The organism is Phaeodactylibacter luteus (assembly GCF_007993045.1).
In the GTDB taxonomy this organism is placed as follows: Bacteria; Bacteroidota; Bacteroidia; order Chitinophagales; family Saprospiraceae; genus Phaeodactylibacter; species Phaeodactylibacter luteus.
In genome coordinates, this window is sequence record NZ_VOOR01000001.1 from 1 (window position 1) to 57,671 (window position 57,671).

A 57,671-nucleotide genomic window follows, 5' to 3' on the forward strand; every position below is an offset into this window, starting at 1 on the left:
TTTAACGAAGAGTAGGCGGAAAAGAACGAAACTTGGGGTGGCAAGGATTTATGGCTTGAGGCACTAGGCCAATGCCAGGATATTAAGCCTCAAAAGCACAAACACCTGCGGCATTTTGGTTCACGCCCCTGTATTTTCATAGCCTTGGAGCGTTAATCTTCGTACTCCATCAGCTCCAGCTGAGCCATTTCCCATTTTTCCATCGCCTCCTCCAATTCTTCTTTCTTGGCGTTGTGCTGCTGGGTAAAATCTGCAGCATCTTCCCGCAGGTAAAAGTCAGAGGAAGCCATTTCCTTTTCCATTTTGGCGATTTCCTCCTCGAGCTTCATCACTTTTTTCTCTGCACTGCTGATCGCACGCTGCATCCGCTTGCGGTCTTCATAGCTGAGCTCTGGCTTAGCGGGCTTAGCAGAAGCATTAGCTGGCTTTCCTGAAGACTTGCTGATCTCCACGTCCCGCATATTATCGAGCTGTCTTTTCTCTAGGAAGAAGTTGACATCGCCAAGGTGGTCGTGCAGTTTCCGGTCTCGGAACTCAATGGTACGGTTGGTCAGGCCTGCGAGGAACTCCCGGTCGTGAGAAACCACAATGAGGGTGCCATCATATTCTTGTATGGCCCGCTTGAGCACATCTTTGGAAATGATATCCAAGTGGTTGGTCGGCTCATCAAGCACCAGCAGGTTGAAAGGGCGAAGCAAAAGGCAAGCCAGGGCCAAGCGTGCGCGCTCGCCACCGGAGAGCACCGACACTTTCTTCTCCACATCCTCGCCGCTAAACATGAACGCACCGAGGATGCTGCGCACACGGGTGCGCATTTCGGCAGGCGCATAGTTCTCCATCGTCTCCAGCACGGTCAGCTTGGCGTGCAGGCTATCCGATTGGTTTTGGGCATAATAGCCGATTTCGACGTTGTGCCCGAGGTTGAGGTCTCCTGCGCTCAGTGTAAGCTCATTGACGATGATTTTCGCCAAAGTAGTCTTGCCCTGCCCATTCTGCCCTACAAAAGCGACACGGTCGCCCCGGTCGAGCTTGAGGTCTACCTTATCGAGCACATTCAGCGTGCCATAGCTCTTGCTGACCCCCTTGGCGTCCAGCACAACCTGGCCCGACCGGGGAGCAGGCGGGAATCGGAGGTTCATAGCTGCCGTATCGGCATCATCCACTTCTATGCGCTCTATTTTGTCGAGCTGTTTTTTCATGGACTGGGCCATTTTCGTTTTAGTGGCTTTGGCCATGAAGCGGTTGATGGTACGCTCTTTATCAGCGATGACCCTTTGCTGATTTTCGTAAGCGGCCATTTGCTGTTCGCGGCGCTCTTCCCGGAGGTGGACATACTCGCTGTACGCGGCTTTGTAATCAAACACCCGGCCCAGCTCCACCTCTACGGTGCGGGTCGTTACATTATCGAGGAATTGCTTATCGTGAGAAATGACAATGACCGCCCCGCTGTAATCACGCAAGAAGCGCTCCAGCCAGATGATAGATTCAATATCAAGGTGGTTGGTCGGCTCATCGAGCAGCAGGTAATCCGGGCGCTGCAGGAGCATTTTCGCCAGTTCGATCCGCATTTGCCACCCTCCGCTGAACTCATCCGTGAGGCGGCCCATGTCCGAAGGCTTGAAACCAAGGCCGGTGAGCACACGTTCGGCGTCGGCCTCCATGGTCTGCCCGCCCAAAAGCAAGAAACGGTCGTTGACCTCCGAGAACTCCTCGACCAGTTTAGCGTAGGAATCGCTTTCGTAATCGGTACGCACTTCGAACTCCCGGTTGATCTCAGCGATACGCTGCTCCATACGCCGGACCTCGTCAAATGCGGTGAGGGCTTCTTGCATGACGGTTTTGCCCTTGGGCAATGACATTTCCTGATGGAGGAAGCCCAAGGTGCTACCGCTGGGCCTGTTGATGCTGCCTTCATGTGGGGACATAAAGCCCGCGATGATCTTCAGCAGTGTGGATTTGCCCGCTCCATTGCGCCCCACAAGGCCGACTTTATCCCGGTCGGGTATAATGAGGTTAATGTTCCCGAGCAGGGTACGGTCTCCGTATTTAACGAATATATTGTTGGCATTAATCATAGCACAGGTTCAATCTTTTAGCCCCGGGCTGGGCCCGGGCCACAAAGGTAAAGGATATTTTCAGGGCAGGGAAGAATTGACTGCTGATACCTGTGATTCCTTTCACCTCGTTTATCAAGTCTGTAAGAATATGGTTACTTTTGATACGATTAACCCCAACCGACACCAAGGCTGTATTCAGAGCGGCACCCGTTTTTTTGCCAGCAGAGCCTCCTTTTGGCAAGGCGGTGCTGTACGGGCAGCCGCTTAAGCAGTAATACATTTAAAGTGAGAAAAAGGCGCTGCCCCCATCAGGCCCGCAACCCGCTGATGGCTGTGCCAAACACGCACCAAATGAACACCCAATACACTCAAATACTTGGCTTTTGCCTTATTGCCGCCCTTGGGCTCTCCTACTCTGCTGATGCACAAGGTATTGTAGTCAATAATCCTGCCTGCGACATTGGACTGACCTTGCGGGACGGGAGCTGCGACCCAGCCCTTAACGTGGTCCCTGACCCCAACCGCATCGTCATCAATGTAAACAATGCGCCTGGCACAGCTTTGGGGGCAGATGTTGCCTTGCAGGAAGTACAGCTGATCATCCGCCATACTTGGGCAAACGACTTAGACATCAGCCTGCGCTCGCCAGCTGGCACGGAAATCGTTCTTACCTCTGATAACGGAGGAGGAGATGACAACTACGGGGACCCCAGCCTGCCCGGCTGCACAGCTCCGGCCCGGCTGAGCATGGGCTCTTGTTCACGCGTTGAAGACGGGCTGCCCCCATTCACCGCTACCGTCTACCGCCCTGAGGAGAGCCTATACCATTTCAACGATGGCTTTACCGACCCCAACGGTTTTTGGGAGCTGATCATTTGCGATGACGCAGCCGGCGACATCGGGCGGCTCGAGTACGTCAGCCTGGTCTTTGCCCCTATCAGCTGCCTGCCCGTAGATGCCTTAAATATTTTGAGCGTAGATACCACCGCGGTCACCCTCTCGTGGGCCCCAGAGAGCAGCTGTGGCACGACCTACCTGGAGTATGGGCTGCCGGGATTTGCACCTGGAGCAGGCGATACCCCGGGCGAAGGCACTGTTGTGGAGCTCAATGGCTGCCCCCCCTTCACCATTTCCGGGCTGGCAGCAGATACCCCCTACGAATTTTACGCCCGCTCGAGCTGTGGGGGCCCCATCTCCGTCAATGCCTGCCCCGCTGAAGCCACTACCGGATGCGCCCCGCCCCCCATTAGCCTACTAGAAAGCTTTGAGGAGGAAGCCCTTTGTGGCAACCTTTGCAGCAGCCCCTGCAGCCTTATGGGCTTTTGGCAAAATACGCCTTTGAACGACTATGACTGGCTGGCCAGCACCGGGCCTACCCCCACCGCAGGCACTGGGCCCAATAGCGGGCTGGGCGCCGGGCAGTACATCTACTTGGAAGCCTCTGGCGCGACCTGTGGCTTTGGGAAAACCGCTTATCTGGAGTCTGGCTGCTTTGTCTTGGACAAGCAGGGCACCGATACCTGCCATTTTGCCTTCAGCTACCACATGCAAGGCGATGGCATTGGGCGGCTACGGCTGGAAGTTTCCGAAGATGGCGGCTTCAACTGGGCACCGCTCTGGCAAGCCACCGGGGAACAAAGCCCTGACTGGCAGACCGCCTACATCGGGCTGGGAGATTACCCTGACGGGGATACGCTCCGGCTGCGCTTTGTGGGCGAAGAAGGGGTCAATGCACGAGGCGACATCGCACTGGACGAGCTCCGCTTCCACGGGTCAATGCCCTTGGGCACTCCTGATTTGGTTTTCTACACTGATCTGGATGGGGATGGCTTTGGAGATGATGCCCTTCCGGTAAAAAGCTGCAGCAGTGCGCCGCCTCCTGGGTTCTCTGCTTTGGGCGGGGACTGCGACGACAGCGACCCTGCTATCAACCCGGGCGCACCGGAAACCCCCTGTAACAGCACAGACGAGAACTGCAACGGCACAACCGACGAGAACCTGCTCCCGCCTCCGGTGGTCACTCATGACACCATTTGCTCCGGCGAGGCTGCACTGCTGACGGCTTCGCCCAACTTTGACAAATTCATTTTCTGGTACTCCACTCCAGACGGGGATGACTTTGCAGGCTTTGGCAATTCCTTTGCCCCTTCGCAGGCGCTGGTCAACAATGGGCCGGCCCCTGTCATTTATGAGTTTTATGCCGAAGAGAGCGACTTGGTGTGTACCTCTGCCGAACGGGCTGTCGCCCGGGTAGTCGTCAACCCCACGCCCAACACTTCGCAAGCCACCGTGCCTTCCCTTTGCCCGGGTGATTCTATTGACTTGGCGGGCATTGTGTTCTCAGATGAGCACCTGACCGGCAGTGCCTATACCTTCCACAGCGGGCTGCCCGCCACGCCGGGCAATCAGCTGGCCAATACCACAGTAAGTGCTGATGGCGCCTACTACTACATGGCTACCTCACCTTCAGGCTGTAGCGAATCCCGCCTGCTCACCTTTGATGCCCGGCCAGGGCCTGTGCTTTCCTTTTCCCCATCCGATTCGATTATGCTCTGCCAGGAAGCTACGGCAAATGCCCTAGTGCAGGCAAGCGGAGGCGGAGGCGGCTTTAGCTATCAATGGTCTACTGGCAGCACCTCACCGGAGATCGCTCTAGCGGGCAACCCGGATGCCGGCGTACGTGAAGCCTATTCCATAACCGTTACGGATGGGCAGGGCTGCTTCTCGGTTGACAGCCTGATCTTGCAAACTACTGTCAGCGTAGATTCTGTTCGGGTCCAAACCCAAGGTGTGTCGGACTGTAGCGGGCAGGACGGGCAGCTTACCCTGACCCCCCTTGACGGAGCCCCTCCTTATGCTTACAGCTGGTTCAGCTCCAATGGGGTGCAGGGGGATACGTCGGGCCTGGCAGGAGCGCTGACCCTTTCCAACCTTCCCCAAGGCGCTTACCGGGTCACCATAACGGATAGCTCGCCAGAAGGCTGCGAACGAGTGCTGCGCTCCATACTTATCGGTGGCCCGGGCACAGCCATACAAGTGCCAGAAATAACGCCCGTTTCCTGTGCAGGCCTTGCCGATGGGCAAATCTGTATCCCCACTACTGGGGGCAGCCCTGTATTTGAATGGAGCAATGGGGCAGCAGGCCCTTGTATCGACAACCTTACCGGAGGCCAATACAGTGTAACCGTAACCGATGGGGCTTGTACTTACCTCCTCGACAGCCTTGATGTACCGTCGCCTGTACCTCTGCAAACCGTATTTGACGCGGTGCAGCCAAGCTGCGCAAACACAACGGACGGTGCGATTACCGCACTTGCACTAGGCGGATCCCCGCCCTATGCGTATTTGTGGAGCAATAACATCAACTTCCCTGACCCATTTGGGCTCGAAGCCGGTATGTACACAGTGACCGTTACAGACAGCCGGGGCTGCCAATTGGCGTCAGACTATCTGCTCGAAGCGCCTATGCCGCTTGACATACAGCTCACCCGGCAGTCCTCTACGAGCTGTGCAGGAGACAGCAACGGCCTGCTTCAGGTAGACGGGGCAGGAGGGACGCCCCCCTATGCATACGCTTGGGGCAACGGAGCTTCTTCCCCCCTCCTGCTTAACCTGGCACCGGGAAGCTATCCTGTTACGGTGACCGATTTTAACGGCTGCAGCCAAGCGGCCTCTTTTGTGGTTGCTTCGCCTGCGCCGGTAGAGACAGATGTGCTCGAGGTCAAGCACCCTAGCTGCAAGGGGGAAAAAGATGGCCTCATTATCGTACGGGGGCAAGGTGGCACCCCTCCCTATTCTTATGCGTGGAGCAACAATCTGCCACCGGACAGCATTCAGCTAGATTTGCCGGAAGGCCGGTATGAAGTCATCATTACAGATGCCAACAACTGTGCCAGCGATACCCTATCCATTACCCTGACCGCCGTTTCCCAACTGGGGCTTCAAGCCACGGTCGTGCCGCCCTTCTGTGAAGGCTTGGCAGCAGGCAGCATCGCCCTATCCCCTACCGGGGCCGCCCCTTATACCTACTTATGGGCAAGTGGGGATACCACCGCTCAACGGACAGGGCTGAGCACAGGCACTTACCAAGTTTTGATTGAAGACGAGGAAGGCTGCCAGCTGGATACGGCCCTTACGATCACGGCGCCACAAGTTTTCTCAGGGATGGCGAATTTGGTGCAGCCTGCCTGCTTCAACAGCATGGACGGAGTGGCGAACGTAACGGTGGTCAATGCGCCGGGCGCGCCATCCCCTTTGCCCCCCTATCAGTTTGAATGGAACGATGGGGAAACTGGGCCAGGCCGGGTGGGCATGCCAGATGGTGTCTATGCGGTGAGCATAACGGATAGCCGGGGCTGTCAGCTAGTACTTGACAGCCTCTCCATAGATAGCCCAGACCGCTTGGAAGCGGGGCAGGAAGCCCTGGGCGAAATCGTTTGCCATGGCGAGCAAAATGGATTTATCGAAGTGGCCACACGTGGCGGCACCCCGCCCTACTTATTTAACTGGGTAGGCGAAAACATTCAAACGGAAGACATCTTCGGGCTCGGGGCAGGGAGCTACCGTTTGGTCATAGCTGACCAGAATGGCTGCTCTTTTGATACGACCTTCCTCTTGAGCCAGCCCTCCCCCCTCAATCTTGGCTTAACAGTAGACGCCGAGGATATCTGTGAAGGCGGCAGAGTGTTGGGCATCTACTCCACAATAAGCGGCGGAACCCCACCTTATAGCCTGCAATGGAGCAACGGGGAAACGGTCTCTGGCATAATTGACCCTGCCCCAGCCGATTACCAGCTTACCGTCACTGACGCCAACAATTGTATGCAGGCTTCCCGTCAGGTAAAGGTAAAAGAAGTGACTCCGCCCTTTGAGCTGATGGCTTTTGAGACCGAAGATATCAGCTGCAATGGGCAGGCCAACGGATGCGCCACAGCTGTAGTCTCAGGTGGCTCTTCTCTGTACCGCTATCACTTCAGCAACGGGCATATCTCAGTAAGTGATTCTTCACAGTCGACTATCTGTGGGCTTTCGCCCGGCAATTACCAAGTGACGGTGACAGACTTGTCTACCGGCTGCAATGCCAGCTCACCCCTGACACCTTTATCACAGCCGGCCCCTCTGACCCTGGTAAGAGACAGCGTAAGGCAAATCAAGTGCTTTGGCAGTTCTACAGGTGGGATATTTACGAGCGCAGCCGGTGGGACCATGCCCTATTCCTACACTTGGTTTGACAGCGAGAACAACAGTTTCGACGGAGATGGCGACCTGACCGGCCTTCCTGCCGGGAGCTATACCGGCATCATCATAGACGAGAACGGCTGTACGGCCTCTATTACCGCTATGATCGCGCCCCAATATGGTGCGATCGGCTCCACCCTGGCCAGTACTACTCCTGCTGCCTGCCGTGGGGACAGTACCGGGGCATTGGACGTACAGATCAGCGGGGGCTTGCCTCCTTATACCTATGCCTGGAGCAATGGCAGCACCCAACAAGACCTGACCGGTGTGCCAGCAGGCATCTATGCGCTTACGGTCACTGATGCAGCAGGCTGTATCGCCCCACTAGGCTCCTACCCAATTGGGCAGCCAGATTCTGCGCTTGTTTTAACCCAGGCAGTCATTGACTCTGTGCAATGCGCTGGCAGTGCAGATGGATTCATCTCGGTTGCCGCTGCCGGAGGCCAGCCGCCGTATACCTATGAGTGGCTTTATGAAAGCAACCTCCTCCCGGTGGCTTCCCCCGTCTTGGCCAACCGGCCGCAAGGGGCCTATCAGCTCAACCTGATAGACCAAAACGGGTGTTTGAAGCAATTTGACTTTAACTTGCCGGAGCCGCTGCCACTTCAGGTAGGGATACAGCAAACCAGCCTGCCCCCGAGCGCTGTAGCGATAGTCGATGGGGGCACTTTGCCCTATGAGGTCACTTGGAGCGATGGGACTACCGGAGATACCCTAGTGCTTTCTGAGACTGGAGTGTATGGGTATACCGTTAGGGATGGGAATGGCTGTGAGCTGATGTACGAAGAGCTGCTTGTCCAAGCCCATGAGGAGCCGGGCAAAGGCACAGGGGGCTTGCTCTTCCCCAACCCAGCGAGCCATGAAGTTTGGTTTCAGTACAGTTTGAACAGCCCGGAGCCACTGCGGCTGCAGCTCTACGATGCCAAAGGTGTGCTGGCCAAGGACTTACAGGTCCTACCTGCTAACCGGCAGCTGAAAACAAGGGTAAGCCTTGATCAGCTGCCTGAAGGGGTGTATTGGTTTGTCGCCTACTCGGGGCGGGAGCAGATTTATGCGGCCCCGCTTGTTATTACTCGATGATCTTAAAAGTGGTCCGGCGGTTGATCTGATGTTCTTCTTCCGTACAGCGGTTGCAGATGCAGTCGGCCTCCGGCTCGCTCTCCCCATAGCCGAAAGCCACGAGCCGTGTGGCATCGATGCCCTGCGTAATGAGGAAATCCACCGCAGATTGCGCTCTTTTTTGGGCCAGATTTTGGTTGTAGGGTGCGCTGCCCCGGCAGTCGGTATGCGAGCCCAGCTGAATGCGGATGTCAGGGTTCAGCTCTAGGTTGCGGGCCAGCTCCTTGAGGGTAGGCTTAGCATCTTCCCGGATATCCCACTTGTCAAAATCGTAATAAATATTCTCAAGGCGGATTTCCTGATCGAAAAAGATCCGCTCGAGGACAATTTCGATTTCAAACTCCTGCACCGGGTTGTTGGGGTCTTTGCCGATGCCTTGCGTTGAGAAATCTGCTGCATTTTTCAGGTAGCCTTGGCGGGAAGCCAGGAAGTTGTATTCCTGCCCCCAATCCAGCTCCATTTCAAAACGCCCATCTTCCCCAACTTCTACTGTTTTAGACTCCCTTCCAGCTTTAATGCTGACGGTAGCGCCTGACAGGGGCTTACGGCCAAGCACCACACTATTGGGGTCGTTGGGGACTTCATATATCTTTTCTAGCACGTAGCCTTTGAGCAGCAGTTTGTAGGCAACCTCCTGAGGCTCAGGCTCCTCTTTTTTAGGCTCAGGCGGGAGCTTCCGTTTTACAAACCGGTAGATATCATCGTTGCCGGCACCATCCTCACGCCGGGTAGTAAGGTAGCCAGCAAACAGAACCTCATCGTCCGCTTTGGGCAGGGAGTAGTCTATGACAAAGCCAAAATCATCCGCACCAGAATTGACAGGCGGCTTCAGGTTGTAAGGAGAAGACCAGCCCCCGCCCTGCAGTTTGTAAGTCTTGAAAATATCCAGCCCCCCCATTGACGTGTGCCCCCGGGAAGAGAAGTAGAGGGTATCCTGATCTATGAAAGGGAACATTTCGTCTTGGTCGGTATTGATGACCCGTGTCATGAGTTTGGGCAAGCCCCATGAGCCGTCGGGCTGCCGCTCGGAAGTGTAGAGGTCATGCCCTCCCCAACCATCGGGGTGGTTGGCAGAAAAGTACAGCACTTGGCCGTCGGCAGAGAGCGCTGGCCCTCCATAGTTGACATTCTCCTCTTGGAAAGGCAGCGGCTCTGCGGGCATCCATTCTCCTGAGCCCTTGACAGATCGCATAATTTTGCAGCGGTCTTCCCCCCATTTGCCGCCGCCAAAGCAACGGGTGAAATACATTTCGGTCAAGTTGGCATTGAAAACTGCAGTGCCTTCGTTATCCGGGGTATTCACCGGATCGCCAAAAGGCTGCAGCTGCCCGGTTTGTGGATCGGCGATAAAGAGGTCGGAAAAGGCGTTGCCTGTCCAATTGTAAGTTTCTTCGCCTTTCTCCAAGAAACGGTCAGAGGTGATCACCAGGCGGCCGTTGGGGTACAATGCAGGGGCATACTCAGCTTTGCTCGTATTGAAGGGCAGCAATTCTATTTCGAACTCCGGTTTAAGCTCTTGCCACCCCAAGGCAATTTCACAGGCACTGATCTCGCGGCGGTATTCATAAGGGCTGCCGATCTCGATGCCCAGGTCTTTAAAAGCCCTGGCAGCCTCAGTATAGCGCTCTGCCTGCTTGAGAGCGTAGGCATACTCTTTGAGCGCTTCCCAGCCGTATTGGTTGTCGTATGCAATTTTGAACCAACGGATAGACTGCTCCCCTTTATTGAGGTTTTTATAGGCCTCCCCCAAGCGGTAAGCAATGCGGCCCTTTTCTACTCTGCTTTTTGATTTTTCGTACTCTTTCTGTAGCATATCTACGGCTACGGCATACTGTTTCACCTCAATGGCGGTAGCCCCATCCCTCACTTTTTCAGTATAAGTGCAGCTGTTGGCGAAAAAGGCCATGAGGATGGCAGTGAGCAGGAAGTGATATTTAGACATAGCTAGAGGCTTTACGGCTTGGAGGAATAAGGCCTTCACAGGAAAGGCGTCTATATCCAAAAACGCCGAGCCTTCTGTTTTGTTGCCAGCAGGCCACATAGGGGCTTAAACAGCAAACGGGCAGGCCCCGTGAGGAACCTGCCCGAAAGCCATCCGGATTCAATCCGTTATTTCAGGGTTTACTGAGCAGAAGAAGCTGCTTTTGAAAACCCTTTCTTGTCGTCTTTGCCAGCAGCCTTAGCTTTCAGCTCGCCAGTAAAGTCGGACATAATCGGTGTTGCTACGAAAATCGATGAGTACGTACCTACCAAGATACCGATGAGCAGTGCGAACGCAAAGCCACGGATGCTTGCCCCTCCGAAGAAGAACAGGATAGCTACAACGAAGAGCGTAGTCAATGAGGTAATAATGGTACGGCTGACCGTGCTATTGATCGCCCTGTTGATGACCTCCTCTTTAGAGCTCTTGGTATACTGATTGAGGAACTCCCGGATACGGTCGAACACGACCACTGTATCGTTGATGGAGTAACCGATCACAGTCAGGATAGCAGCGATGAACGCCTGATCAATCTCCAGCGAGAAGGGCAGAATGCCGTGGAAGATGGAGAAGATGCCGAGTACGACAAGCGTATCGTGGAACAAGGCGGCTACGGCACCAAGGCTATACTGCCACTTGCTGAAGCGGATGAAGATGTACAGGAAGATGAGCAGCAGGGCAAAGATAGCGGCATAGAATGCGCTTGACTTGATGTCGTCGGCAATTGTTGGGCCTACCTTGCTAGAGCTCTCCACGTGCGTCCCATTGCCATCAGGGGCTTTGAACTGCTCGAGGTCAAGGTTGCCGCCTGCCACTTGGTTAACGCCTTTGAAAAGCGCAGCCATCACGATGTCGTCGGCTTCCGGCTCAGTATTGTCTACCTGGTAATCCGTCACCACATTAAAGGTATTACGGGTATCTACAGATTTGACGATGGGCTCATTGCCTTCGAAAGCAGCTGTCAGGGCTGAACGGAGGTCAGCAGCGTCTACTTCTGCGCCTTCGATGGTCACATTATAAGAGTAGCCCCCTTTGAAGTCTACGCCCAGCTCAAACCCACGGGTGAGCATAGCGCCCAATCCAGCAAGAATGATGGCACCAGAAACGATGTAAGCGGTTTTGCGCTTGCCCAGCCAGTCGATGTCCAGGTTTGCGAAAGCATTCTTAGACATTCCGGTGCTGAACGTCAGGGTACGGTCTCCGCGCAGCCACTGATCGATGAGCAGGCGCCCAACCAATACAGCTGTAAAGAGCGAGGACAGCACACCGATGATCAGGACCACAGCAAAGCCTTTGATGGGGCCCAGGCCGAAGTAAGCCAGGACAAAAGCCGTGAGGATGGTCGTTACGTTGGCATCGATGATGGCAGAGTAAGAGTTCATGAAGCCATCGCTGACCGCCATGAGCAGCGACTTGCCGTCGCGCAGCTCTTCCCTTATCCGCTCATAAATGATCACGTTAGCATCTACAGCCATACCGATCGTAAGTACGATACCGGCAATGCCAGGCAGTGTCAGAACGGTGCCATAAGAGGCCAATGCGCCAAAGATGAAGAAGATATTGAGGATCAGTGCAATGATGGACACGATACCACCACCGCCATAGTACAGGATCATAAAGCCAAGTACCAGCAAGAAGCCGACTACAAGGGCGATTGTGCTGTTGCGGATGTTCTCCTCACCCAGAGATGGGCCAACGAGCGCTTCCTGGATGATTTCAGTCTCAGCAGGGAGTTTGCCAATTTGCAGGATGTTGGACAAGTCTTTGCCCTCCTGAATAGAGAAACTGCCTGTAATCTGTGAATCGCCAGTAAGGATAGGGTTGATCACACGGGGTGCAGAGACCACCTCATCGTCCAGTACGATAGCGATTTCGCGGTTGTTATCCTGAGCCGCTTCAGTGGTCAGCTGCCCCCAGATTTTAGCCCCGGTATTGTCCATTTTAAGGGACACAGCCACTTCGTTGGTCTGAGGGTCTGGGTTGGCGCTAGCGTCCACCACATGGTCGCCGGTCATAGCCGGTTTGCCATCCCGCCCAAGGCGCAGGCCGTAAAGCTCATAGTTGTCGGTCAGCTCATTGGTCTCAAAGTCCTTCATGGGGTCTTTGCTCCAACGGAACTCGAGGTCGCGCGGGAACAAACTTTGGATATCGGGACGGGCCAACAGGCTATCGATATACCGGCGCTGGTTCTTTTTGGCGAAGCCAAGCACTGCCAGCCCCTGAGCGCCAGTGGTGTTCAGGGTAAGTGCATCGAGCAGTGGGCCTGCCTGGGAAGCACTGTTGTAAACGGTATCGATGCTTGCGATCTGGTCGAGCAATGGATTGCCGAGGGAATCGGTCACGAAAGTCGTATCGACCCGGAGGATTTCACGGGTTTCATCTGCACCCTGCATAGATTGCGCGAGGCGCTGGTTCGCTTCGAGGAAAGCCGACTGAACGCCGGGGTCAACGATGCGGAATACGTTGTAGAACTCAAGCTTGGCAGCAGCCTGCAGGAAAGTGCGGGCCCGCTCTGGGTTGTCGATACCAGGCAGCTCAACGATGATGAGGTCACGGCTTTCGTCGAGTGACACGTTGGGCTGGGTAACCCCCAGCTTATCGATACGCTCCTTGAGGAGCTTGAACGTCAGGTCTACTGTTTCGTCAGCTTTCTCGCGGATGATGCGCACTACTTCACCGTCGCCGGTCTCATAGTTGATCTGATCGCGGAGCGCTTCGTTACGAGTAAAGATAGGCGCCAATTTTTTGTCGCCTTTGACTTCGTTCCACGCATCAGCGAAGAGAGAAACGAAATCTGCCTGTTCAGTTTTTTGCGCTTGAGATGCTCGGTTTAACGCTTCCTCAAAAGTTGGATCCTTACTGTCGTTGGCAAGTGCTCGTATAAATTGCCGCAGGTCAACTTGCAGCACGACGCTCATCCCTCCTTTGAGGTCGAGGCCGAGGGCCAGTTGCTGTGACTTTAACTCTTGGTACGTGTAGGTCTTCAGCATAGGTATCTTGAATACCTCTTCCGAAGACATGGAGTCCAAAAACTCCGCGCGCTTCATCTTGAAGGCGGTCTTCTGAAGCTCTTCCGACATGTTTTGGGTGGTGGCGCGTGCATACTCGTCGGCAGCCTTTTCGACTTTCTGCGTAGGCAGAATGAAGAAGTACTGTACGAGTGTCACTATCGTCATCACCACAAGGAAGAACTTCACTACTCCTTTTCCTTGCATAACTCGAAGTAACTTTTAGAAATTGTTAAAAAATGAGCATCTGTCTTTCTTTTCAAAAATGCTAACCACCTATTTATCAGGCATTTCAGCGTTTTCTCTAAAGAAAAACTGCGCAAATATAAGCGTTTTAAGGCGCTAATGAAATCCTGCCTGTGAAAAGTTCAGGGCTAACAGGCTGGGAGAAGGCGGGGGCACAAACCAGATTGCCGTTTTTAGGGGCCTGCCCCTGCCAGCGGGCAGGTGCCGCTATGCTGCGGGGCTCGCTATCCGCTCGGCCCCTCGCCCTACAGGCGTCGGGTCTGGCCTTCGCCCCCCCCTGCGCAGCGCTAGGCCAATGCCAGGCTAGTGGTCTGTCAAGTGTTAATTTATGGATTGAGCGGGAGCGGATTTTGAGGCTAAATCAAGGCGGATGTCCCCGCGCATAGCAGCGCTATGTAAGGGGTTGTCCAACGAAGAGTAGCCTCAAAAGTCGCCGCAGGCAACCCCTAGTTTTAGCCTTGACAGACCACTAGAGCCCCAAAGCTTAAACGCCTGCGACATTCTGGTTGGCGCCCAGCACGCCTTTTACTCCCTGACCTCCAAAATCTCGACCCGCCTTTCCCGGGCGGCATCCGGGTGGTAAATGCTGTTCCTCCGGTCGTCCAAGGCATCGCTTACTTCATTGGAGGCCTCAGATTCCCCATAAGGCAGTTCCGTAAGCGTCAATTGCCCGTTTTCCAAAAATGGCAGCAGAGCCCCCTGCCGGTAAGCTTCGAAATGATTGCGCACACTGCTGATCCGGCGCTGGCTCAGGGCCAGGTTGTAATCGTTCTGCGCGCGCGGGCTCGTGTACCCTTTCATGAATATCTCAAGGGTGTCGCCTGTTTCCAATCTAGAAAGCAATATCCCACAAAACAGCTCCAAGCGCTCCTGCCCTTTAGCCACCTGCCCCGAAAAAAAACGGGCTACGGCATCCTCTGCCTGTAGGGCCAGGGTGTCAGGAAGCCCTTCAGCAAAAGCTTCGGCGTAAGCCCATTCCTGTTCCAAGTAATCCGCAACCGTACGCCCGTAGGTAAGGCGGGTAGCCGTCCTCCGGGTACGGGGCTCCGGCTCGTCGTTGTCGAAATAAAGCCTGAGCGGCAAAAAATCGGACAACCGGGTAGGCTCAGGCGGGGCTTCAGCCACAGGCGGAGGGGCAAGCAACGGATCAGGCTCTGCCGGCAGTTGCAATGTGTCCTGCAGCTTGGCGGCCAGGTAGATGTCATTGCAACAAGCATCGTGCGCACGGTCCAAGTGATAGCTGCCAGGCCGGTTGCTGGCAAAATAAGCCCTTAGCCCATCAGCTGTTTTCGTAAAGTAAAAATCGTTGTAGGAAGTATTCAGCGGCTGCCCAAGGTGCTCCGGCTCTGCCCCATCAGGCCATTGGAGCCGGTAAACATCAAGCCCGCCCAAGCCGGGCCAGCCATCAGAGCTGAAATACAGGGCTTGCTCTTTATCCGAAAACCAAGGGGTCATCTCTCGGAAAGGGGTATTGATGCCAGAAACAGCCCTTGGCTCGCCCGGCATGCCCAGGCTGTCCAAGTCTGAGACGAAAATATCCGCCCCTCCTTCCCGCGGCTGCCGTACAAAAAAAAGCAGCTCCCGCTGCTTGAGCGAATCATAGCCTACCGCCGGCTGGGTATTGGAAAAGCCAGGCTGATTGACCGGCCCAGGAAGCAGCTTGCTTTTGCGGGGCCACCGCTTGGCCGCCCCCCGCCTGGCCATATACAGACGGCACTCCACCTGAGCCCCGGCAGTATAGCGGCACACCGTAAAATAAGCCCGCTGCCCATCAGGGCTCAGGGCGAAATTGGCCGTGTGCGCAGTATCTGCATTAAAGCCATGCCTGAGCGGCCTGCCCCTGCTTTTCCCGCTCTGGTACAAGACCTTAGCTACTTTCCTCGGCGGGCGGTGCTTATCGCCTTCTAGTTCATAGCGCATGGAGCTATAGTACAGCGTGTCCCCCCTCACAACGGGCGCAAACTCGGAGTATGGGGTATTTACCGACCGCCCCAAGTGTTCCACCTTCCACTCTTCCCGGCTGCCACTGCGCCGAGCCGAAGCCCACCTAGCCTGCTCCAGCCGGTGCAGGGCTTCCGCTGCACCTTCGGCAGAAGCCCCCTGCTGCTGTAGATAAGCTTCAAAATAGGGGATGGCATCCGCGTACTTCCCGGTCTGCTGCAAGCACAGCCCCATGCCCAATATAGCGCTAGGGAAGGCAGCAGCGTCACGCCGCCCCAAAAGCCTTTGATAGGCAGTTTTTGCCGCTTCAAACGCGTAGAAAGCAAGCGCCCGGTCTGCATATTTCAGAAGCACCTCCGGGGCATCCGGCTTCAGTTTCAGCGCCTCTGCATAGTACAGCATCGCAGCCTGCTCGTCCTTTTGGGCCACAGCCTCGTCCCCTGCTGAAACAAAAGCCCGGAAAGTCTGCGCATGTACGGCCAGGTGGGGCATTAAAAGAAGCAGGCAGAGCCGGAAGATGGTATTCATTGGGCATCAGGTTGAATTAAAAAATGGGGCAGGCTTTAAAGACCGGCGGAGGCTCAACTGCGGTGAGGCTGTACTGCAGCCACAGCTCCGCCCCCCCGCGCCCATTGGTGGCCTGCTGGAACGGTGAAACATTGATGTCATAGCTCAGCCCCAACTCCCATTCCCGGTACTGCCCGCCTATAGATAACACCAGGGCATCAGACAAACGGTAGCCGCCCTCAAAGCTCAGGGCGATAGCCGGCAGCCCATAGGCATCCAAGTGCAGGCGCGCGCCCCCTAGCAGCAGCGCTTCCCGGTATACTCCCTGCTGCTGCCAGAGCAAGGATGCCAGCACACTTGCCTGATCTGTAGCAGGCAGCACAGCGCCTACAGAGAGGGCATAACGGATAGGGAGAGGCGGGCCTTCACCACCTAGAAATGACAAAACCGGCTGATTGAGATGAAAAGCGCCCAATGCCAGGTGCAGCCGGAACCGGCTCTGCACAGGCCGGTAAGCCCAAGCCAGGCCTGCCCCCCAACTTGCGTAGCCGGCCACTGTGCGCTCCAACTGCTCTGCTGTAGGGGAAGAGGGGTCGAATAGGTTGTCGGCAAACTGATCGCCAAACTGAAACGCGGCAGGGCTGAACCCGCGCTGCCCGGCACTGCCCTCTAAGCCCGTAGACAAGTACTGCCCTTCTGACAGCTGCAAGTGGAAAGCTGCACTGCCAGCAACCTGCAGCCAGCTCAGGTTGCCATCGCCTGCCTGATCATAAGCCATCCGCCCACCCGCAGCAAGATAGTGCCCTCGGCTGCCGGGGAGCGCTATCTTTTGGCTATAGCCCGCCACCAGGGTTTCATAAGCAACCGGTACTGCCTGCCATTGAGAACGATAGCCCAGCGCCAGCTGACGGGTAGGCTCATAGGCCCCGGCCAGGGCAGGGCTGAGCCGGAAGGCAGCAGGGCGGGGCTGGGAAAAATGCATATCCTGAGCAGCCAGCCAGCCTGGCACCCCTCCTATCAAGCAAATCAGCCATATACTAAAGGTTCTCATGCCTTCTCCTTAACTTTACTGTGTTGGCAGGTCCGCCATCTGCCCCTAGTGCCTTAAGTCATAAATCTCTGATACTTAAGTTGAAGTTATTTTCCGGCTAATCAAGGCGAAGGTTCGCGACTTTAGCCCGAGCTAAAGGAGCGGTTCTTTAACGAAGAGTAGACGGAAAAGAACGAAACTTGGGGTGGCAAGGATTTATGGCTTGAGGCACTAGAACGGTATTCAGCGCGCCAGCCTTGCCATTGCCCTAAATATGACCTAATCATGCACCCTAACATACAAAAAAAGCCGCTTAAAATCGGGATAACCGGCGGAATTGGAAGTGGCAAGACAACAGCCTGCCGGATTTTCGAAGCCCTTGGCATACCCGTTTACTACGCTGATAGCCGCGCTAAGTGGCTCATGGCACATCATCCACCCCTACGAGAGGGGATTGCCCAGCTTTTTGGCCCCCAAGCCTATCTGCCCGGCGGCGAGCTCAACCGGGCGCACATTGCTCAGATGGCCTTCGCCGACAAAGCTTTGCTTGGACAGCTCAATGCTTTGGTCCACCCTGTGGTAGGGCAAGATGCAGAAGCCTGGCAAGAGGAGCAACAGGGGCCTTACACCCTCAAAGAGGCGGCTTTGCTTTTTGAAAGCGGCAGCTTCCGCGCCCTCGACGCTGTGATCGTGGTGACTGCCCCGGAGCCCCTGCGCATCCAACGGGTGGTGAGCCGAGACCGCGTCACGGAAGAACAGGTACAAAGCCGCATCCGGCAGCAAATGCCGGAACAGGAAAAAGCAGCACGGGCAGATTTCATCATCCAAAACGATGGCCAACAGCTGCTGATCCCGCAGGTATTATCCATTCACGATCAACTCCTTAAACGCTATGACCAAATTTGAAAGCCCCGCTGAGCGGCTCATTGCGAGCCTCCAAGGCCTGGAAAAACGCACCGACCTGCGGCACTGTACCTTACAGGGGCTCAGCCTTCAGCATGACAGCCTGCCGTGGGGCAGTACGCTGATAGATGGCACCACGGCTTTCCTAGGCTGCCCTATGCCGGTAGAACTGGAAGTAGCCCTGCGCAAAAGAGGTGCGCAAATCTACCCGCCCCCGCCCCCCGGCTTGCCCTACAACCCTTTCCGAAATGCCCTCTACACCTGGCAGGAGCTGATGCAGCGAATGGCAGATGGCACAGAGCGCGATCTGAAAATATACCAGCATTTTTCTGCCAACAAGCACACGCCCCCTATCAATGAGGCACTATGGCAGCGCATACACGACCACGCTATAGATGAAGGCTTGCGCCAACTGCTTGAATTTGATGCCGACGGCATGACCCAACAGCGGTGCGTGGGCATTATGGGCGGGCATGGCACCCTCCGGACAGATCCTTTTTATGAAAAAACCGCACACACCGCCTTGCTATTGGCCAAAGCAGGGTACTTCGTAGTATCTGGAGGCGGGCCGGGCATTATGGAAGCGGCCAACCTTGGCGCATACCTGAGCCATTATGGGGAAGCCGCCCTCCCACAGGCCTTGAAAACACTATGCCGTGCGCCACATTATACCGATGCGGGCTACCTTGATGCAGCAAAGGCAGTCTTATCCGACTTCCCAAAGGGAGCTCCCAATCTGGCCATCCCCACTTGGTTTTACGGGCACGAGCCCAGCAACCTCTTCGCCAGCCACATTGCCAAATACTTTAGCAACAGCATAAGGGAAGACACCTTGCTGGCCATCAGCCTTTATGGTATAGTGTGCGCACCGGGCAGTGCAGGTACCACACAGGAGATATTCATGGATGCTACCCAAAACCACTACGGGACTTTCAATTACTACAGCCCGATGGTATTTTTGGGCAGGCAGCGGTATGAAATCGACACCCTCATCTACCCCTTACTGCGTCAGCTCGCTTGGGGGCGGCCATACTACGACCTGTTGTTCTTGAGCGATGAGCCTGAAGATATTGTGCAATTCCTCAAGCAGCACCCACCAAAAAAGGTAGGCTAACGTGCAAAAGCTTCCTGCATGATCTGCTCCAGGTGCTGCTGATCGATTTCATCAAAAGAAGCGGGCAGAGTACTGTCTACGTCGAATACGGCAATCAGCTCTCCAGAAGGGTTGAAAACGGGGACGACGATCTCTGATGCGGAATTGGGGTCGCACGCAATATGGTCTGTGCCCTGCTGCAGTGCGTGCGTATCGGGCACAATCTGAGTGCGCGCTTCGCGGGCAGCCCGGCCGCACACCCCTTTGTCATAGCTGATGTGCAAACAGCCCAATGTGCCCTGATAGGGGCCTACCGATAAGGTGCGGTCTCCGCTCTTCACATAAAAGCCGGCCCAATAATAATAAGGCAGGTAGGTCTTCAACAAGCAATTGATGGTGGCCATTTTAAGGGTGAGGCTGCTCTCCCCTTGCAGATTGGCCCGGATGGCCAAAGCCGCCTGTTCGTAGGCTGCTCTCTTTTCTGCGCGGCTTAAGTTTTGGGAAGGCTTTACGAAGTAAGGCATTTCAGCAGGTGCGCTCATGGCTAGCAGGTTAGGTTGGGAAAGATAAACAGGGGACAAAATGAGCGGTCCGGAAACCAAAAACGGGAGCCGAATGGGCTCCCGTTTTTTCTTACATTTGGGTGGATGACCGGATTTGAACCGGCGACCTCTGGAACCACAATCCAGCGCTCTAACCAACTGAGCTACAACCACCATTTTGCCGTAGATAAAATGCCCGTCGGCACTCTTGTTTCTAAAGCGATGCAAATATAAGCAGGAAATAAATTTGCCGCAACCCTTTTTTGCATATTTTTTCATTTATCGAACATAGAGCAGGTTTAGCGCTCGTCCCTGTTGCCAATCAACGGTTGATGAACGGGCCCAAACCAGATTGTCGTTTTTTTGCTTGCCCCTTCCGTAAGGATGGGAGCCTGCCCCTGCCCGATGGCAGGTGCCGCTATGCTGCGGGGCTCGCTATCCGCTCGGCCCTAACGGGCTTGCCACCCCTGCGCAGCGCTAGGCCATTGCCAGGCTAAAGCCCCAAAAAGCCCTTAAGCGCCTGCGACATTTTGTTTTACGGACTGATGAACCTGGACCCCTCTCTAAATTTTCATTTAGCCCGATAAAAATCCGGCGGGCCCGCCAGAGCCCTGCCAGCCGCACCGGCTCAGCAGGCATGCATAAAATATTGATTTCCAATATAAAACCCATCCCAAAAAGCGCTAAGCATTGCAGCGGCTGTAGAAAAAAGCGGCTAAGGCTATTCCAAACCTATTCCTTATCTTACCTTACTGCCGTTTACAACCAAAAATGCCATGATGCCTACCCGCTTGTCCTACCTCGCCCCACTGCTGTCTACCATCCTATTCTTCCACAGTTGTGCACCAGAGCCCCGGCAGGAAGAAAACACCTCTGCGGAGGATGTGCGCCTGCGCTGTGAGCAGCAAAGCAGTGCTGGCCCCGATGCGCCCGACTATGCCGTATACATGCTGCTGGGCAGCCAAAAAACCAAGCTTGCCAACTTCCAGGCCTGCGACAGCATACCAGAGATCGAGTACGGACAGTATGACATCCCCCAGTCGGCTATCGCTGCTGCCGGAGGGTGGTACGCCGGGGCAGGAGACTACCTCTACGTCATGGAAGAGGACGGAGCTGCCGTCTTTTACCAAGGCTGGGCCGATGAAGCGCAAGAGGACGAAGGCTTCCATTACACACAAATTGCAATACTGGAAAACGGGAGGCTGAAGATGAGCGCCGGCCTCACCCGGGATGAAGTGGTTGGCACTTATGCCCTAAGCCGGGAAGTGGGCTCCCACCTCGTCTTTGTAGGTATGCGGGGGGATACCCTCATTGGTGAGCATTTTCAGCTAGACGGCATACTGCCGCCCGTCAATCAGCTCAATCTGCTCATGACAGGGCTTACCCCCGTTGATTCCGCAGCCCTTCAGCTAAGCGAGCCCTCTATGCAGTTTGCCTCCCCTATGGGCAATGGCCGCTTCGAAAGGGGCCCACAGCAAGTCCGGATGCTGCTCCATCTGCACGGGCAGCCCTTGTACTTGGAGAAAATAGGCTCTGAAGCTTACAGCCCGCCCGCGGGCTAGTGGGCCTGAGCCCTTATTAATGCCGGGGCTCGAATTGAAGCTTTATCTACCAGCCTACCTTTTAGGCGGCTGCTATGCCAAAACCAAATTTCAGGGGCTATCTTTAGGGCCTGCAAAAAAATCTAAGCAGGAAAAACGAAAACCATGGGAAAGCGACTTGCCCAGCTATTGCTCCGCCTGTCCGGATGGACGCTCAACCCCAATATACCCGACGAAGTGCAGCACTGCATCATCATAGCAGCCCCGCATACGTCCAATTGGGATATCTATTTTGCCCGCCTGGGCTTTTACATCATGGGGGTGCCCTTGAAATTCACCATCAAAAAAGAGTGGATGCGCTGGCCCCTTGGCCTCCTAATTGGCGCGCTCGGTGGCATGGGCATCGACCGGAAGCCCAGGGCCGATACAGGGGAACGCCCCAGCTATACCGACATCATGGCAGAGCTCTTGGGGAAACACGACAAAATCGCCATGATGGTCACCCCAGAAGGCACAAGGTCTAAACGGGACCGCTGGAAAACAGGGTTCTACTATGCTGCCCTCAAGGCGGGGGCCCCTATTTGCCTCGGATACCTTGATTACGCTAAGAAAGAAGCAGGGGTTGGCGCACCGGTATACCCTACCGGCGATATAGAGGCCGACATGAAAAAAATCATGGATTTCTACCGGCACATACCCGGCAAATACCCGGAGCTCTTTAGCTTGGACGAGCGATATGCATAACCTCAACATCAGCAGACATGCAAAATAAAGTCGTCATCTTTACCGCACCTGTGAAAACCGGCAAGACCGAAGTGCTCATGGAATGGGCCCGGGGCAGAGCCAACCTCGGCGGCATCCTCGCCCCCGACTTGGACGGGCAAAGGCACCTGTTGAAACTGCGAGACCGAAGCCTGCAAGCTTTCCAGCTATCAGAAGAGGCGCTCGCCAAAGCCCCTGCAGAGGGAGTCGTCAGCATTTGCAAGTTCAACTTCCGGGCGGAAACCTTTGCTGATGCACGAAAGACCCTGCTCGAAGACAGCCAGGGGAGGTTCGATTGGGTAGTGGTAGACGAAATCGGGAAGCTGGAGCTCAAAGGGGAAGGGCTTGAACCTGCGGTCAGCGCAGTAGTGGATTGGTACCACTCTGGCCACGGCCACGGGCGGCTGATGCTGGTGGTGCGGGAAGAGAAACTGCCGCAAGTGCTGGAATACTTTAACATAACCGACTATGACACAGTGCGCATGGGCGGGCCAATGCCGGATTAGGCTATAAACTGCCCCGGCAGCCTGCTTGCTGCCGGGGCGATTGTGCCTTACTTATTGAAGTAGTCCTTCCACTTCCCGATAGTTTTGTCGAAATCAGCACGGAACTCTTTCCACTCCTCTTCGGCTTCAGCTTGCCATTCGGCAGATTTCTTTTTGAATTTTTCCAAAGCCTCGCGGGCTTCTTCTTTGGCCTCCTCGTAATCCTCTTTAGCTTCATCTCTGGCGTGCATGGCCAATACAGCCATCTTGGCCTGGAAACGGGAAAGGTGGTCTTGGGCAGTGTCTGCAGCTTCGCGGGCCTGCGCACCGCCTTCTTCCTGAGCCTTTCGGGCTTTAGCTTGCAGATTGCCCATAGCGGATGCGAACATGGCTTGTTGCTCCTTGAGGTTGCCCTCTGCCGCCTTCGAGGATTTCTTCAGCTTGTCCAGCAGCTCGGCGTAGGCTTCCTGCAGCTCTGACCGGGCTTCTGAGAGCTCCTCTTTAGCCTCGGAGCGCTGTTCCTCCAGCCACTGTGCCATGCGCTTTTTCTGTACTTCAAATTGGTCGGCGGCTTCTTTTTTGCCAAGGTTCAGCTGCACCTGCAGCTCTTCAAAATCTGCCTGCCACTCTTTTAGGCGGGCCTCCATTTTTGCTTTCCAGTCAGACATTTTAGGATAGGTTGGTTGGAAGGGAAGTTAAGCCCTTTCAGGGACGTAAGCAAGCACTTGGCCGGCCGGCTTGAGGGCAGCCCAAAATATCGCACCATGATGGCATCGGCCTAGCGCTGCGCAGGGGTGGCAAGCCCGATAGGGCCGAGCGGATAGCGAGCCCCGCAGCATAGCGGCACCTGCTGCCAAGCAGGGGCAGGCCCCTAAAAACGGCAATCTGATTGGCGCCCTCCCCCCTTTTTTATTCATTTTGTGCTTTACTTGCCGATAATTAGGAATAGCGTTGAACAGATTCCTTACCTTTGTACCCCGTAACAAAACGACCGCGGCTGAGCAACTGCAGGGCGACCTTGCACCTGCTCATACCGGCCTATCTAAAGCAAGCTTCATGACCAAGTACATCTTTGTTACGGGCGGGGTGACGTCCTCCCTCGGAAAAGGTATTATTTCAGCCTCTCTGGCCAAGCTACTGCAAGCGCGGGGCTTCTCGGTGACCATCCAAAAATTTGACCCCTACATCAACGTGGACCCTGGCACGCTCAACCCATACGAGCACGGGGAGTGTTATGTGACAGACGACGGGGCGGAGACAGACCTGGACCTGGGCCATTACGAGCGTTTCCTTAATACGCCTACCTCGCAGGCGAACAACGTGACCACTGGGCGTATTTATCAGACGGTCATTCAGAAAGAGCGCTCTGGCGACTACTTGGGCAAAACGGTGCAGGTCATTCCTCATATCACAGATGAGATCAAGCGGCGGGTGCAGCTATTGGGCACCAATAATGAGTTCGACATCGTGATCACTGAGCTGGGCGGGACCGTAGGCGACATTGAGTCGCTGCCCTACCTGGAAGCCCTACGGCAGCTGCGCTGGGAGCTGGGCACCGACAACTGCATGGTCATCCACCTTACGCTTATCCCCTACCTCAAGGCGGCGCAGGAACTAAAAACCAAGCCCACACAGCACTCCGTCAAAGAGCTGCTCAATGCTGGCATACAGCCCGACATCCTGGTCTGCCGTACGGAGCACCCCATCAGTATGGATATACGCCGCAAGCTGGCGCTGTTTTGCAATGTAGACGTTGGCTCGGTCATTGAGGCGATCGATGCAGAAAGCATTTATGATGTCCCCCTGCTTATGCTCCGGGAAAAGCTGGATACCGTGGTCATCACCCGCCTTCGCCTGAAGGACAGGCGAGAGCCCGACCTCAAGGCGTGGAAAGGCTTCCTGGGCAAGCTCAAAAACCCCTCTTACAGCCTCAACATCGGGCTGGTGGGCAAGTACAACGAACTTCAGGACGCCTACAAGTCCATTTACGAATCTTTTGTCCATGCCGGAGCGGTCAACGAATGCAAGGTGCACGTCACCCCTATACATTCCGAGCAGCTGGAAGGGACAGCAGAGGAGGTTGCCGCACGGCTGCAGGACTACGACGGCATCTTAGTGGCACCTGGTTTCGGTGAGCGCGGTATTGAGGGCAAGATCAATGCAATCCGCTATGTGCGGGAAAACCAGGTCCCCTTCTTCGGCATCTGCCTGGGCATGCAGTGCGCAGTGGTAGAATTTGCCCGCCACGTTATGGGGCTGGAGGGGGCCTCCTCCACAGAAGTCGATACCCATACCCCCCACGCTATGATCGACCTGATGGCCGACCAGAAGAAAATCACCAAGAAAGGGGGTACGATGCGCCTGGGCGCTTATACCTGTGAGCTGCGCCGGCGCAGCAAAGCTAGTGCCGCCTATGGCTCCCTAAAGATCAGCGAGCGCCACCGCCACCGTTACGAATTCAACAATCAGTACCGGGAGGCTATGGAAAAAGCGGGGATGATCGCTTCGGGGATCAACCCGGAGAACGACCTGGTCGAGATCGTTGAAATCAAGGACCATCCCTGGTTTGTAGGCGTACAATTCCACCCGGAGCTGAAGAGTACCGTGGAAGCCCCCCACCCACTGTTTGTGGCCTTTGTTAAAGCCAGCTTGGAGCGCAAGTACCAGCCGGCAGAAAGCTAAGCCTTTGCAGCACTTCAGCGCGCGCATATCATTAGGGGGCGCTGCCCTCGTGGCGGTTGTGGCTACCTGGCTGGCCTCCAGCCACCCATTTTTCTGGGACACCGTGCAGTTGGGCGCCAAGCATGCAGATTTTTTCTACCGTACTGGCTTTGCTACCTGGCTGCTGCCCGATGAGATGGACAGCGGCCACCCCCCTGGGTTTGGGCTATACCTGGCTGCCTGCTGGGCGTTTTTTGGGCAGAGCTTAGCCGTCAGCCACTGGGCGATGCTGCCTTTCGTGCTCGGCATACTGTGGCTGGGCTATGCCATTGGGCGGTACATTGCTCCGGGCTGGGCTTGGCTGTTCCCTTGGGCCCTTGCTGCCAACCCTGTGCTGGCCAGCCAAATGCTGCTGATCAGCCCTGATACCGTGCTCACGGCAGGTTTCCTTCTGGCAGCCTATGGCTTATTCAGCCGAAACAACTGGGCCCAAATGATGGGAGCGCTGATCTTAGCCAGCATCAGCACAAGGGGCATGATGGCCGTGGCCGCCCTTTACTTGGCAGGCGCCCTGTCTTGGCCCCTTCCCCCAATCCGTATCTTTGCCCGAAAAGCCCTACCGTATGTACCGGCAGGGCTGCTGGCACTGGTTTTCCTTGTCAGCCATTACCTGGCCAAAGGCTGGATAGGCTACCACAGCAGCTCTCCTTGGGCACCAAGCTTTGAAGGGGCAAGGGGCTGGGACTGGCTGAAACATGCCTTCATCTTGGGCTGGCGCCTATCCGATTTTGGCCTTGTTTTCGCCTGGCTGGCGGGGATAGCCGCTTTCGCTAAATGCCGAAGGTGTATCCGGCAGGGGCCTATAGCGCTTACCGCACGCATTACTTTATTCGCCCTTGCACTTTTTGCGCCAGCTTTCCTCCTCTATCAGGGCTTGCACCAGCACCGCTATTTATTGCCGGTCATGGTTGGGGCACAGTTTCTTATGCTCGGGCTCCTTTATCATTCCAAATGGACAGCAGCCTGGCGGTATCTGCTTGCTGGGCTCTCCCTGATCGGCCCGGCGGCTGGGCACTTTTGGGTTTACCCAGAACGGATTGCACAAGGCTGGGACAGCAGCCTGGCCCATTGGCCACACTATCAGCTGCGCAAGGATGTCATTGCCTTTATTGAGCAACAGGGGATTGCGCCGGAGGACGTGGGCACTGCTTTCCCTGAGATCGGCCCCTTCCATTACAGGAGCCTAAATGGTGAAAAGCAGGGCTTTGCCGCTAAAAATCTAGCCGTGCAGTCGTACATTTACTACTCCAATATCATGAACGACTTCTCCGGCCAAGAACGGGCCGTGCTCGCCAAAGGATGGGAAGTCATTTTTGAAGCCCACAGGGGAGGCGTGTCTGCACGGCTCTACCGGGCCAAACGCTGAACAAACCACCCTCATTTTGCGAAAGCTCAAACTTCAGGAACTGCAGCGCCCCGATATCGAGGCCTTCAAAGCACAGCCCAAAGCCCCTGTCACCCTTATTTTGGACAATATACGCTCTGGCCTGAATGTGGGCTCTGCTTTCCGGACCGCAGACGCCTTTGCCCTGGAGCACATCTGGCTCTGTGGCATCAGTGCGCAGCCGCCACACCGGGAAATCCTAAAGACCGCTATAGGAGCTACCGAGTCCGTTAGCTGGTCATATGCCAAAGAAACGGTTGACGCCATCAGGGAGCTGCAGGAGGAAGGGGTCATCGTCTTGGCGGTTGAACAAGCCGAAGGCAGTACCTGGCTGCAAGACTTTAAGCGGGAGACTGGGCAGCGGTATGCCCTTGTGTTCGGGAATGAGGTGCATGGCGTGAGCGATGAGGCCATGGCCATTGTAGATGGCTGTCTCGAAGTGCCTCAATTTGGGACTAAACATTCCCTCAACATAGCCGTCTGTGTAGGGGTAGTATGCTGGGAAATGGTCAGGCGATGGCAGCCGGCCAAAGAAAAATAACACCCCCTGTATCACATTCAGCAGGGCAACAGTATAGTATAGCGAAACCATGATCGTGGCGTCTTTCTTAACACGCTAAACACTATTGCTATGCGATGCTCAAAGCTCGTGCTTTTGTTCTCGGTGCTGCTATCTTGGCAATGCACCAAACAAGACCAAATCTGGGAAGAGACACAGACTACAATCGTCAGTGGGGCCGAAAACGCTCAATTCTTTATTCAAGCCATTGATGAGGAGGGTGCCTTGGTTGCCGGCGCTATGCTCCAGGAAAACCTTGCGGGGCAGTCTTGGGAAGCCGGCGAACAAGAGGTGATTGTTATCCCTGGAACGGACATCCCATCGGGAGGGCTGCCCGTCACCTTAACAGCCAACGGCTATCTGCCACAGGTCAAAACCCTAGCCGGCTCAGACAACCAGGCGGCCTACCTACAATTCCGGATGGCCCGATTCCGGGCAGAATCCACTGCCGCTGCCGGAGCATTGGCCGGGCTAGATGGTGGCGGGCAGCTCCGCCTGCCCTATTCCCTTGTTGGCCCGGACGGGAGCCCTTACACTGAGGAAGTGAAGGTACAAAGCCGGTACTACCCGCCTTCTAGCCCTGCAACAGCAGAGGCCGCGCCCGGCAATCTTTCGGCCGTGGGCCAGGACGGCAAAGCCTATACAATTGCCCCTTATGGCATTTACGCCATCACCTTGCTCAGCGCTGACGGGCAAGAGCTTCAGCCGGGCGAAGGCACTACTGCAACCCTGCAGTTCCCCATCCCTGATAGTTACCCTTCTGGCGCAGCGGGGGCGCCCCTACTGAGCATGGACGAGGCTACTGGCCGATGGGTAGAAGAAGGGGCTGCTCAAATGCGCAATGGGTACCTCGAAGCAGAGGTCGGGCACTTTTCATGGTGGGCCAGTGCACAACTGTACACCCCTGCAAACCTCTGTTTGCGGCTGGTAGGCCAAAATGGTTTGCCCCTGCCCTACTTCAATTACCGCATCTCCTCTCCGGAGCAGGACGAATTTTACGCTTCTGGCTGGACAGACGGCAGCGGGCAGCTCTGTACTTGGGCGCCAGCGGGCCTCCCGCTCGCTGTCGGCCTGTACTGGGAAGGCAGCCTGCTGCCACCAACTGCCCTGGGGAGCATCGACAGCGATACAGAACTCGGAGACCTCCCTGTTGGATGGGGCACGCTCGCCCTTGTTGCCGGCCAGGGCACAGATTGCGATGGCAGCCCCGCCCCAAGCCTTATGACAGCCTATACCATGAACAACACTACAGGCTATACACTGGCTAACCAAGAAGGAAATTTCCGGTTCCTTTCAGCTGGCCAGGGCTTACTTGAAGTGCAGCTCACCAACTACGAGGCCAATACCCAAAGTGAGCCCCGGTCCATCTTAATCGATGAGCAAGGGGCCGCTTACGACCTGGGGGCCATCATGGCCTGTGAGCCAAACAATGGCAGCGGCCTGGTCAATGTACAAGGGGCCATCAATGAGAGTATGACTTGGGAAGGCGGGAACACTTACGTCCTCAACGGGCTGGTCATAGTGGAAGAAGGGGCCAGCCTTACCATTGAGCCCGGCACCGTAATCAAGGGCGCGCCGGGAGAAGGGGCCAACGCATCCGCCTTGGTCATTGCCCAAGGGGCGCAAATAATAGCAGAAGGCACGCCCAATCTGCCGATTGTCTTCACCAGCCTGGCAGATGAGGTGACGCCACAGGCTATCGCCTCTGGGCAATATGGCAGCCCCAACCTCTCTCCCGATGAGCACGGGTTATGGGGTGGCGTAATACTGATGGGCCGGGCACCGGTCTCCGCTGTGAATGAGTTTGGGCAAGACGTCAACGAAGCCAAGATCTCCTCTTTACTCATCCCGGAGTTGTTCAGCCAGTACGGTGGGCTCAACCCGGACGACTCCTCGGGCAGGCTAAGCCACTTGTCTATCCGGCACGCCGGGGTATCCCTTGGGCTGGGGTATGATGTACAAGGTTTAGTGCTTGCAGGTATAGGCCGCGAGACTTCGATCGAGCACATAGAAATTGTGGGTGCAAAAGACGATGCCATTGCCTTGTTTGGTGGTACCGTAACCCTGTCCGATATAGTGGCCTGGAACGCAGAAGATGACGGCATTGATACCGATCAGGGCTGGAGCGGCACCCTCGGCAACTTCGTAGTGCTCACCCCCGGCAGCAGTGCGCTGGAGCTTGATGGGCCTGAAGGCAGTTTGCCGGGCAGCCACCGCATCCAAAATGGCACCATCGTGATGAACGGCAATGGCAGGACCGCACAGCAATACCTCATAGATGTAGATGAGGATACCGGGTGCGAACTCAGCAGCCTCCACTTTATCGGGCCGTTCGCCCAAGGGCAGACCGTCACCAACCATGAGATCGGGCCTGGAGCTACTTTTGAGGATATCACCTTCGATATCGCCCCTGCTGAATTCTCTAGCCTCTTCAACAACAGCGCCCCTATACCAGCAGGGTGCAGCCCGGGAGGCAGTCCGCAAGCCGACGTAACCGTGTTCAACTGGACATGGGCCGCTGAATCTGGCAACTTGGACGGCCTATAAGCTAGCCCTTTTGAAAAAAAGACCAACATACGCTACTGACCAAGACTTGGCAGCCGCCTGTGCCCGCAACGACCCGCGGGCACAGCGGCAACTTTACGATCGGTACGTTGACCTCCTTTACCATACCGTTTATCGGTATTGTTTCAGAAACGACCAGGCAGAAGACATCCTGCAAATTGCTTTCTCAAAAGCATTTGCCGCTATCAGGCAGTTCGATGGAGAAAAGGGCAGCCTAAAAACCTGGCTCAAGCGCATCTGCGTCAACACTGCCATTGATGTTGTCAAAAAGGAGCGCAAATGGGAACCCGCCATGCCTGAGCTCCCGCCAAGCTTGGGCACTACGGAGCCTTTACCCTTTGATGAGCTTGGCACAGAAGAGATCCTGCAGCTGATTGCCCAACTGCCTGTAGAGCAGCGGGCCATTTTCAACCTATACGAAATCGAGGGGTACTCCCATGAGGAAATTGCCGGCATGCTAGATATCAATGCCAATTCCTGCCGGGTCTATCTTTCACGGGCGAAGAAGAAGCTGCGCCAGGGCATCAGGGCACTCGAAAGCATAAATACAAAATAGCGATGAAGAATTGGCAAGAAAGATTAGATCAACAGCCGCCTGCCAGATTCGACCGGCAAGGCTTGTGGCAGCGCATAGAGCGGCCGCGCAGGCGCCAAGCTGCCATTTGGTGGTGGATTGGCGCTGCAGCTATGGCCCTATTTTGGGGAGGCTTGTACACATCGGAGCTCCATTCTTCTGGCCCTATTGCTGACAGCGGCAGCCACCAAAACGCGATGCCAACACTACAGCCCCCCATCAGCAGCCTGCCTCTGAAGCCCAATACCGCCCGGACAAGGCCAGGTACTCCTTTCGTGCCCGCTATTCCTGCTACCGAAGCCGTGCAGCAACCTGCTGCTCCTGAACCAGGGGCCGGGCCAAGGCCACAGGCGGGAACTGCAGGCTTGAGCCCCGTCGACGTGCTGCCAGGTCAAATGCATCGCCCCCAACGCCTACCATCGGCAAAGCAAACGCCGCTCCAACCTAGAGGTGCCAACCCGCCCCGCCTTTTGCCAACCCGCCCATCTGCCCCTCTTGATATCGGCCAGCCGCCACGCCTGCTGGCCAGCACCGAAAAAGCCGCCCTTCTTTTCCAGCCCCGCAATGCATTTGCCCTTTCTGGAGGGCTCAACAGCCAAGTGCATGCCTACCGCCCCGCTTGCAGCCCCGCAGGAAAAGAAAATGCCCGCCCCGGTTTCTACCTCAGCACACGATACCAGCGCAACCTTGGCAAAGGTTTTCATCTGGCTGCTACTGCCCGGTATTCGGTACACCACAGCCGTTTCTCCGGCGAGCACCGAACATACAGCAGGTCCATCAACCTCCTGAATGAAGAGCTGCGCACAGTCAAGACTACCTTTTATGCCCTGTACAACCGGTACAGCAGGGCCGACTTGAGCCTGGGGGTTGGGAAAACCTGGGAAAGTGAAGGGCTAGCCTTTTCACTTGGCGTAAGCGCAGGGTACTCTTGGTGGGCACAACGGGAAGGGAGCTACCTAGGCCCCAATGGCCAGATGGAGCGGATAACAGGTGCAGGCATGAAAAGCGGAGGCTGGGCGTTCGGGCTGCATACCGCCATTTTCAGGCCTCTGTCCCAACATATAGCCATTGGAATTGAAGCAAGCGCCACTGCCCCCTTGCTCCTTTACCAGACAGAAGGCGGCTGTGCGCAGCGGGCTGCCCCACTCGCCTTTGGAATACTCCTTAGGCGGCAGTAACAGATCGGCCCCTTTTGCCTACTTTTGCGCTATGAAGACCATTATCATCAGACGCAAAAAGGAAATAGCCCTGCAGCGGCGCCATCCCTGGGTATTCAGCGGGGCGGTCAAACAATTGCCGGAAGGCCTGCAAGATGGAGACACCGTGCAGCTTGAGGGCGAAAGCGGAGCTTTCCTAGGCATAGGCCACTTCACCCAAGGCAGTATCATGATCAGGGTGATCGACTTTGAAGCAGGGGAGGCTGGACCTACATTTTGGGCACAAAAAATCCAGCAAGCCTATGCCTGCAGGCAATGCATTGGGCTGACTGGGAGAAAAGACCTAGACGCTTACCGCCTTGTACATGCAGAAGGCGATGGGCTGCCCGGGCTGATCGTCGATATCTATGGCAGTGTAGCGGTTGTGCAGTGCCATTCCATAGGCATGCACCGCAACTTGCAGCACATTTCGGCCGCCTTGCAGCACATCTTGGGCGACAGCCTTACTGCCATTTACGACAAGAGCGCGGAATCCCTGCCTGCTCAATATGCAGCTCAAGCTACTAATGGCTACATATACGGCTCCTCAGGCCCTGCTGAGGTGATGGAGTACGGCCACCGCTTCTTCGTAGATTGGGAAAGCGGGCAGAAAACCGGCTTCTTCCTTGACCAAAGAGAAAACCGGCAGCTGCTGGCACATTACGCTAAGGGCAAAAAAGTGCTGAACACCTTCTGCTATACTGGCGGTTTTTCTATGTACGCCCTACAAGCTGGAGCAGAGCAGGTAGTATCTGTGGATGTCTCCAAAACAGCTATGGAGCTGACTGCGCGCAACGTGGCCCTCGGCGGGTTCCCCCCGCAGCAGCATCAGGCGCATACAGCCGACGTTATGGGCTTCCTGAAAAATTGTGAAGAGGCCTACGACATCATGGTCGTTGACCCTCCGGCTTTCGCCAAAAACCTAAAAAAGCGCCACAACGCTGTACAGGGCTACAAACGGCTTAACGCACTGGCCATGACCAAAATCAAACCGGGAGGCTTGCTGTTCACCTTCTCCTGCTCACAAGTGGTAGACCGTGCCCTGTTTACGAACACCATCGTCGCAGCCGCCCACGAGGCTGGGCGGAATGCACGCATCCTGCATCACCTTTCCCAACCGGCAGACCACCCCGTAGGCATCTTCCATCCCGAAGGGGAATACCTGAAAGGGCTCGTCCTCTACTTGGATTAAGGGCTATGCCCGGCCAATGCGCTGGAACGGCAGCGCCCATGCCCTAGCCGTTCTGCCCCTGTACAGGCGGCTGGACTTGGTGCAGCCGTGCAGACGGATGCCCGTAGGGCAAAGCCTAGTGCCTCAAGCCATAAATCCTTGCCACCCCAAGTTTCGTTCTTTTCCGCCTACTCTTCGTTAAAGAACCGCTCCTTTAGCTCGGGCTAAAGTCGCGAACCTTAGCCTTGATTAGCCGGAAAATAACTTCAACTTAAGTATCAGAGATTTATGGCTTAAGGCACTCGCACTATTGGCGTTACCATAGGGCCGGCCTAGCGCTGCGGAGGGGTGTAAGAGCCCGATAGGGCCGAGCGAAGAGCGAGCCCCGAAGCATAGCGGCACCTGCCATCAGGCAGGGGCAGGCCCCAAAGAATCATGGGCGCCCTTCCCTTAGCGGCCGACATGTTGCAGCCGCACCTGTACAATTTTAGTTTTTTACCGCCTTCCAAATGACATATCGAGGCTTTAGGCTGGAAATCTCCTGCTTTTTCATAATTTTGGAAACTAATTATTCGCATACTAATATAAATTGGGCTCACTAACGCGCAAGAGCCAACAACACACACCAAATTATTGTCTCTCTGCTGCAGCTCAGGCTGCAGGACAAATTGACCGGCTTACGCGGTCAACTGATCCGGCTGCCAGAACGATTTCTGGCAGCCGATTTTTGCAGCCCCCGCTTAGAGATGTTGGGACTTTAATAATCGGTCTGTCCCGCTAGACAGCGGGACACTTTTCCGCTCATCCTTCGCCCCGAAAATCCTTACCGCTTTTGTGCATAAAAAGCGGGAAGGGTTTTCGGGCCTCGGCTAATCAAAAAATTGCTAGTGCTCGACTAGAAGACCAAACTCCTAACACGCTCTTAGCCCCCAAAGCCCGATAACCGGCCCTGCCGCCAATGGCAGCATCAAGTAAGCAGTATCTCCCCATTGAGCCAGCGCCCCCAATAATTGCAAACTGCCGATAGTGACTGCAAAACCGATGCAGTTGACTAAAGTGAGCACACTGCCCCGGCTTTCTGCAGGGGTATGCTTAGCGACCAGAGCAGAGCATTGTGGGGAGTCCCCTACCACTGAAAAGCCCCAGGCCGCCAAGAACAGCAAGCTCAGCCCCGCAGGCAGCAGAAACAATAGCGGAGACAGCAGGCAAAGTAGGCCGGATGCCAAAAGCATGCCTCTGGCAACGACAGCACTGCCGCTGCGCAAAGCTTGGTAGCCGCCCCATATACAACCGGCGCTGCCCGCCCCGATCAACAGAAAAGCGCTCAGGGAGAGCTCTGCAGCGCTCCAGGAATGGAAACGGTACTTGAGCACTACGGGGAGGAAGGCCCAGAAGGCGTACAGCTCCCACATATGCCCAAAATACCCTAGTGCAGCCGAGCGCACCCCCGGCTGCCTGAAGGCAGCAATAATTGCTCCTGGCCTAAAAGACCGGGCCGGTTTGCGGAAGGGCCCATCGGGCACCAGCCACCAAATGCTGAGCCCCCCTGCAACAGCCAGGCCTGAGGTGGCCAGCAATACCGGCTGCCAGCCGATACCCGCTGAGGTATAGCTCAGAAAATGGGGGAAGGCGGTGCCCAAGACCAGCGCCCCAACGAGATACCCCAAGGCTTTACCGAGCCCTCCCTCATACCAATCTGCGGCGATCTTCATGCCTACCGGATAAATGCCTGCCAGGAAGAAGCCCGTGAGGAAACGGGCTGCCAGCATGCCTTCGTAGGTTGAAGCTACGGTGCCCACTGCTATATTGCAGCCTGCGCCCAATACCGCAGAGGCCAGGAACACCTGCGAAGGCGAGAACCGGTCGGCCAGCAATAGAGCAGCATAGAGCAGCGTGCCGGCTATGAAGCCAAGCTGCACTGCAGAGGTAAGCCCGCTTAGTGCTGACTCAGGGAGCCCAAAACTGCTTTGCAGGCTTTCCAATATGGCATTGCCCGCAAACCAAAGCGAGGTGCCCGCAAACTGTGCCAGCACAATCACTGGCAGGATATGCTTAGGTTTTTTCATAATAGCCATTTTTTAGAACACCTATCAGACGGCCAGCTGCGCATCAAAACTCTCTACGATGCGGTCCCGGAGGAACTGGGCGACCTTGGCCTGTATCTCTGAATGGAAAAGCGAAATTTGTGTAGGCGACAGTTCTGGCAGCCCTTTTTCCACGATGACGCAATCAGCCGGGACTAAGCTTTTGGGAAGGGCAGCAAGCCCCAGCCCGGCACGCACGGCCAGTATTTTGCTGTTGTAGCTTTCGCTAACGTATGCCAGCTCGGGGGCCAATTGGGCTGCACCCAACCGGTGAATGACCTGCCGGCGGTATACGCAAGGCTCCGGCGACACAATAATGGGGATGTGATCTGAGGCTTGCCATTTGGCGCAGGTCTCTGCATCGCGGCCTACCCACACCAAAGGGTCGAACCAAGTTTTGACGATGCGGTTGGGGTATGAAACATTGAGCTGTTCATGCTTGAGGATCACCAGCTCGTACTCATTGGCTTTGAAGTTGTCATAAAGCCGCTCGGTGAGGTCGCACTCTACAGCCAGCTGAATGCGGGGGAACTGATCCCTGAAGCGGGCCAGAATGGGCAAAAGATAGTGCGTGGCCAGATCTTCCGGTATCCCCAGCCTGACCCGCCCGGTAATTTCTTCGCTGAACAGCTCCTCCCTCAACTGCTGCTCTACCTGTAGCATTTTCCAGCCATACCGGTAGACCAGCTCCCCGGCTTCGGTCATCACAATCTCCCTGCCCGACCGCCGCAGCAATGGTTGCCCTACTAGTTGCTCCAGCTTCTTAATCTGCTGGCTGATAGCCGATTGTGTCCGGTGCAACTCATTGGCTGCCAAGCTAAACCCCTGCTGATCCACTACCGTGATGTAAGTGCGCAACAAGGGCAGGTCTAAATAACTGATTTGCGGCCCCATAACGTCAATATTGAATTCATACAAAACTAAACTATTAGTTTTCCTTATACAAGCAATCAAATCTTTTAATTTCCTTAATATCCAAACCTGCCCTACCTTCGCCCCCGGAATAAAAAAGAAATAACTATGCTCCTCATTTCCATTGGACTCACTGCACTAGCGACAGCCCTTTGCTCCACTCCGGCAAAAAAGGCAGAGCGGTTGGCTGTGGTGCTGACTGCACTCGGGCTGCTCCCCTCATTAGCGGGGGTACTGCTGCCTGCCAACGGCCAAGCCGCTTATGGGGTGGGCTTTTACCCCCACACTCATTTTATGGCATTTGTTATCGGGCTGGTGAGCCTGATGGTGCAAGGCTATTCGCTGCGGCATTTTGATGGCTGGCGGCATCAGCGACGGGCGTTCCAACTGCTCAATAGCCTTACGCTGTGCCTGCTGGTTTATGCCACAGCCGACCACCTTTTGCTCATGGGCGGCGGCTTACTGCTCTCCAATATCCTCCTGGCCCGCCTCATGTCTCTCAATCAGAAGTGGAAAGCAGCAGAGCAAAGTGCCTGGATGGCACTTTCCTACACCGGGGCAGGCAGCGCACTGTTTGTCCTGGCCAGCCTGCTCACCTGGCAAGCCTACGGCCATTTTTCCCTGGAAGCCCTCGGCCAATCAGTGCCCTTTACGGCCACCTCACCTATTATCGCTGGGCTGTTGGTAGCAGCTGCCCTTGCACAATCTGCGATCTGGCCCTTCCACCGCTGGCTGATCGCCTCTGCCAATGCCCCCACTCCCGTCTCTGCTTTCATGCACGCCGGCCTGGTAAACGGGGGGGCAGTCATCTTATTTAAAACCCTGCCGCTCACTGCCCAATTTTCTTGGACTGCCCCCCTGCTCATCGCCCTCGGGCTGGGCACAGCTTTGCTAGGGACCTTCTGGATGCTGGTGCAGACTGACGTCAAACGGACGCTGACTTGCTCTACGATGGGCCAAATGGGCTTTATGGTGCTACAATGCGGGCTGGGGCTCTACCCTGCTGCGCTCGCCCACATGGTGTGGCACGGTTTCTTCAAAGCCTCCCTTTTCCTCAGCGCTGGCTCGGCCATCAAAGCGGCGCCCAACGCAGCACTAGCACTAAAGGGGCCCAAATCGCCCTTGGTGTTCCTCTTCGGCCTGGCTTGCGGTACGCTGGCCACCGGGGTTTTCATCACCGCTACCCAGACCTGGGGCATGAGCCACACCACTTATGCACTGCTTTGGCTTTGCTGCGGCATCACTTCTGCCCACATGGCTATGGCCATTTGGCAAACCAAGCCCTCCCTAAAAAGAGCACTGCTCGCGCTTGGCCTCACGCTTGGCGGCGCACTGGCTTACGGGGCCTCCGTCAGTTTAGCGAAAGCCAGCTTCCCTGCAATAGAGGCCCCGGCCATGTCTCCTGTCTACTGGGCAATCGGCCTGGCACTCCTCCTTGGCTGGGCTTTATCCTTGTTCCGGGAGCAACTGCCGGGCGCCACCCAGGCCAGGCATTGGCTCTATGCACGCGCGCTAATCTATAGCCAACCGGATGCAGCCTCAAAAACACTGTATAGAAGCCAATACCGGCCTTGATAGCCCCGCTGTGCCATTTTCAATTTACCGCCTGCCATGATCAGTGCCCGCAAAGAAGGGCAGCCGCTGCTATGGCAGTGCCAAACCATCAAATATAAAGCCATGACGCTTTCCAATACCTTGGTCCGCGAAAAGAGCAGGACCTCAGCCGCAACACTTGAACAAGAGCTCCAACAGCTCTACCAGCTCATCGCCCCCACCTGGCCCCTTGACCGTGCTGTGGCCTGCAACCCACTACAAGGCCTTGAGCACCTTCCTTTTGAAGAAGCAGCACGGCTCGGCCGGAGCTACTTTAAAGGATATTGCCTGCCCCCCATATGGCAGCTCCGTCAGTCGGGCATTGCCCCTGACGCCCCCAAAGCCGTTCAGGCGCTCCCGGATGAAATAGACATCGCCGGGCACAGGGTGAGCATAGCAGAGCTGACCGAAAAAATGGCTACGGAGCTCGACGAGCGCCAGGTAGCCCAAGTAAGGCCGGGATTGCTCGCCAACGCCCTTAGCCGGCTGAAACTGCTATGCCGCACAGAAGGTGCAGCCATAGGGGTCAATCAGGACCTCCTCACTTGGCTGCCTGCATTCCTGGACGAAGGGCAGACCTCCTGGCCAATGCCCGGAAGGGAAAAAGGCTTTTACCTGACGGTGAAGTCTCTGCTGCGCAGCCTGAAGGAAGGGAGAAAGCTTACGGCAAACCTGCCCGACAGCCCCACTGAAGCTATCGCAGAACTGCTCGGCAGGCTCGAGGTGCCACAGAGCCAACAACAGGCTTACTTGCGGAACCACCTCTTGGCACTCCCCGGCTGGGCAGCCTATATCAAATGGAGGAGCAGCCAGAAAGATTACGCCCCACAACAGGCTGCCCCCATTTATCTCGAAGACTACCTGGCCGTACGCCTCATGCTTGCCCAAAAAAGTAGCTCAGCCACATCAACAGCACCCCCAGCCTATGAAGCGCTCCATAGCTGGGCGCTGAAGCGGACCGGCATTATCGGCAATATCCCCGCCGAGGATTGGGCTACCCTGCTAGACTGCCTTGCCCGGGCTTACGACGAGCTCCGCATCAACTGGCTAGTACAATGGGAAAGCCAATTCCAGGCAGACGTCACCTCAAAGCTTGCCCGGCAGCGTACGGCACCAAAAACGGAACAGGCCGACTTCCAAGCTATTTTCTGCATTGATGTCCGCTCGGAGCCTTTCCGAAAAGCACTGGAGGCCGTAAGCCATAGCGAAACCCTCGGGTTTGCTGGCTTCTTTGGGCTACCCATTGCGTACGAAACCCCTGTGGGGAAAACCGTCAAATCGCTGCCGGTACTGCTCGAGCCCGCCCACCAACTGCAACAAGTACCGGCCGCCGGCTGCGCGCATCAGGAACAGCCCTACCGCGATGGCACGCAACTGCTTCAGGACCTGCGCAAGGCTTACAAAGCACTGAAGTACAACTTGGCTACGCCTTTCGCAGCAGCAGAAGCTTTGGGGCTGCCCGCTGCCCTGCTCACACTTGGGCGCACCCTATTCCCTCATGCGCTCGCCCGCTTGCGCAATAGCGGCCGGCAGTGGTTCCGCCCTGAACTGGATTGGGTCCCGGATGTGCGCGCCGGCCAGGCTGGAGGTATACCTCTCGAGCAGCAGGCAGCATATGCGGCAGGGGCGCTCCGTACAATGGGCCTTACTCGGAACTTTGCGCCGGTGGTCCTTCTTTGCGGCCATGGGAGCGAGACAGAAAACAACCCTTATGCGGCAGCCCTTGATTGTGGGGCATGCGGCGGCAGCCACGGGGGGCCCAATGCAGCAGCTATGGCTTCTATCTTAAATGATTTTTCGGTCCGGAAAATACTGAAGGAGGAAAATATTATCATCCCTGACGAAACTATTTTCCTGGCCGGGCAGCATAATACGACCACCGACGCAGTCCGGCTGATCGCGCTGCCCGAGCTGACCGCAAATCAGGAAGCATCTGTGCAAAAGCTCCAAAAAGCCTTACAAGCGGCACAAGAGCTCAACTTGGCTGCACGGGCGCCCAAGCTGGGCGCAGAAGGTATTGCCCAACTGATGAAGAAGCGTGCCGACTGGTCGGAGGTACGGCCCGAATGGGGGCTTGCCGGGAATGCGGGCTTTGTGGCCGCCCCCCGTTCGCTGACCTCCGGGCTTGACTTGGACGGGCGCTGCTTTCTGCACTCTTACGATTGGCAAGAGGACAGGGAAGGGAAAGTACTCGAGGGCATCCTCACCGCCCCCCTTGTGGTCGCGCAATGGATCAATAGCCAGTATTTCTTCTCTACAACAGACAATACCGCATTCGGCAGTGGCAACAAAGCTACGCACAACGTGGTCAGCAAAGTTGGCATCATGCAGGGCAACAGCAGTGACCTCATGCACGGGCTACCCTGGCAATCGGTCATGAAAAATGACGACACCCTCTACCACAAACCGCTCCGCCTTACGGCTTTCGTACAAGCTCCTTTGGGCCGGGTGCAAAGCATCATCGAGCGGCAGGAAGTGCTGCAAAAGCTGTTTTTCAATCAATGGGTGCACCTGCGGGTGCTCGACCCCGAGACGGGCGAAGTGAATGTACTGCTGCCCGATGGAGACTGGCAGCGCAGTTTGTAGGCCAAATCTTTTAGCACAGCAGGGTGCCGGGCATTCCCTGGCACCCTGCCCCTTTATTCTGTTGCAGCTTTCACAATATACTGATATGGCAAGAGGGAGCTTTCCACCTCCACTTTCGCAAACCCCGCTGCTTTGAGCTCAGCTACCACCTTTTCCGCGCTGATCTTCATCTCCAAAGGAGGGCCGACGGGTGTTTCCTCTTTAAAGAAATCGATGACGTAGAGCGCCCCACCTGGCTTGAGCCCTGCCAAGACTTTGGCAAAATATGCTGGCCGGTCTTCGAAATGGTGATAGGTATTCACGGTGATAACCCGATCAACCTCTCCGGGCGATAACTCCGGGCTGTCGTAAGGCAGTTTTCGCAATGCCAGGCGGTCCTCGCCAATGCCCAGGCTATCCCGCTTTTGGCGGATGTACTCCTGGAAGCGGTCGTCCACATCTGCGGCTATGACCTTTGCGCCAGCATTGGCCAGGCGGAAGCTGAAATACCCTGTGCCTGCACCAATGTCCATGATCGAGAGCCCAGCCACATCACCCAGGTAAGCCAACACTTTGTCCGGTTGTTGGTACTCGTCCCGTTCTGCGGACTCAAAGCGCTGCGCCAGCTCTTCAAAATCAGACTGGTTCATGTACGCATTGGCTTCTCCGTGGCTGTGCTGATGGCCATGCTTGTGCTGTTGCCCGCCGTGGCCGTGGCTGTCTTCTTGTTTTTCCATAGTTGCCGATTGTCCGGATTCTGACGGGTTGGCGCAAGCTGCAGCCCCAAGGGCGAGCGAAGCGGCCAGAAAAAAGCTAAAAGTGTAATTCATCTGCGGCGTAAATTTATTGATGAGATTGAGAAATTAGCGAAGGCGCCTGCCCCAGTGCCAGGTAAGATACCCCAACAATAAGTTGCCCAGCCCCAATAGGCTTTCTTGTGGGTTGTTGACCAAGGCATAGGCCAGTATCCAAAGGCTAATAGCAGTGAACAGCAAGGGGAACAAGGGGTGGAAAGGGCTGCGATAAGGGAGCTCTTGCTGCCTTTGCCGTATGCGGAAGCTACCCAATACGGTAAGCGCGCTGGAAAGCTGCAGGATAAACCCACAATAAACCAATACCTGCTCAAATGTCCCCGTCAAGATCAGCACCAGGCTGATGCCTGCCTGAAACCAGACTGCCCGCACAGGAATGCCCTGCCTGTTCTGCTGCCGGAGGAAGTGCCAAAAGGGGTAATCCCGGGCCATAGACAGACTGACCCTTGGCCCGACCCAGGCCATAGCGCTGATGCTGGACAACAGAAAAAAGGCGATCAGCAAGCTGACAGCACGCCCCCCGCCTTCGCCCAACAACTGCACAGCATAAATATGGCCCACATCAACCTGCCCTTCTAATAGATGTAAAGGCGTATGCCTGAGGAATACCAGCTGCAGCAAAACGTAAAGTACAGTCACGGCCAAAGTACCTCGGACCAGCGCTTTGGGAAGGTTGATAGCTGGCTGCCGGATCTCTTCAACGATATAGGCAGCGGCGTTCCAGCCCGTATAGGAATAGGTCACAAAGATCAAAGCGACTGCATAAGCTGGCATCGCTAGCTCTATCCCCCACCCTTCGCTAAAGTCTAGATACTCCCCAGCGGGAGGCAGAGCCAGGCCTAGAACAATGATGCCCAAAATAAGCAGGGCCTTGAGCAGGGTGAGGATATCCTGGAAGCGGCTGCTCTGCCGGAGGTCCCAGGAATGCATCAGAGCGGTCGCTACGACAGCACCTATTGCAACCCATTGCCCCGAGAGCCCCGTCGCAGGCTCGAGGTAAGTGCCCATCGCCATAGCAGCTAGCCCGACCGGGGCAGCAAAGCCCACCGTGAGCGAAATCCACCCGCTCAAGTAGCCGGCCAGGGGATGGTAAAGGCGGGTCAGAAAATCATACTCCCCACCCGAGCGCTTGTACAGTGCGCCCAGCTCCGCATAGGAAAAAGCACCAGTCAGGGCAACCAGCCCTCCTATGCCCCACAACAACAGTAGGCTCCAGGTATGCTTGATGTCAACCACCTGGAAGCCCAAGCTCGTAAATACTCCTGTGCCTATCATGTTGGCGACGACCAAGGCTGCAGCCGATAGCCATCCGATTTTGGAGGGAACTGGTTTCAAAGACATAAGGTTTTATGTTCGCTAGAGCGTGAACATACGAACATTTTTTCATGCGTATAGGGCTGCCCGCCCAAAAAGGCCTCAGCCGGAGCAATGGCAGCCCTAATGCCAACGGGCAAGCTATTTCTAAAAAAACTACTTGCCTTGCGAACCAACACTAAAAGAATGTTGTCTACTATCTTTCTAAAACACATAAAAGTAAAACTATCAAGCAATGAAGCAAAGCTTTTTTTTCGTGTTTTTCTCTGTCCTCCTGCTGTCTTCAGCACAAGCACAAGAAACCCAAACGCTCTTCAACAGCAACAACGCCTCAGGAAAGATACAGGTCTACCTCACCCCAGGTTGGCAGTATACTACCGCTGCCGGCCAGGGAGTGCACAACGTACAGCTGGGCGCGGGCGCGCTGTTTAATGAAAAACTGGCGATCGGCGGGGTATTCAGCGCATCCCTCAATGAGTTCACACCGGATGCCGAGCCCACAGACAATTTGTACCTCGACCTCCGCTACGGTGGCGTACAGGCCATCTACTACCACAAGCCGGGCAACCTGCTCCACTTTGCCTTCCCCCTCTCTTTGGGCGGGGGCGAGATGCAGGCCGACTTCAAAGGGGGCAGCGATGCAGACTCCCCTTTTGGCGAAAGCTATTTCTTCTTCGCCGAGGCCGGGGCACAGGCAGAGCTGAATTTGAGCAGCCGCATCAAGGCGTATACCGGCCTTACTTACCGCTTTGCAGCCGGAGAAGACTACACCTATTTAAGCACCAACCTCAGCCCGGTCAATATCAGCGCCCAAGACATTTCAGGGCTGGGGCTGCAGCTGGGGCTGCGCTTTGTCCTGTTCTAAGCACAGCTGCTGCGCCGTGCGCTAAGCAACTACCTCTCAACCATTTTACGGGAAGCCTCTGGAGCGAAAGCACCAGAGGCTTTTTTATTAACTTCTTATTTTTTAGCTTAGACTAAACTTTTATTTAAACAAAACCTTAACTTACGTATAGATTCATCTTATAATCTCAAATAGCAGCCATGAAAAGATATTACTGTCTGATTCTAATTGGGATGCTCCCCGTTTTGGCCACTGCCCAGGCTTCCTTATCGGGCCAGATCCTTGGGCCTGATGGCCCTTTGCCGGGGGCAAGCTTGTTGATAACGGAGACCGGGCAGGGCACGACTACAGATACAGAAGGCTATTACCGGCTTGAAGGGCTGCCGGCGGGGGCTTTTTCACTTGAAGCCACCTACGTTGGCTACCTTTCCGAAAAACGGCAAATATCGCTAGCGCAAGGGGATGCCCAACAGCTGGACTTCCAACTGAGAGAAGATGTGCTCAACTTAGAAGGGATAGTCGTTTCGGCTACAAGGAGCGCGGTGCCCGCTCATAAAGCACCGGTGATGGTCAACCGGATTGACGACCGCATTTTTTCCCAGACACAGTCGCTCAGCATATCGGAGGGGCTTAATTTTTCGCCTGGGCTGCGATTGGAGAACAACTGCCAAAATTGTGGCTTTACCCAACTGCGCATGAACGGGCTTGATGGGCCTTACACACAGATCCTTATCAACAGCCGGCCAGTTTTCTCCGCCTTAGCTGGTGTTTATGGCTTGGAGATGCTACCTGCCAATATGGTAGAACGCGTAGAGGTAGTCCGGGGCGGTGGCTCTGCCCTGTACGGGGGCAATGCTATTGCCGGGACCGTGAACATCATCACCAAGGACCCCATCCTCAACGCTTTTGAGGCAGGCACCAACCTCGCCCTGATCAACGGGGAAGCCTTGGACCGAACCATTTCGGCCAACGGGAGCATTGTAGATGAACAGCTCAGCAAAGGGCTGAGCTTTTATGCTTTCAACCGGAGCCGCGAACATTGGGATGCCAATGGCGATGGTTTTTCTGAGATCACACAACTGGAAAACACGACTTTCGGGCTCGACGCCTATTTCAACCCCGGAGAATACAGCAAGGTCAAAGCGAGCCTATTCCACATCAATGAATTCCGCAGGGGCGGCAATGGTTTTGACCTGCAGCCTCATCAGACAGACGTTGCCGAGCAACTGGGGCATCAAATTCTTGGCGGCAGCCTCTCTTATGAATTTTTCACTCCAGACCTCCGCCACAAAACTGCTGTGTATGCCTCTGCTACAGGCGTAAGCCGAAACAGCTATTACGGGGGCGGCGGCCGCATCTTGGGGCCTGGGGACACCCTTACCTCCAGCGATCTGCTCGCGCTCAATGCCTATGGGCAATCTACCGATTTCTCGCTGGCTACAGGGGTCCAATATGGCTTTGAGCCCTCAAAATCTTGGCTGTTCACCCTCGGAGGAGAATACCAGCACAACCGCGTGAAAGACGAGATGCCGGGGTACGGGAGGGAAATTGCCCAACAGACCGGCGCGCTAGGGCTCTACGCCCAATCGGAATGGCGGCCAGCCCCAAAATGGGCCGTGCTACTCGGTGCCCGGTTTGATCAGGTTGCTATCGACGGGGAATACGCCCTGGGGCCAGAAACGCTGGCCAACGACCGGTCTCTTGGGGTCATTGTGCCCCGGGCTTCTATCCTGCACTTCCTTCAGCCCGGCTTAAAGCTGCGCATGTCCTATGCTCAAGGATACCGCGCACCTCAAGCCTTTGACGAAGACCTGCACATTGAGACCGTTGGGGGCGCAGCCCTCTTTACCCGGCTCTCCCCTGATTTGCAGCCGGAGCGCTCCAACAGCTTCAACCTTTCTCTAGATTACACCCTGCGGCAAGGCACCACTGCTGCCAACTTTATAGCAGATGGTTTTTTTACCCGCCTGGACAACCCTTTTGTCAGCAGCAACCCCACTGAGCTGCCTAGCGGAGTGGCGGTCATCACCAAGCGGAATGGAGGCGGGGCGACCGTTGCAGGGGCCAATTTTGAAAGCAGCATAGACTTTAACGGGAAGGTGGGGCTGCAGCTCGGCGGCACCCTGCAATTAGCTCAGTATGATGAGAAGGAAACCCTTTGGAGCCCGGAAACCCTAACGGACGCCAACCGCGACAGCTTAACTGCTACCGATCAGTTGCTCCGGACACCCGGCGCTTATGGTTTTCTGGCTTTTTCCTGGACACCGGCAAAGCCCTTCAGCCTATCGCTCAGCGGCACCTTCACCGGCCCAATGAATGTGCCACATATCATTGACCCAGGCACCGAATTTACCATCATCGAGCGCACACCTGCCTTCGTGGAGTTCAATCTGAAAGGGGCTTACCACTTCGACATCCGGAAAGATTATTGCCTAGAGCTTTCCGGTGGGGTACAGAACCTGTTCAACAGCTATCAGGACGACTTCGATATTGGAGCTGACCGGGATGCTGGCTATGTTTATGGGCCTGTGCGGCCACGTACCCTTTTCCTTGGCGCTAAAATCGAATTCAAATAACCCAGGCTCCATCCGATGTCGAGCAGCGGATTACCGCTGTGCAGCAACAAGGGTTTTTAGGGCACAAACCAGATTGCCGTTTTTTCCTGCCCTGCCTGCTTCGTGGGATGGGGTCTGCCCCTGCCACAAGGAAGGCCCCAACGGGCAGGTGCCGCTATGCTCCGGGGCTCGCTGTCCGCTCGGCCTTATCAGGCCTGCCGCCCCTGCGCAGCGCTAGGCCAATGCCAGCCTAGGGCCCGAAGGGTATGAACGCCTGCCGTATTTCAGTTTTCGCCTCCGGAGATGATTACAGTATGGGTGAGAATCGCTATCTCCCCTTTCCATACTATCCTTTTTTTTTAGTCGCTCAGCTTGAGCTAAGGGCTTATCAGGATAATAACATAGCATCTCTAAACGACTGCGGCATATTGCTTTGCGCCCGGTTTTCAAGCCCCCCTTCCCCGATACGGCCAACCATTCCGATACCCCCTTTCGGGGCACCGCCATGCACGGTACGTTTACAATAGTGTCATTTGATGAGCACAAATGCCCTACACCGGTCTTGGGGGGCAGCCCTTCAGAGCGCTGCGGAATCATTATATTTGCCACTCGCAAAAACCAGGATTTATGACCATTTACCACAACCCGCGCTGCCGCAAAAGCCGGGAAACGCTTGCGCTCATTGAAGCGCAGGGCATTGAGCCAGAGATCGTGCTGTACCTGAAGGATCAGCCTGATGCAGCAGAACTGAAAGGCCTGCTTAAAAAGCTTGGCATGCCCGCCAGTCAGCTCGTCCGCCGTACAGAGGCCATTTATAAGGAAAGATACAAGGGCAAAGACCTTTCAGAAGAAGAATGGGTAGAGGCAATGGTGGAACACCCCAAACTCATTGAGCGCCCTATTGTGGTAGCCGCAGGCCGCGCAGTCCTAGGCCGGCCACCAGAAAACGTCAAGGAGCTATTTTGATCGCTCAGGGCAGTACCTGCTGCCCCCGGCTGCGCAAACGGTACCACTGCCAACGGCTTAAACGGTAAGCCCGCTGAAACTGCCGGCCCCACCAGGCCCAGCGCACCGGCCCTATCCTATCGAGGTAAGCTGTGAAAATGACAAAGGCAAGCACGAAAAGCAATGCACCTGCAACAGCTTGCCAAGGGTTGAGCTGATAAGCCCAAATGGTGCTGATGCCAAGCCCGAACCAGGTACCGTAGAGCACGACGAAGTGCACTTCATAAATAGCCAAGGTCTCCCCCCCGATTTTCAACACAAGCCTTGGGACGGTTTGCCAGTACTTGGCCAGCCAAATGAACAGGGCTGCTACAATCCACACCTCCCCAAGGCGTTTCAACAGAAAATTGAAATAAGCGTGGCGCCGGAACTGCTCCAAGCCTGTCCATTCGTACCAGTCGATCAGCCAATTGGAGGAATAATGGTCTGTTAAATACCCCATGGCCAGCAGGGCTACAGGCAGAGCATGGCCAAACGCCCAAGACGGCCTCCAATGAAGCAGCCAACCCAGTATGCCCCCCATAAAGCTGAACCCAACCCACGGCACAGGGGTAAATACCGCCCCCAGCTCCCGATGGAAATAATGCTGTAGGGCTACGGGCCAGCCCGCATAGTCTGCTTCCTTCACATCAAAATAAAAGAAAAATGCTGCCCCGCCAGCCAAAGCCAGCCAAAGCGGGAACGGCAGGCGGAGGTAGTGGCTCAGTACATAAAAAAATACCAGGCCGAGCAGGGCTATGCCTATACAGTGAAGCACATCTACATAAAAAAATGAAGCCGGGACACGGCCATGCAGCAGCGCAGGGAAGGACAAGCGCAAAAGGTAACCGGTCAAAATAAGCTGCAGCCCCCGCCGTGCGCCTTTTACCGCGCGTTTATTGGCCCAGGCATTGCCCCTCTCCCTGAGCAGCAGAAAAACGAATACCAGCCCGGAAGAGAAGAAAAACACAGGGGCAGTCAGCCCGCGCATAAATGCCCAATAGCTGTATAACGGGTACGCAGCCTTATCCCGCCAGCTTTCGGCAAGGGTGGTGTCGATAAAATGCCCCTGCAGCATCATCAGAATGGCAAATGCACGGAGCAGATCTATAAACAATAAGCGCTGCCGGTGGGCAGCTTCCTGGAATGCCATGAATGTACTCATCTGCCGGCAACCCGCCGGTTTAGGCTACAAAGGTAGGCAATTTCCCTGCTCCCTGCTTGCAGCCTGCCCATCTGAAGCCCTTGACTACCTTCATAATTCTGTACCTTTACAGAAAAACTGCTATGGGGGTTCCAACCATTCAGCTAGGCCCGGGCGGGCCTGTATTTTCCAGAGTTGTATTCGGAGCCATGAGATGGGGCAGCTGGGGGCACCGGCTGAGCGCCAAAGACATGGAGCGGCTCATTGCCCAAAGCATAGCGCTGGGCATAACCACCTTCGACCACGCCGACATCTATGGAGGCTATACCACCGAAGCAGCATTCGGCAAGGCCCTGCATCTTCAGCCATCTTTGCGCCACGATATGCAACTTGTGACCAAGTGTGGGATAAAAATGCCAGCAGAACAGCGGCCTGGCTATCGGCTAAAATCTTATGATACCTCCCGGGCGCACATCATCGCTTCCGCCGAGCGCTCTTTATCCAACCTGCACACAGATTACCTTGACCTGCTGCTCATCCACCGGCCTAGCCCACTGCTCCACCCCGATGAGGTGGCAGCAGCTTTCCGGCACTTGCAAGAAGCCGGCAAAGTCAGGCACTTCGGTGTTTCCAATTTCACCCCATCCCAGTTTGAGCTTTTGCACAGCCGTTTCCCTTTGGTGACCAACCAAATAGAAGCTTCTGCTTTACACCTCCCCCCTTTCCACGATGGCACCATCGATCAGGCGCTCCGCCTTGGCTTGCCGCCCATGGCCTGGTCTCCGCTTGGGGGCGGCGCGCTCTTCCAAGCGGTCCCGGAAGAGCGTGAGCAACGGCTCTTGAGCACGCTGCAGCCCATGGCCAAGCGCCTGAGCATTGGCATCGATCAGCTGCTCATCGCATGGCTGCTGCACCATCCCGCACAGATCCTTCCTGTACTGGGCACGGCCCGTATCGAGCGGGCAGCAGCAGCGGCAGAAGCTTGCAAGGTAAAACTGAGCGATGAGGACTGGTTCGAAATCTGGCAAGCTGCCGCCGGGCAGGAGGTCCCATAAAAGAAATGCCCGCTTTCTCAAGCGGACATTTCTCAATCAAAATAGTAGCTAACCTTTAGCGGGGACTTTGTTGCTGCCCCCGCACTAATCTCTTATTCTGCACGGACCAGCTTTACGACAAATGACTTACCGCTGCCTGTAGCCACCACCGCAGCGTACATGCCAGCTGGCAACGCTTCTGCCGGTATGCTTACCTGCTCAGCGCCCGCCGCCCAGCGGCCCATGAGCATGCCGGAAGCATTGAACAGCAGCACTTCCTCTACCACTTCCGGCGCCTCAATAAGCCATGCTTCGCGAGCAGGGTTGGGCACAGCCCGGAGCACGCCAGCCTGTGGTGTACGCACCCCATCAGGTGTGGCATTGTAGAAATACATATTGTCCATGTAAATGGTGCTCGTCCCTACAGGCAGTGCAGAGAAAATGTACTGCGACACATCGCTTTGGCTCATGCCTGCAAAGTCCATGAGAGGGATGTCCAAGCTTACCCAGGTTTGCTGCTCAGGGGTGAAGGGGATTTCAAACTCGGTATCGTTGTCGCCGCCAAAGCCGTCGCCGCCAAAGTCTACCAGCTTGATGCGGAAGGTCTCCGCATTGGGCGTCCAGATGTCTACATGCAGGTGGGTCATGCCTGCGCCTTCCAGGTCAAGGGCGGCAGGGCCTACCGTTTCAATGCCTGCAAAGTTCAGGCTCGTATATTTTTTGGTGGCATTGCCAGCAATAGCGACATCTTCCAGGTTGGCTGCGCTCCAGGTGGTCAGCCAAGTATCCACTGCCACATCATCGTAGCTGTCGCTAAACATTGAAATGACGTTGGCCGGGTCTTTGTCTGGGGCCGGAGCAGGCTCAAGGGGCTCAGCCACGGGCGACACACTGAACTGCTGCAGGTTGTCCCAGTAAAAGGTCAAGTCCTGCTCGCCCACTATATTGAAGTTCATAAATACCGTCACGGAAGTAAAGGTGAGGTCCCCTTCGCTCCCAAAGTCAAAAGACAGCTCCTGCCATTGCCCAGCTGGCCCGTCAAATGTGGCCTGCCGCTCTGCATTGACAGCCCCTTCGAGTTTCAACAACACTGGCACGCCAGTTACCGGAGCCCACACCTGCATACTGAACCCTTTGTCGGTACTGATGTCAATGGACTGGCCTGGGATGTTCACGCCAGCGAAAGCGGCACCGGCAGGCACGATGTTTTCAGCTACCTTGCTGCTTGTGTTAATGCCTGAGGCATCAGGGTTGTCGATCACCATGGTAGTGGAGCCATTAAAGTCGCTGAACGCTGGGGCTTCCCCTTCAAAGTCGAAAATTGTCGTTTGCGCACCTGCCGTGGCAAAGGCAAGGGCGAACACTAGCATCGGGAGTACAAACTTGTTCATCATATACTGTATTTGGTTTTGAAAAAATCAACGGGCTGCCCCACAGCCGGGCTGTTCCCCTGGCACATAGGATCCAAGCGTCCAACTGTTGGGGGCTAAAGGCTTGTTCGGAGCATCTTCGCCATGAAAATCAAGTGCTTTTATCCGCCTGCTGTACCAGTATAGCCGGCAGAGCCCATAAAGCATTGATTGGCAATAGGACGAGCTCGAAACATGCGCTTAGCGCAACACAGCGTGGGCGTGAACCAAAGTGTCGCAAGCGGTTATGCTTTTTGGGCTTCATAGCCTGGCATTGGCCTAGCGCTGCGAAGGGGCGGCAGGCCTGATAAGGCCGAGCGGACAGCGAGCCCCGTAGCATAGCGGCACCTGCCCGCTGGCAGGGGCAGGCCCCCTCCCGTTGGGCAGGGGCAGGACAAAAACGACAATCTGGTTTGCGCCCCATAGCGTAATGGGTTCAAACAAAGGGCCGTCAGCGGGGGTCATTCAAGGCTGTAAACCCGGATGTAATCGATGATGAAGCTTTGTGGAAAAGCACTGTCATCAATATGGGGCCCACCAAAATTCCCGCCTACGGCAAGGTTAGCTAAGAGGTAAAAAGGTTGGTCAAAAGGCCAGTTTTCGGCCGTTTTATGATTTGGCGCATAGGTATAAGCCAACTGCCCATCAATGAAAAAGGCAATCTCGTCCGGGCTCCATTCGGCTGCGAAAATATGGAACCCCTCTTCCGCCCCAGGCACAAGCGTGGTGCGGGTGTTGTGGGTATTGCCATGACTGGAGGAAGTGTGCAGGGAGGTGAAAAATCGGCCTGGCTCCCTGCCCACATACTCCATGATGTCTATTTCGCCGCAAGCCGGCCACCCTTCGGAATCGATATTGGCGCCCAGCATCCAAAAAGCGGGCCACAACCCTGCTCCAGAAGGCAGGCTGATGCGCGCTTCTACTCTTCCGTACTGAAAAGTTTTTTTATGCTTGGTCGTGACCCTGGCAGAGGTATACCCTTCATTTCCCTTCCGGGCGGTAATCGTCAGGTAGCCATCTGCCACCTTATGATTCTGTCGGGTATAGGCCTGCAGCTCGTTGTTGCCCCAGCCGCACAGAGCGGGGCAGCCGTCGCCCAGATCGAAGCTCCAGACAGCAGTGTCCAGCTCTTCTCCGGAGAACTCTTCCGCCCAAAGAAGTTGCTGTGCCTGCAAGGGGCAGGCAGCCCAAAGGGCGGTCAGCAATAGGGAGGACAAAGTTTTCATACGTTCCAATTGGCCGGAGGCGAAACGCTCTTCCGGTATTAAGGTTTAAGAAAAATAAATATAAATGCCGATCACCGCGATGATGATCCCTATGCCAGCAGCTACCGCATACTTCCAAGGGTCGATGTTTACCTGATCGGTATATTTCTGCACATAAGCTTCTTTCCTGGGGTAGAGCTTGCCTATGATGAGCATAATGCTGACGTTGAGCACGAAAAGGATGGCCATCACATGGAGGTAGTGCGGGTAAGCCGTTTTGCGGATGGCTTCCAAGGCGGCCTCGTCTGTTATGCCAGATGCCGTAGCTGTAGCCACTGCCTCCGCAGCCACATTGGGGCCTAGTATAAACTGTGAAATACTGTACAAAATCACGCCAGACAAGATGCCAACTTTAGCACCTATGGCCGGCACCCACTTCGTGAGGTAGCCCACCACGATAATGGTCAGGATGGGGATGCTGTAACAGCCATTGACCTCTTGCAGGTAGCCGAACAGCCCGTCGGGGGCATTGGCGATAGCCGGTGCAATAAACATAGCCAAGACGGCCAGCCCGATACCGAAGAGCTTGCCCGCTTTCACCACTTCGCGGTCAGTCGCCTCTTTTTTGATGTACTCCTTGTAGATGTCCACCCCGAAAAGCGTCACCGAGCTATTGAGCGCACTGTTGAAGGAGCTGAGGATGGCGCCAAATAGGACTGCAGCGAAAAAGCCGATCCATGCAGCAGGGAGCACCTCCCTGACCAAGCGAGGGTAGGCCTCATCAGGTACAGCCAGGGTGCCATCAAATAACTTGTAGGCAATAATCCCCGGGAGCACCACGATAATCGGCCCCAACATTTTGATAAAGCCCCCGAGCAGCAGCCCTTTTTGCCCTTCCTTCAGGTTTTTTGCGCCAAGCGCCCGCTGTATGATAGCCTGGTTGGTGCCCCAGTAGAACAACTGCACCAACATCATGCCTGTAAAGATTGTACTGAACGGGACCGAAGCTGTAGGCCCCCCTATGGAGTTGAACTTCTCTGGCGCTTCCCTTACCAAGGTAGACAACCCTTCAGCCACGCTGCCCCCGCCAATAGCTGCCAACCCGAAAAACGGGATGAGCAGCCCGCCAATCAACAACCCTATAGCGTTGATGGTATCGGATACCGCTACAGCCTTGAGCCCGCCAAATACAGCGTAGATGGCGCCAATGATCCCAATGCCCCAAACACATGCCCAAAGGGCAGCGGTTTTGCTGATCCCGAGCATGGCTGGCAGATCGAACATAGCACTGAAAGCAACTGCGCCAGAATACAAGACAATGGGCAACAGCACAATGACGTAGCCGCTGAGAAAAAGGGCAGACGCAATGGTCTTAGTGCCACGGTCGTACCGGCGCTCAAGAAACTGTGGGACGGTGGTTATACCGCCCTTGAGGTAGCGCGGCAGGAGGAACAAGGCCGTAACGACCATAGCGATAGCCGCCAGGGTCTCCCAGGCCATAACCAGGATGCCCTCGGAATAAGCCTGTCCATTGAGGCCTACAATTTGTTCGGTGGAGAGGTTGGTCAGCAGCAGGGAGCCCGCGATGACCGGCGCGGTGAGGCTGCGCCCGCCCAGGAAGTAGTCGTCTGAAGAATCTTCTTTCATGGAGCGGGTGGACCAATAAGAGACGACCGCCACCAGCGCGGTAAAGCCTACAAAAGAAATAATGCCCATTGTCTGTTGAGTTTAGTGGGTTAGTTTTGAAAAAAAGAGCCTGCCCCGGCCCGGCAGCCCTTCCTTCCCAAAAGGCTTACCGCTTCGGCCCAGTCAGCTCGAATGTTGCAGACAAGCTCGTTTCAGAGCTGCCGCCTGCCATGACGGTGAAGGTGCCCGGCTCTGCTGCCCACACCCCGCGGGCAGTATAAAAGCTAAGCAAAGCTTCATCGAGCTTAAAGGTAATTGTTTTCTTTTCCCCCGGCTCCAAATATACTAACTCAAACCCTTTCAGCTCTTTTACCGGCCGGGCAACAGAGGCGTAATGGTCGTGGATGTACAGCTGAACGACTTCTCTTCCAGCCACTCCCCCCGTGTTGGACACCTCTACTGTAGCCGTTAGGTACCCGCCGGGCTTTAGCTGCCCACTGCTGAGCTTCAGCCCGCTGTATTCAAAAGTGGTATAGCTCAGCCCATGGCCAAAAGGGAAAAGCGGGCTGTTGCGCTCATCGATATAGTGCGACCAGAACACCTCATCCGGCGTAGGCATTTCAGGGCGGCCTGTGCGCATGTGGTTGTAATAAATGGGCACCTGCCCCACGCTGCGCGGAAAGGTCATCGGCAATTTGCCGGAGGGGTTATGATCCCCATAGAGGGCCTGTGCGATAGCGTGCCCAGCCTGTGTGCCCAACTGCCAGCCCTCTAGTATAGCAGGGATGTGATCAGCTGCCCAGGGCAGCGCAAGGGGGCGGCCATTATTGAGCACCAGCACTACATTGGGGTTGGCTGCAAAAACGGCTTCCAATAGCTGTTGCTGCAGGCCGGGAAGCCCCAGATCGGTGCGGCTCCGCCCTTCCCCAGAAAGAAAACCGGGCTCCCCCAATACCAGCACCGCAATATCAGCAGACTTTGCTGCGGCTACCGCTGCTGCCATACCTGCTGTATCTGTGGTATTGATATGGGTTTCAAAAACAAAGTGCTGCCGCCCATCGATGACCTTCACCCCCTTTTCGTAAACCAAGTCATTGCCTCCGTAAGCCTGCATGCCCTCCAAAACAGATACGGCGGAGTTGTCATCTGCAGCCAGCCGCCAGCTGCCCAAGGGGCTATTCTTTTCTGCCGCCAGCTCGCCAATCAGGGCTATGCGCTTGCCATCCTTTGGCAGTGGCAGCAGCCCGCCCTCGTTCTTGAGCAAGACGATAGACTTGCGGGCCATATCGAGCACGCCTTCCAGGTGCTCTTCGCTGCCAATGACTGTGGCTTCCCGCTCCGCATCGCAATAGCGGTAGGGGTCATCGAACAGCCCAAGCTCAAACTTCACGCGCAGTATGCGGCGCACTGCATCGTCTACATGGGCTTCCTCCACCTTGCCCTCCCGGACCAAGCCTGCCAGGTGGGACACATAACCATAGGACTCCATATCCATATCCGAGCCGGCATTGGCTGCAAGCTCAGCAGCATGTGCCACATCCTCCGCATAACCATGACTGACCATTTCTTTGAGGGAGCCCCAGTCTGATACGACAAAGCCTGTATAGCCCCACTCGCCCTTAAGGATATCACGCTGCAGGAAAGCATCGCCCGTAGCCGGTATGCCGTTCAGGATATTGAAGGCATTCATGAAAGTGGCGGCCCCAGCATCGGCAGCAGCCTTGAAAGGGGGCAACACTACATTCCGGAGGGTAGAAGTGCCAAAGTCGACGGTATTGTAATCACGCCCGGCCTCTGCAAAACCATACCCTGCAAAATGTTTGGCGCAAGCCGCAATAGTAGCCGGAGAAGACAAATCCTCGCCTTGAAAGCCTTTCACCCGCGCATCGGCAATCCGGCTGCCCAAGAAAGGGTCTTCCCCTCCGCCTTCCATCACCCGGCCCCAGCGGGCATCCCGCCCAATGTCCACCATAGGGGCAAAAGTCCAATTGATGCCCGCCGCAGATGCTTCGGCCGCAGCGATCTCAGCAGAGCGGCGGATGGCCTGAAGGTCCCAGCTAGCAGCCTCGGCCAAGGGGATAGGGCTGATGGTCTTGTAGCCATGAATCACATCAAAGCCAATAATGAGCGGAATGCCCAAGCGGGCCTCTTCCACCGCTATGCGCTGTACCTCGCGTACCTGCTCCACACCCCGAACATTGAGCATAGACCCCACAAGCCCTTTTCTGAGGTGCTCGTATTTTAAAGCCGCCAGCCCTTCCTCAGGTGCAGGCCCGGTTGCATCCCAAAACCCATTGTACTGATTCATCTGCCCTACTTTCTCCTCCAGCGTCATTTTGCTGAGCAAGGCTTCTACCTTTTGGCTAATGTCGTCCATACCTTGAGCAATAAGGGCACTTCCTGACAACAACAGGCAGCCCACTGCCAATATCTTGATAAGTATCTTCATATTAAAAGTGCTTTAACCTCCCTCATTCATTGGACAGGCGCAAACCAGATTATCGTTTTTTGGGCCTGCCCCCTCCGTAAGGATAGGGGCCTGCCCCTGCCAGCGGGCAGGTGCCGCTATGCTACGGGGCTCGCTATCCGCTCGGCCCCTCGCCCTACAGGCGTCGGGTCTGGCCTTCGGCCACCCCTTCGCAGCGCTAGGCCAATGCCAGGCAAGTGCCTTAAGCCATAAATCTCTGATACTTAAGTTGAAGTTATTTTCCGGCTAATCAAGGCGAAGGTTCGCGACTTTAGCCCGAGCTAAAGGAGCGGTTCTTCAACGAAGAGTAGGCGGAAAAGAACGAAACTTGGGGTGGCAAGGATTTATGGCTTGAGGCACTAGAGCCCGGAAAGCTTGAACGCAAGCGAGATTTTGGTTTACGCCCCATCGGACACTTGATGCGCCGGGCCAGTGCTGTGGGAAAATGAGCCATTTTGCCCCTACAATGCCCCGAACCATCAAGCCTATTGATAAACTCGCACGTAGTCCACCTCCATAGTGGAGCTTTCAAAGGCGGCATCTATGGCACCGCCGAAATTGCCGCCCATAGCCACGTTCAAAATCAGGAAGAAATCGCTGTTGAACGGCAAGCTGCTGTTGTTGGCGAAAACGTGGTACTCCACATCATCAATGAAAAAGCGGATGAAATCGGGCGACCAAACAACAGAGTAGACGTGGAACTCCTCAGATACGCCCGGTTCATTGCGGCTTTGCGTGATGGCGTCACCACCGAAATTGCCGGGGAAATGAAGAGAGGAAAAGATTTGGTCCTGCGCATTGCCCACGTGCTCCATGATATCAATTTCTCCGCAACCGGGCCAGGTGTTCGTGTCATAGTCCGCACCGAGCATCCAGATTGCAGGCCAAGTGCCCCCTCCTGTTGGGAGCTTTGCCCGTACATCGACCCGCCCGTAGGTGAATTCAAACTTATTCTCCGTCACAATGCGGGCGGAGGTGAATGCCGACCCACTGAACGCTTCCCGCTGAGCGGTAATCTTCAGGAGGCCATCCTCAACGCGGATATTTTCCGGCCGGTCCGTGTAGTACTGCGCTTCGCCATTGCCCCAGCCATTTTCGCCTGTGCCCATATTGTAAGACCAGTTGGCGTCATCCGGCGCACTGCCAGCGTCAAACTCATCGGCCCAGACCAGCTCGTCATAGCCGGGCTCATCTACAGAAGGTTTGGTAGAAGTAAAAATATGGTACCAGGCCAGCCCACCGTTGTTGCCCTGCACAGCACGGACCACCAAGCGGTTTTCTGTAATCGACAGGATTTCGTAGCTGCTCGTGCCGATGTAATAGCTCATGAACCCGCCCTCAGAGAAGTTGAGGACTGTGCCGCGGGTCTGCCCGGGGATGCCATTTGCGGCTACTACCGACTCAGAAGGGGCAAGGGTGACCACCTCAGGCGCTGTGCCTACCCCAAATTCATAACAATAGTCAAAGCCATTGCTCCCGCCCGCTACGCCTTCATAGCTGCCGTTGAAGTAGGTAGCCCCTTTGTTGTCGAGCTGATAGGTAAGGGTGCCGCCGTCGAGGGCAAAGGTCATTTCGTCCTGATAAAGGCAAGTGCTTTCAGAAGCGCCATCTTTTTCAAAGGGCGCTGCCTGATAGTAATTGGCAAAGTAGTTCTGCTCGGTATTGTCATCGTTCTGCCCCACGCCGAGGTGCCCAGGCTCATCCGCGGCCCAGTACCAAGTCTTGCTGCCGCCCCCTGTGAGGAACTGTATAGCCTCCTCATCTTCGAAGTTGCTGAGCACCGTCACTTCTGTAGAGGAAGAGGTTGCCACGCCCCCCTTGCCTGAAGCCACCACCGTAATAGTGTAAGTATTGACGCCTACTTGGGTAAAGCGCTTTTGGAACTGCCCTCCGGGGGCAATCCGCTCTGTGCCATCGCTGAAAATAAATTTGTAGGTAATAGCGCCTTCTGCCGAGGCAGAAAGGTTGACCAGGCCGCTGCCGTCGCCATTGGGGTTGGCCTCATCTGCGCCTACCACTACCGCATTGAGCGTCAGGTTGGAAGGAGCTGTGATGTCCCCAAAAGTATGATCTTCTTTCTGACAGCCTGCCAGCAACAGGCTGCAGAGGGCTAGTATTTGAAATGTTATGCGTTTCATCTTGTTCGGATTTTTAGTCTGCCAGGGTGATCTCATCAAAATAATAGGTTGCTCCGGTGCCATTCGTGCCAAAGTCAAAGAAGACGACTATGCGCTGATAGCTATTCCCAATATCTATGCCGCTAAAGTCGAACTCCAGTTCTTCCCAAGCATTGGCAACGGTGTTCTGCACCTGTACCTCGTAAAAGATATCGGCATTGTCAAGGTTTTCGACCTTCAGCAATACGTTGATGCCTGCAGTAGGCGACCAGGTTTTCATGCGGATTTTCTGCTGCGCGCCGAAATTGATCGGGCTGGAAAGATTGGTCAGGACACCAGCCCAGACTTCAGAACCCTCAGACTTGGACAGGGCAGCGACATTG

37 protein-coding genes and 1 tRNA gene (1 of these 38 running past the window's edge) are annotated in these 57,671 nt (G+C 55.6%); 19 read left to right on the top strand and 19 right to left on the bottom strand.

Features of this window, described 5'->3' with window-relative positions:
- Positions 1-152 precede the first annotated feature (152 nt).
- Positions 153-2,075, bottom strand: coding sequence for an ABC-F family ATP-binding cassette domain-containing protein (locus FRY97_RS00005; RefSeq protein WP_147165332.1), 1,923 nt, complete (start codon positions 2,073-2,075; stop codon positions 153-155).
- A 333-nt stretch (positions 2,076-2,408) separates the two neighbouring features.
- On the opposite strand from FRY97_RS00005, the gene FRY97_RS00010 reads away from it, so the two are divergent.
- On the top strand, positions 2,409-8,375 hold the full coding sequence (locus tag FRY97_RS00010) for a MopE-related protein (RefSeq protein ID WP_170254423.1): 5,967 nt from the start codon (positions 2,409-2,411) through the stop codon (positions 8,373-8,375).
- On the opposite strand, the gene FRY97_RS00015 is transcribed toward FRY97_RS00010, so the two are convergent.
- The 4 genes from FRY97_RS00015 to FRY97_RS00030 form a co-directional block, all read right to left on the bottom strand.
- On the bottom strand, positions 8,365-10,356 hold the full coding sequence (locus tag FRY97_RS00015; RefSeq protein ID WP_147165336.1) for an OmpA family protein: 1,992 nt from the start codon (positions 10,354-10,356) through the stop codon (positions 8,365-8,367). The genes FRY97_RS00010 and FRY97_RS00015 overlap by 11 nt on opposite strands.
- 179 nt (positions 10,357-10,535) lie before the next feature.
- On the bottom strand, positions 10,536-13,610 hold the full coding sequence (secDF, locus tag FRY97_RS00020; protein ID WP_147165337.1) for a protein translocase subunit SecDF: 3,075 nt from the start codon (positions 13,608-13,610) through the stop codon (positions 10,536-10,538).
- A gap of 564 nt (positions 13,611-14,174) precedes the next feature.
- The gene (locus tag FRY97_RS00025; protein ID WP_147165339.1) at positions 14,175-16,118 is read right to left on the bottom strand and encodes a PD40 domain-containing protein; all 1,944 of its coding nucleotides are present in this window, start codon (positions 16,116-16,118) and stop codon (positions 14,175-14,177) included.
- A 16-nt stretch (positions 16,119-16,134) separates the two neighbouring features.
- Positions 16,135-17,148, bottom strand: coding sequence for a PorP/SprF family type IX secretion system membrane protein (locus FRY97_RS00030; protein ID WP_147165341.1), 1,014 nt, complete (start codon positions 17,146-17,148; stop codon positions 16,135-16,137).
- A gap of 264 nt (positions 17,149-17,412) precedes the next feature.
- Between FRY97_RS00030 and coaE the strand changes: the two genes are divergently transcribed.
- Both coaE and FRY97_RS00040 read left to right on the top strand, forming a co-directional pair.
- Entirely contained in the window at positions 17,413-18,033 is a 621-nt protein-coding gene (gene coaE / locus FRY97_RS00035) for a dephospho-CoA kinase (RefSeq protein ID WP_147165342.1), read from the top strand.
- Complete coding sequence (locus FRY97_RS00040; protein ID WP_147165343.1) at positions 18,020-19,144, top strand: LOG family protein; 1,125 nt, start codon at positions 18,020-18,022, stop codon at positions 19,142-19,144. Before coaE ends, FRY97_RS00040 begins: the two co-directional genes overlap by 14 nt.
- Here the strand turns inward: FRY97_RS00040 and FRY97_RS00045 are convergent.
- A complete protein-coding gene (locus FRY97_RS00045) occupies positions 19,141-19,665 on the bottom strand; it encodes a GAF domain-containing protein (protein ID WP_147165345.1) in 525 nt (174 codons plus the stop codon). The genes FRY97_RS00040 and FRY97_RS00045 overlap by 4 nt on opposite strands.
- 100 nt (positions 19,666-19,765) lie before the next feature.
- Positions 19,766-19,839 (bottom strand) — tRNA-His (locus FRY97_RS00050).
- Between the two features lie 602 nt (positions 19,840-20,441).
- On the opposite strand from FRY97_RS00050, the gene FRY97_RS00055 reads away from it, so the two are divergent.
- The 3 genes from FRY97_RS00055 (at position 20,442) to FRY97_RS00065 (ending at position 22,474) form a co-directional block, all read left to right on the top strand.
- Positions 20,442-21,227, top strand: a complete 786-nt coding sequence (locus FRY97_RS00055) for a hypothetical protein (RefSeq protein WP_147165347.1) — start codon at positions 20,442-20,444, stop codon at positions 21,225-21,227.
- A 144-nt stretch (positions 21,228-21,371) separates the two neighbouring features.
- The gene (locus tag FRY97_RS00060; protein WP_147165348.1) at positions 21,372-21,950 is read left to right on the top strand and encodes a 1-acyl-sn-glycerol-3-phosphate acyltransferase; all 579 of its coding nucleotides are present in this window, start codon (positions 21,372-21,374) and stop codon (positions 21,948-21,950) included.
- A gap of 17 nt (positions 21,951-21,967) precedes the next feature.
- Entirely contained in the window at positions 21,968-22,474 is a 507-nt protein-coding gene (locus FRY97_RS00065) for a nucleoside-triphosphatase (RefSeq protein ID WP_147165350.1), read from the top strand.
- Positions 22,475-22,521: 47 nt separating this feature from the next.
- Here FRY97_RS00065 and FRY97_RS00070 read toward each other — a convergent pair whose 3' ends face one another.
- Positions 22,522-23,121 carry a hypothetical protein gene (locus tag FRY97_RS00070; protein WP_147165352.1) on the bottom strand — a complete coding sequence of 200 codons (600 nt, stop codon included), beginning with the start codon at positions 23,119-23,121 and terminating at the stop codon, positions 22,522-22,524.
- Positions 23,122-23,509: 388 nt separating this feature from the next.
- Between FRY97_RS00070 and FRY97_RS00075 the strand changes: the two genes are divergently transcribed.
- From FRY97_RS00075 to FRY97_RS00105, 7 genes are all read left to right on the top strand, one after another.
- Positions 23,510-25,135: a CTP synthase gene (locus tag FRY97_RS00075; protein ID WP_147165353.1), complete on the top strand. Its 1,626-nt coding sequence runs from the start codon at positions 23,510-23,512 to the stop codon at positions 25,133-25,135.
- A gap of 4 nt (positions 25,136-25,139) precedes the next feature.
- A complete protein-coding gene (locus FRY97_RS00080) occupies positions 25,140-26,540 on the top strand; it encodes a hypothetical protein (RefSeq protein ID WP_147165355.1) in 1,401 nt (466 codons plus the stop codon).
- A 16-nt stretch (positions 26,541-26,556) separates the two neighbouring features.
- The gene (locus FRY97_RS00085; protein ID WP_147165356.1) at positions 26,557-27,099 is read left to right on the top strand and encodes an RNA methyltransferase; all 543 of its coding nucleotides are present in this window, start codon (positions 26,557-26,559) and stop codon (positions 27,097-27,099) included.
- 90 nt (positions 27,100-27,189) lie between these two features.
- Positions 27,190-29,664: a hypothetical protein gene (locus FRY97_RS00090; protein ID WP_147165357.1), complete on the top strand. Its 2,475-nt coding sequence runs from the start codon at positions 27,190-27,192 to the stop codon at positions 29,662-29,664.
- 10 nt (positions 29,665-29,674) lie between these two features.
- Positions 29,675-30,238 (top strand): RNA polymerase sigma factor, encoded by a 564-nt coding sequence (locus tag FRY97_RS00095; RefSeq protein WP_170254424.1) that lies wholly within the window; start codon positions 29,675-29,677, stop codon positions 30,236-30,238.
- A gap of 488 nt (positions 30,239-30,726) precedes the next feature.
- The gene (locus tag FRY97_RS00100) at positions 30,727-31,434 is read left to right on the top strand and encodes a hypothetical protein (RefSeq protein ID WP_147165360.1); all 708 of its coding nucleotides are present in this window, start codon (positions 30,727-30,729) and stop codon (positions 31,432-31,434) included.
- Positions 31,435-31,465: 31 nt separating this feature from the next.
- Positions 31,466-32,644, top strand: a complete 1,179-nt coding sequence (locus FRY97_RS00105) for a class I SAM-dependent rRNA methyltransferase (RefSeq protein ID WP_147165362.1) — start codon at positions 31,466-31,468, stop codon at positions 32,642-32,644.
- An 890-nt stretch (positions 32,645-33,534) separates the two neighbouring features.
- Here the strand turns inward: FRY97_RS00105 and FRY97_RS00110 are convergent.
- Both FRY97_RS00110 and FRY97_RS00115 read right to left on the bottom strand, forming a co-directional pair.
- A complete protein-coding gene (locus FRY97_RS00110) occupies positions 33,535-34,689 on the bottom strand; it encodes an MFS transporter (RefSeq protein ID WP_147165364.1) in 1,155 nt (384 codons plus the stop codon).
- 24 nt (positions 34,690-34,713) lie between these two features.
- Positions 34,714-35,625, bottom strand: a complete 912-nt coding sequence (locus FRY97_RS00115) for a LysR family transcriptional regulator (RefSeq protein WP_147165366.1) — start codon at positions 35,623-35,625, stop codon at positions 34,714-34,716.
- Between the two features lie 102 nt (positions 35,626-35,727).
- Between FRY97_RS00115 and FRY97_RS00120 the strand changes: the two genes are divergently transcribed.
- Positions 35,728-37,194: a proton-conducting transporter transmembrane domain-containing protein gene (locus FRY97_RS00120; protein ID WP_147165367.1), complete on the top strand. Its 1,467-nt coding sequence runs from the start codon at positions 35,728-35,730 to the stop codon at positions 37,192-37,194.
- A 36-nt stretch (positions 37,195-37,230) separates the two neighbouring features.
- Entirely contained in the window at positions 37,231-39,798 is a 2,568-nt protein-coding gene (locus FRY97_RS00125) for a DUF2309 domain-containing protein (protein WP_147165369.1), read from the top strand.
- A 53-nt stretch (positions 39,799-39,851) separates the two neighbouring features.
- Here the strand turns inward: FRY97_RS00125 and FRY97_RS00130 are convergent, their stop codons facing one another.
- Positions 39,852-40,514 (bottom strand): class I SAM-dependent methyltransferase, encoded by a 663-nt coding sequence (locus FRY97_RS00130; RefSeq protein WP_246141487.1) that lies wholly within the window; start codon positions 40,512-40,514, stop codon positions 39,852-39,854.
- Positions 40,515-40,640: 126 nt separating this feature from the next.
- Positions 40,641-41,924, bottom strand: coding sequence for an APC family permease (locus FRY97_RS00135; protein ID WP_246141489.1), 1,284 nt, complete (start codon positions 41,922-41,924; stop codon positions 40,641-40,643).
- 214 nt (positions 41,925-42,138) lie between these two features.
- Between FRY97_RS00135 and FRY97_RS00140 the strand changes: the two genes are divergently transcribed.
- The 3 genes from FRY97_RS00140 to arsC all read left to right on the top strand — a co-directional run bounded on the left by FRY97_RS00140 (position 42,139) and on the right by arsC (position 46,268).
- Entirely contained in the window at positions 42,139-42,768 is a 630-nt protein-coding gene (locus FRY97_RS00140; protein WP_147165374.1) for a hypothetical protein, read from the top strand.
- A 179-nt stretch (positions 42,769-42,947) separates the two neighbouring features.
- Complete coding sequence (locus FRY97_RS00145; RefSeq protein WP_147165376.1) at positions 42,948-45,323, top strand: TonB-dependent receptor; 2,376 nt, start codon at positions 42,948-42,950, stop codon at positions 45,321-45,323.
- 606 nt (positions 45,324-45,929) lie between these two features.
- Complete coding sequence (gene arsC, locus FRY97_RS00150) at positions 45,930-46,268, top strand: arsenate reductase (glutaredoxin) (RefSeq protein ID WP_147165377.1); 339 nt, start codon at positions 45,930-45,932, stop codon at positions 46,266-46,268.
- Between the two features lie 4 nt (positions 46,269-46,272).
- Here arsC and FRY97_RS00155 read toward each other — a convergent pair whose 3' ends face one another.
- On the bottom strand, positions 46,273-47,439 hold the full coding sequence (locus FRY97_RS00155) for a heparan-alpha-glucosaminide N-acetyltransferase domain-containing protein (RefSeq protein WP_170254425.1): 1,167 nt from the start codon (positions 47,437-47,439) through the stop codon (positions 46,273-46,275).
- A 134-nt stretch (positions 47,440-47,573) separates the two neighbouring features.
- Here FRY97_RS00155 and FRY97_RS00160 point away from each other — a divergent pair, with 134 nt between their 5' ends.
- On the top strand, positions 47,574-48,485 hold the full coding sequence (locus FRY97_RS00160) for an aldo/keto reductase (protein WP_147165380.1): 912 nt from the start codon (positions 47,574-47,576) through the stop codon (positions 48,483-48,485).
- 92 nt (positions 48,486-48,577) lie between these two features.
- Here FRY97_RS00160 and FRY97_RS00165 read toward each other — a convergent pair whose 3' ends face one another.
- The 6 genes from FRY97_RS00165 to FRY97_RS00190 all read right to left on the bottom strand — a co-directional run.
- On the bottom strand, positions 48,578-49,858 hold the full coding sequence (locus FRY97_RS00165) for a hypothetical protein (RefSeq protein ID WP_147165381.1): 1,281 nt from the start codon (positions 49,856-49,858) through the stop codon (positions 48,578-48,580).
- A 476-nt stretch (positions 49,859-50,334) separates the two neighbouring features.
- Entirely contained in the window at positions 50,335-51,099 is a 765-nt protein-coding gene (locus tag FRY97_RS00170) for a glycoside hydrolase family 16 protein (RefSeq protein WP_147165383.1), read from the bottom strand.
- Positions 51,100-51,144: 45 nt separating this feature from the next.
- Positions 51,145-52,794, bottom strand: a complete 1,650-nt coding sequence (locus tag FRY97_RS00175; protein ID WP_147165384.1) for a solute:sodium symporter family transporter — start codon at positions 52,792-52,794, stop codon at positions 51,145-51,147.
- 76 nt (positions 52,795-52,870) lie between these two features.
- On the bottom strand, positions 52,871-55,153 hold the full coding sequence (bglX, locus tag FRY97_RS00180; protein WP_147165386.1) for a beta-glucosidase BglX: 2,283 nt from the start codon (positions 55,151-55,153) through the stop codon (positions 52,871-52,873).
- Between the two features lie 503 nt (positions 55,154-55,656).
- Positions 55,657-57,309: a family 16 glycosylhydrolase gene (locus FRY97_RS00185; RefSeq protein ID WP_147165387.1), complete on the bottom strand. Its 1,653-nt coding sequence runs from the start codon at positions 57,307-57,309 to the stop codon at positions 55,657-55,659.
- Between the two features lie 13 nt (positions 57,310-57,322).
- Positions 57,323-57,671 carry the 3' portion of a PKD domain-containing protein gene (locus FRY97_RS00190; protein WP_147165389.1) on the bottom strand. 1,208 nt of this gene lie beyond the right edge of the window, so only the last 349 of its 1,557 coding nucleotides appear in the window; its start codon lies off the right edge, out of view; the stop codon is at positions 57,323-57,325.

What these genes read in the sequence shown, in the direction of transcription:
- FRY97_RS00005 (WP_147165332.1), bottom strand. Translation starts at nt 2,075, where the DNA reads ATGATTAATGCCAACAATATATTCGTTAAATACGGAGACCGTACCCTG.
- FRY97_RS00010 (WP_170254423.1), top strand. Translation starts at nt 2,409, where the DNA reads ATGAACACCCAATACACTCAAATACTTGGCTTTTGCCTTATTGCCGCC.
- FRY97_RS00015 (WP_147165336.1), bottom strand. Translation starts at nt 10,356, where the DNA reads ATGTCTAAATATCACTTCCTGCTCACTGCCATCCTCATGGCCTTTTTC.
- secDF (WP_147165337.1), bottom strand. Translation starts at nt 13,610, where the DNA reads ATGCAAGGAAAAGGAGTAGTGAAGTTCTTCCTTGTGGTGATGACGATA.
- FRY97_RS00025 (WP_147165339.1), bottom strand. Translation starts at nt 16,118, where the DNA reads ATGAATACCATCTTCCGGCTCTGCCTGCTTCTTTTAATGCCCCACCTG.
- FRY97_RS00030 (WP_147165341.1), bottom strand. Translation starts at nt 17,148, where the DNA reads ATGAGAACCTTTAGTATATGGCTGATTTGCTTGATAGGAGGGGTGCCA.
- coaE (WP_147165342.1), top strand. Translation starts at nt 17,413, where the DNA reads ATGCACCCTAACATACAAAAAAAGCCGCTTAAAATCGGGATAACCGGC.
- FRY97_RS00040 (WP_147165343.1), top strand. Translation starts at nt 18,020, where the DNA reads ATGACCAAATTTGAAAGCCCCGCTGAGCGGCTCATTGCGAGCCTCCAA.
- FRY97_RS00045 (WP_147165345.1), bottom strand. Translation starts at nt 19,665, where the DNA reads ATGAGCGCACCTGCTGAAATGCCTTACTTCGTAAAGCCTTCCCAAAAC.
- FRY97_RS00055 (WP_147165347.1), top strand. Translation starts at nt 20,442, where the DNA reads ATGATGCCTACCCGCTTGTCCTACCTCGCCCCACTGCTGTCTACCATC.
- FRY97_RS00060 (WP_147165348.1), top strand. Translation starts at nt 21,372, where the DNA reads ATGGGAAAGCGACTTGCCCAGCTATTGCTCCGCCTGTCCGGATGGACG.
- FRY97_RS00065 (WP_147165350.1), top strand. Translation starts at nt 21,968, where the DNA reads ATGCAAAATAAAGTCGTCATCTTTACCGCACCTGTGAAAACCGGCAAG.
- FRY97_RS00070 (WP_147165352.1), bottom strand. Translation starts at nt 23,121, where the DNA reads ATGTCTGACTGGAAAGCAAAAATGGAGGCCCGCCTAAAAGAGTGGCAG.
- FRY97_RS00075 (WP_147165353.1), top strand. Translation starts at nt 23,510, where the DNA reads ATGACCAAGTACATCTTTGTTACGGGCGGGGTGACGTCCTCCCTCGGA.
- FRY97_RS00090 (WP_147165357.1), top strand. Translation starts at nt 27,190, where the DNA reads ATGCGATGCTCAAAGCTCGTGCTTTTGTTCTCGGTGCTGCTATCTTGG.
- FRY97_RS00105 (WP_147165362.1), top strand. Translation starts at nt 31,466, where the DNA reads ATGAAGACCATTATCATCAGACGCAAAAAGGAAATAGCCCTGCAGCGG.
- FRY97_RS00110 (WP_147165364.1), bottom strand. Translation starts at nt 34,689, where the DNA reads ATGAAAAAACCTAAGCATATCCTGCCAGTGATTGTGCTGGCACAGTTT.
- FRY97_RS00120 (WP_147165367.1), top strand. Translation starts at nt 35,728, where the DNA reads ATGCTCCTCATTTCCATTGGACTCACTGCACTAGCGACAGCCCTTTGC.
- FRY97_RS00125 (WP_147165369.1), top strand. Translation starts at nt 37,231, where the DNA reads ATGATCAGTGCCCGCAAAGAAGGGCAGCCGCTGCTATGGCAGTGCCAA.
- FRY97_RS00130 (WP_246141487.1), bottom strand. Translation starts at nt 40,514, where the DNA reads ATGGAAAAACAAGAAGACAGCCACGGCCACGGCGGGCAACAGCACAAG.
- FRY97_RS00140 (WP_147165374.1), top strand. Translation starts at nt 42,139, where the DNA reads ATGAAGCAAAGCTTTTTTTTCGTGTTTTTCTCTGTCCTCCTGCTGTCT.
- FRY97_RS00145 (WP_147165376.1), top strand. Translation starts at nt 42,948, where the DNA reads ATGAAAAGATATTACTGTCTGATTCTAATTGGGATGCTCCCCGTTTTG.
- arsC (WP_147165377.1), top strand. Translation starts at nt 45,930, where the DNA reads ATGACCATTTACCACAACCCGCGCTGCCGCAAAAGCCGGGAAACGCTT.
- FRY97_RS00155 (WP_170254425.1), bottom strand. Translation starts at nt 47,439, where the DNA reads ATGGCATTCCAGGAAGCTGCCCACCGGCAGCGCTTATTGTTTATAGAT.
- FRY97_RS00160 (WP_147165380.1), top strand. Translation starts at nt 47,574, where the DNA reads ATGGGGGTTCCAACCATTCAGCTAGGCCCGGGCGGGCCTGTATTTTCC.
- FRY97_RS00165 (WP_147165381.1), bottom strand. Translation starts at nt 49,858, where the DNA reads ATGATGAACAAGTTTGTACTCCCGATGCTAGTGTTCGCCCTTGCCTTT.
- FRY97_RS00170 (WP_147165383.1), bottom strand. Translation starts at nt 51,099, where the DNA reads ATGAAAACTTTGTCCTCCCTATTGCTGACCGCCCTTTGGGCTGCCTGC.
- FRY97_RS00175 (WP_147165384.1), bottom strand. Translation starts at nt 52,794, where the DNA reads ATGGGCATTATTTCTTTTGTAGGCTTTACCGCGCTGGTGGCGGTCGTC.
- bglX (WP_147165386.1), bottom strand. Translation starts at nt 55,153, where the DNA reads ATGAAGATACTTATCAAGATATTGGCAGTGGGCTGCCTGTTGTTGTCA.
- FRY97_RS00185 (WP_147165387.1), bottom strand. Translation starts at nt 57,309, where the DNA reads ATGAAACGCATAACATTTCAAATACTAGCCCTCTGCAGCCTGTTGCTG.